This is a genomic window from Chryseobacterium sp. JM1 (assembly GCF_000737715.1).
Taxonomy (GTDB): domain Bacteria; phylum Bacteroidota; class Bacteroidia; order Flavobacteriales; family Weeksellaceae; genus Chryseobacterium.
Genome location: NZ_JPRN01000011.1, coordinates 173,015 through 228,642, shown reverse-complemented (window position 1 = coordinate 228,642; position 55,628 = coordinate 173,015). Strand labels below are relative to the sequence as shown.

At 38.5% G+C, this 55,628-nt stretch carries 53 protein-coding genes (1 of these 53 cut by a window edge); 32 read left to right on the top strand and 21 right to left on the bottom strand.

Annotation, left to right across the window (positions count from 1 at the left end; genetic code table 11):
• Window positions 1-371: 371 nt before the first annotated feature.
• Window positions 372-878 carry a hypothetical protein gene (locus IW22_RS17895; protein ID WP_034729105.1) on the bottom strand — a complete coding sequence of 169 codons (507 nt, stop codon included), beginning with the start codon at window positions 876-878 and terminating at the stop codon, window positions 372-374.
• Window positions 879-1,021: 143 nt separating this feature from the next.
• Between IW22_RS17895 and pruA the strand changes: the two genes are divergently transcribed.
• The 6 genes from pruA (at window position 1,022) to IW22_RS17865 (ending at window position 5,252) form a co-directional block, all read left to right on the top strand.
• Window positions 1,022-2,647: an L-glutamate gamma-semialdehyde dehydrogenase gene (pruA, locus tag IW22_RS17890; RefSeq protein ID WP_034729102.1), complete on the top strand. Its 1,626-nt coding sequence runs from the start codon at window positions 1,022-1,024 to the stop codon at window positions 2,645-2,647.
• Window positions 2,648-2,909: 262 nt separating this feature from the next.
• Complete coding sequence (locus IW22_RS17885) at window positions 2,910-3,143, top strand: thioredoxin (RefSeq protein ID WP_034729099.1); 234 nt, start codon at window positions 2,910-2,912, stop codon at window positions 3,141-3,143.
• A 105-nt stretch (window positions 3,144-3,248) separates the two neighbouring features.
• Window positions 3,249-3,512, top strand: a complete 264-nt coding sequence (locus IW22_RS17880; RefSeq protein ID WP_034729096.1) for a DUF2024 family protein — start codon at window positions 3,249-3,251, stop codon at window positions 3,510-3,512.
• Window positions 3,513-3,636: 124 nt separating this feature from the next.
• The gene (locus IW22_RS17875) at window positions 3,637-4,242 is read left to right on the top strand and encodes a MarR family winged helix-turn-helix transcriptional regulator (protein ID WP_034729093.1); all 606 of its coding nucleotides are present in this window, start codon (window positions 3,637-3,639) and stop codon (window positions 4,240-4,242) included.
• 283 nt (window positions 4,243-4,525) lie between these two features.
• Window positions 4,526-4,744: a hypothetical protein gene (locus tag IW22_RS17870; RefSeq protein ID WP_034729090.1), complete on the top strand. Its 219-nt coding sequence runs from the start codon at window positions 4,526-4,528 to the stop codon at window positions 4,742-4,744.
• A gap of 298 nt (window positions 4,745-5,042) precedes the next feature.
• Complete coding sequence (locus IW22_RS17865) at window positions 5,043-5,252, top strand: hypothetical protein (RefSeq protein WP_034729087.1); 210 nt, start codon at window positions 5,043-5,045, stop codon at window positions 5,250-5,252.
• A gap of 108 nt (window positions 5,253-5,360) precedes the next feature.
• Here IW22_RS17865 and IW22_RS17860 read toward each other — a convergent pair whose 3' ends face one another.
• Both IW22_RS17860 and IW22_RS23760 read right to left on the bottom strand, forming a co-directional pair.
• Entirely contained in the window at window positions 5,361-6,254 is an 894-nt protein-coding gene (locus tag IW22_RS17860) for a hypothetical protein (protein ID WP_034729084.1), read from the bottom strand.
• A 278-nt stretch (window positions 6,255-6,532) separates the two neighbouring features.
• On the bottom strand, window positions 6,533-8,128 hold the full coding sequence (locus IW22_RS23760; RefSeq protein WP_165571902.1) for a helix-turn-helix domain-containing protein: 1,596 nt from the start codon (window positions 8,126-8,128) through the stop codon (window positions 6,533-6,535).
• Between the two features lie 319 nt (window positions 8,129-8,447).
• On the opposite strand from IW22_RS23760, the gene IW22_RS17850 reads away from it, so the two are divergent.
• Window positions 8,448-9,608, top strand: coding sequence for a thioredoxin family protein (locus tag IW22_RS17850; RefSeq protein ID WP_034729082.1), 1,161 nt, complete (start codon window positions 8,448-8,450; stop codon window positions 9,606-9,608).
• 105 nt (window positions 9,609-9,713) lie between these two features.
• Here IW22_RS17850 and IW22_RS17845 read toward each other — a convergent pair whose 3' ends face one another.
• Entirely contained in the window at window positions 9,714-10,736 is a 1,023-nt protein-coding gene (locus IW22_RS17845) for a 3-oxoacyl-ACP synthase III family protein (RefSeq protein WP_034729079.1), read from the bottom strand.
• Window positions 10,737-10,809: 73 nt separating this feature from the next.
• On the opposite strand from IW22_RS17845, the gene IW22_RS17840 reads away from it, so the two are divergent.
• From IW22_RS17840 to IW22_RS17815, 6 genes are all read left to right on the top strand, one after another.
• The gene (locus IW22_RS17840; RefSeq protein ID WP_034729076.1) at window positions 10,810-11,709 is read left to right on the top strand and encodes a CorA family divalent cation transporter; all 900 of its coding nucleotides are present in this window, start codon (window positions 10,810-10,812) and stop codon (window positions 11,707-11,709) included.
• A gap of 314 nt (window positions 11,710-12,023) precedes the next feature.
• Complete coding sequence (locus IW22_RS17835) at window positions 12,024-13,610, top strand: patatin-like phospholipase family protein (protein WP_034729073.1); 1,587 nt, start codon at window positions 12,024-12,026, stop codon at window positions 13,608-13,610.
• Window positions 13,611-13,645: 35 nt separating this feature from the next.
• Window positions 13,646-15,115, top strand: a complete 1,470-nt coding sequence (locus IW22_RS17830) for an FAD-dependent oxidoreductase (RefSeq protein WP_034729069.1) — start codon at window positions 13,646-13,648, stop codon at window positions 15,113-15,115.
• 30 nt (window positions 15,116-15,145) lie between these two features.
• Complete coding sequence (locus IW22_RS17825) at window positions 15,146-15,616, top strand: hypothetical protein (protein WP_034729066.1); 471 nt, start codon at window positions 15,146-15,148, stop codon at window positions 15,614-15,616.
• Between the two features lie 149 nt (window positions 15,617-15,765).
• Window positions 15,766-16,119, top strand: coding sequence for a hypothetical protein (locus IW22_RS17820; protein WP_131401758.1), 354 nt, complete (start codon window positions 15,766-15,768; stop codon window positions 16,117-16,119).
• Window positions 16,116-16,355 carry a hypothetical protein gene (locus tag IW22_RS17815; protein WP_034729059.1) on the top strand — a complete coding sequence of 80 codons (240 nt, stop codon included), beginning with the start codon at window positions 16,116-16,118 and terminating at the stop codon, window positions 16,353-16,355. Before IW22_RS17820 ends, IW22_RS17815 begins: the two co-directional genes overlap by 4 nt.
• Before the next feature lies 1 nt (window position 16,356).
• On the opposite strand, the gene IW22_RS17810 is transcribed toward IW22_RS17815, so the two are convergent.
• Window positions 16,357-16,887 (bottom strand): NAD(P)H-dependent oxidoreductase, encoded by a 531-nt coding sequence (locus IW22_RS17810; RefSeq protein ID WP_034729057.1) that lies wholly within the window; start codon window positions 16,885-16,887, stop codon window positions 16,357-16,359.
• A gap of 95 nt (window positions 16,888-16,982) precedes the next feature.
• On the opposite strand from IW22_RS17810, the gene IW22_RS17805 reads away from it, so the two are divergent.
• The 3 genes from IW22_RS17805 (at window position 16,983) to IW22_RS17795 (ending at window position 18,535) form a co-directional block, all read left to right on the top strand.
• The gene (locus tag IW22_RS17805; RefSeq protein WP_034729054.1) at window positions 16,983-17,384 is read left to right on the top strand and encodes a winged helix-turn-helix transcriptional regulator; all 402 of its coding nucleotides are present in this window, start codon (window positions 16,983-16,985) and stop codon (window positions 17,382-17,384) included.
• A gap of 150 nt (window positions 17,385-17,534) precedes the next feature.
• Complete coding sequence (locus IW22_RS17800) at window positions 17,535-17,981, top strand: hypothetical protein (protein WP_034729052.1); 447 nt, start codon at window positions 17,535-17,537, stop codon at window positions 17,979-17,981.
• 44 nt (window positions 17,982-18,025) lie between these two features.
• Entirely contained in the window at window positions 18,026-18,535 is a 510-nt protein-coding gene (locus IW22_RS17795) for a hypothetical protein (RefSeq protein WP_034729049.1), read from the top strand.
• Between the two features lie 96 nt (window positions 18,536-18,631).
• Here IW22_RS17795 and IW22_RS17790 read toward each other — a convergent pair whose 3' ends face one another.
• Window positions 18,632-19,180, bottom strand: coding sequence for a DNA-3-methyladenine glycosylase I (locus tag IW22_RS17790; RefSeq protein WP_034729047.1), 549 nt, complete (start codon window positions 19,178-19,180; stop codon window positions 18,632-18,634).
• A complete protein-coding gene (locus tag IW22_RS17785; RefSeq protein WP_034729045.1) occupies window positions 19,180-19,497 on the bottom strand; it encodes a MazG-like protein in 318 nt (105 codons plus the stop codon). The genes IW22_RS17790 and IW22_RS17785 overlap by 1 nt, the downstream gene beginning before the upstream one ends.
• 149 nt (window positions 19,498-19,646) lie before the next feature.
• On the opposite strand from IW22_RS17785, the gene IW22_RS17780 reads away from it, so the two are divergent.
• The 4 genes from IW22_RS17780 (at window position 19,647) to IW22_RS17760 (ending at window position 23,804) form a co-directional block, all read left to right on the top strand.
• Window positions 19,647-20,561, top strand: a complete 915-nt coding sequence (locus tag IW22_RS17780; RefSeq protein ID WP_034729041.1) for an alpha/beta hydrolase — start codon at window positions 19,647-19,649, stop codon at window positions 20,559-20,561.
• 17 nt (window positions 20,562-20,578) lie between these two features.
• Window positions 20,579-20,959 (top strand): hypothetical protein, encoded by a 381-nt coding sequence (locus tag IW22_RS17775; RefSeq protein WP_131401757.1) that lies wholly within the window; start codon window positions 20,579-20,581, stop codon window positions 20,957-20,959.
• Between the two features lie 54 nt (window positions 20,960-21,013).
• Window positions 21,014-22,030 carry a TQO small subunit DoxD gene (locus IW22_RS17770; protein WP_034729035.1) on the top strand — a complete coding sequence of 339 codons (1,017 nt, stop codon included), beginning with the start codon at window positions 21,014-21,016 and terminating at the stop codon, window positions 22,028-22,030.
• Between the two features lie 454 nt (window positions 22,031-22,484).
• The gene (locus IW22_RS17760; protein WP_131401756.1) at window positions 22,485-23,804 is read left to right on the top strand and encodes a hypothetical protein; all 1,320 of its coding nucleotides are present in this window, start codon (window positions 22,485-22,487) and stop codon (window positions 23,802-23,804) included.
• 141 nt (window positions 23,805-23,945) lie between these two features.
• On the opposite strand, the gene IW22_RS17755 is transcribed toward IW22_RS17760, so the two are convergent.
• From IW22_RS17755 to IW22_RS17730, 6 genes are all read right to left on the bottom strand, one after another.
• The gene (locus IW22_RS17755; RefSeq protein ID WP_034729026.1) at window positions 23,946-25,523 is read right to left on the bottom strand and encodes a DHA2 family efflux MFS transporter permease subunit; all 1,578 of its coding nucleotides are present in this window, start codon (window positions 25,521-25,523) and stop codon (window positions 23,946-23,948) included.
• A 134-nt stretch (window positions 25,524-25,657) separates the two neighbouring features.
• Window positions 25,658-26,761 carry an HlyD family secretion protein gene (locus IW22_RS17750; protein WP_034729023.1) on the bottom strand — a complete coding sequence of 368 codons (1,104 nt, stop codon included), beginning with the start codon at window positions 26,759-26,761 and terminating at the stop codon, window positions 25,658-25,660.
• A gap of 15 nt (window positions 26,762-26,776) precedes the next feature.
• Window positions 26,777-28,096 (bottom strand): TolC family protein, encoded by a 1,320-nt coding sequence (locus IW22_RS17745; RefSeq protein WP_034729021.1) that lies wholly within the window; start codon window positions 28,094-28,096, stop codon window positions 26,777-26,779.
• The gene (locus IW22_RS17740) at window positions 28,080-28,706 is read right to left on the bottom strand and encodes a TetR/AcrR family transcriptional regulator (protein ID WP_034729018.1); all 627 of its coding nucleotides are present in this window, start codon (window positions 28,704-28,706) and stop codon (window positions 28,080-28,082) included. Before IW22_RS17740 ends, IW22_RS17745 begins: the two co-directional genes overlap by 17 nt.
• A 291-nt stretch (window positions 28,707-28,997) precedes the next feature.
• Window positions 28,998-30,263, bottom strand: a complete 1,266-nt coding sequence (locus IW22_RS17735; protein ID WP_034729016.1) for a tail fiber domain-containing protein — start codon at window positions 30,261-30,263, stop codon at window positions 28,998-29,000.
• A gap of 320 nt (window positions 30,264-30,583) precedes the next feature.
• Window positions 30,584-31,702 (bottom strand): ATP-binding protein, encoded by a 1,119-nt coding sequence (locus IW22_RS17730; RefSeq protein ID WP_034729014.1) that lies wholly within the window; start codon window positions 31,700-31,702, stop codon window positions 30,584-30,586.
• 427 nt (window positions 31,703-32,129) lie between these two features.
• On the opposite strand from IW22_RS17730, the gene mdlD reads away from it, so the two are divergent.
• The 4 genes from mdlD to IW22_RS17710 all read left to right on the top strand — a co-directional run bounded on the left by mdlD (window position 32,130) and on the right by IW22_RS17710 (window position 36,570).
• Complete coding sequence (gene mdlD, locus IW22_RS17725; RefSeq protein WP_034729011.1) at window positions 32,130-33,449, top strand: NAD(P)-dependent benzaldehyde dehydrogenase MdlD; 1,320 nt, start codon at window positions 32,130-32,132, stop codon at window positions 33,447-33,449.
• A gap of 194 nt (window positions 33,450-33,643) precedes the next feature.
• Complete coding sequence (locus IW22_RS17720; protein WP_034729009.1) at window positions 33,644-34,927, top strand: membrane protein; 1,284 nt, start codon at window positions 33,644-33,646, stop codon at window positions 34,925-34,927.
• Between the two features lies 1 nt (window position 34,928).
• Window positions 34,929-35,525, top strand: a complete 597-nt coding sequence (gene lptC / locus IW22_RS17715) for an LPS export ABC transporter periplasmic protein LptC (RefSeq protein WP_034729007.1) — start codon at window positions 34,929-34,931, stop codon at window positions 35,523-35,525.
• Window position 35,526: 1 nt separating this feature from the next.
• Window positions 35,527-36,570: an anhydro-N-acetylmuramic acid kinase gene (locus IW22_RS17710; RefSeq protein ID WP_034729005.1), complete on the top strand. Its 1,044-nt coding sequence runs from the start codon at window positions 35,527-35,529 to the stop codon at window positions 36,568-36,570.
• A gap of 222 nt (window positions 36,571-36,792) precedes the next feature.
• Here IW22_RS17710 and IW22_RS17705 read toward each other — a convergent pair whose 3' ends face one another.
• Window positions 36,793-37,182 carry a hypothetical protein gene (locus IW22_RS17705; RefSeq protein WP_034729003.1) on the bottom strand — a complete coding sequence of 130 codons (390 nt, stop codon included), beginning with the start codon at window positions 37,180-37,182 and terminating at the stop codon, window positions 36,793-36,795.
• Window positions 37,183-37,222: 40 nt separating this feature from the next.
• Here IW22_RS17705 and IW22_RS17700 point away from each other — a divergent pair, with 40 nt between their 5' ends.
• Window positions 37,223-37,834: an NUDIX hydrolase gene (locus tag IW22_RS17700; RefSeq protein ID WP_034729000.1), complete on the top strand. Its 612-nt coding sequence runs from the start codon at window positions 37,223-37,225 to the stop codon at window positions 37,832-37,834.
• Here IW22_RS17700 and IW22_RS17695 read toward each other — a convergent pair.
• Window positions 37,827-39,098, bottom strand: coding sequence for a UDP-N-acetylmuramoyl-tripeptide--D-alanyl-D-alanine ligase (locus tag IW22_RS17695; protein WP_034728998.1), 1,272 nt, complete (start codon window positions 39,096-39,098; stop codon window positions 37,827-37,829). The two genes, IW22_RS17700 and IW22_RS17695, sit on opposite strands and share 8 nt — an antisense overlap.
• 62 nt (window positions 39,099-39,160) lie before the next feature.
• Window positions 39,161-40,762, bottom strand: coding sequence for a gliding motility lipoprotein GldJ (gene gldJ, locus IW22_RS17690; protein WP_034728996.1), 1,602 nt, complete (start codon window positions 40,760-40,762; stop codon window positions 39,161-39,163).
• A 164-nt stretch (window positions 40,763-40,926) separates the two neighbouring features.
• On the opposite strand from gldJ, the gene porU reads away from it, so the two are divergent.
• The 3 genes from porU (at window position 40,927) to IW22_RS17675 (ending at window position 49,077) form a co-directional block, all read left to right on the top strand.
• Window positions 40,927-44,829: a type IX secretion system sortase PorU gene (gene porU, locus IW22_RS17685; RefSeq protein ID WP_034728994.1), complete on the top strand. Its 3,903-nt coding sequence runs from the start codon at window positions 40,927-40,929 to the stop codon at window positions 44,827-44,829.
• Between the two features lie 60 nt (window positions 44,830-44,889).
• Entirely contained in the window at window positions 44,890-46,053 is a 1,164-nt protein-coding gene (gene porV, locus IW22_RS17680) for a type IX secretion system outer membrane channel protein PorV (RefSeq protein WP_034728992.1), read from the top strand.
• 759 nt (window positions 46,054-46,812) lie between these two features.
• Window positions 46,813-49,077, top strand: coding sequence for an FUSC family protein (locus tag IW22_RS17675; RefSeq protein WP_034728990.1), 2,265 nt, complete (start codon window positions 46,813-46,815; stop codon window positions 49,075-49,077).
• Here IW22_RS17675 and IW22_RS17670 read toward each other — a convergent pair.
• Together IW22_RS17670 and IW22_RS17665 are read right to left on the bottom strand one after the other, a co-directional pair.
• Window positions 49,058-49,672: a 4'-phosphopantetheinyl transferase superfamily protein gene (locus IW22_RS17670; protein WP_034728988.1), complete on the bottom strand. Its 615-nt coding sequence runs from the start codon at window positions 49,670-49,672 to the stop codon at window positions 49,058-49,060. The genes IW22_RS17675 and IW22_RS17670 overlap by 20 nt on opposite strands.
• Before the next feature lie 203 nt (window positions 49,673-49,875).
• Window positions 49,876-50,406 carry a HugZ family protein gene (locus tag IW22_RS17665; protein ID WP_034728986.1) on the bottom strand — a complete coding sequence of 177 codons (531 nt, stop codon included), beginning with the start codon at window positions 50,404-50,406 and terminating at the stop codon, window positions 49,876-49,878.
• Window positions 50,407-50,572: 166 nt separating this feature from the next.
• Between IW22_RS17665 and ahcY the strand changes: the two genes are divergently transcribed.
• Window positions 50,573-51,886, top strand: a complete 1,314-nt coding sequence (ahcY, locus tag IW22_RS17660) for an adenosylhomocysteinase (protein WP_034728983.1) — start codon at window positions 50,573-50,575, stop codon at window positions 51,884-51,886.
• A 400-nt stretch (window positions 51,887-52,286) separates the two neighbouring features.
• Window positions 52,287-52,679: an inner membrane protein YiaA gene (yiaA, locus tag IW22_RS17655; protein ID WP_034728978.1), complete on the top strand. Its 393-nt coding sequence runs from the start codon at window positions 52,287-52,289 to the stop codon at window positions 52,677-52,679.
• Between the two features lie 128 nt (window positions 52,680-52,807).
• Here the strand turns inward: yiaA and purE are convergent, their stop codons facing one another.
• Both purE and IW22_RS17645 read right to left on the bottom strand, forming a co-directional pair.
• Window positions 52,808-53,311 carry a 5-(carboxyamino)imidazole ribonucleotide mutase gene (gene purE, locus IW22_RS17650; RefSeq protein ID WP_034728975.1) on the bottom strand — a complete coding sequence of 168 codons (504 nt, stop codon included), beginning with the start codon at window positions 53,309-53,311 and terminating at the stop codon, window positions 52,808-52,810.
• A 61-nt stretch (window positions 53,312-53,372) separates the two neighbouring features.
• Window positions 53,373-54,203, bottom strand: coding sequence for an AraC family transcriptional regulator (locus tag IW22_RS17645; RefSeq protein ID WP_034728973.1), 831 nt, complete (start codon window positions 54,201-54,203; stop codon window positions 53,373-53,375).
• Window positions 54,204-54,289: 86 nt separating this feature from the next.
• On the opposite strand from IW22_RS17645, the gene IW22_RS17640 reads away from it, so the two are divergent.
• Window positions 54,290-55,294, top strand: a complete 1,005-nt coding sequence (locus tag IW22_RS17640) for a zinc-dependent alcohol dehydrogenase family protein (protein ID WP_034728970.1) — start codon at window positions 54,290-54,292, stop codon at window positions 55,292-55,294.
• A gap of 98 nt (window positions 55,295-55,392) precedes the next feature.
• On the opposite strand, the gene IW22_RS24455 is transcribed toward IW22_RS17640, so the two are convergent.
• Window positions 55,393-55,530, bottom strand: coding sequence for a hypothetical protein (locus IW22_RS24455; protein ID WP_165571901.1), 138 nt, complete (start codon window positions 55,528-55,530; stop codon window positions 55,393-55,395).
• Between the two features lie 5 nt (window positions 55,531-55,535).
• On the opposite strand from IW22_RS24455, the gene IW22_RS17635 reads away from it, so the two are divergent.
• Window positions 55,536-55,628, top strand: the beginning of a protein-coding gene (locus IW22_RS17635; RefSeq protein ID WP_034728967.1) for a DMT family transporter. The gene runs 816 nt beyond the window's last position; 93 of the gene's 909 nt are visible here — the first part of the coding sequence; it begins with the start codon at window positions 55,536-55,538; its stop codon lies beyond the right edge, outside the window.

Genomic DNA, 55,628 nt, shown 5'->3' with positions numbered 1-55,628 from the left:
TCTTAGAGAATATTATTTAAGAAAGGTAGCTGAGGGAAAAAATAAAATGCTGGTACTGAATAATGTGAGAAATAAAATTATCCATAGGGCTTTTGCCGTTATCAATAAACAAAAGCCCTATGAAAAAAATTATATAAATAATTTGGTAACGTCATAGAAATCAGCTACCATTTGGAATGCCCATTATTTGTTGGGATATTCAATTAGGAAAGTAGTATCCTGGAGGCTCCCGGAGCCACCATGGCTATGTATGAAATCTGATTGTCTTTACTTCTTTATTATTTATTCTCAAATTCACCATTCATCTTCTTGATCCCAATTGCAAATATGATGTCTTGAATCTAATAAATGATCATGGGAATAGAGGTTGCCTAAAAACCGCGAACTGTAGGCGGTGGAATTTCTTCAATTGCTTTCATTTTCATCACCTTTCCTTGTTGTTCAAACGAAATATCGAGATTGTTCAATAAAAAAAAGGAGAATTTATGGACACATTTCTGATAAGGTGTACTAATTCTGAAGGAACGGTGCCCCATTTGAGTGGTCATTGGCTCTTCTGTTTTTCTGATGATCTCGAAGGTTCCTTTAATTAAGCTTTTACAATGCTTCTGATTAATATTAATCCTGAAATTTGTATCATCAACAAAGTATAAAACATCCGGTTTGGCTGCATCTTTATCAAATGAAAGCTGTGTCTGGTCATAATTTTTAAGATCAAAATACCATTTAGATCCTTTCAATTCATCATTTAAAAGTTCTTCTTTACTGAATGAATATTCAGCCAGTTTTTCCGGAGGAAGCAGTGGTGGAGTTTTCTTTTTATGCTGGGCAAGTACAGCCTGAGAAAAACACAAAAAGATGAATATTGTTTTTTTCATATCTAAAATTTTTAACAACCAATCTAATATACCAATTTATGTTAAATAATAAGATGAAGTATTTACAGGAATTGTTCCTTTCAAAATGAAAACGTAAATTTGTATACCAACATATTGATAATTTTAAAATAATACAACATAATATGTCAAAAGCAATTTCGCAAGTACCATTTGCAGTAAACGAGCCGGTAAATTCTTATGTACCGGGATCTCCAGAAGTTAAAAGCCTTATCGCCACTTACAAAAAAATGTGGGCTGAGAAGATAGAAATTCCAATGTTCATCAATGGAAAAGAAGTAAAAACGGACGAGAAAGTTCAGCTTCAGTCTCCTCAGGATCATGCTCACGATTTCGGGTTTTACTATAAAGGTACCATGCAGCATGTAGATGACGCCATCAACGCGGCATTGGCAGCTAAAAAAGAATGGAATGAGCTGGGCTGGGAACACCGTGCAGCTATTTTCTTAAAGGCGGCTGATCTTTTAGCAGGACCTTACAGAGACGTGATCAACGCGGCAACGATGATCGGACAGTCTAAAAACGTACACCAGGCTGAAATTGATGCTGCGTGTGAGTTTATCGATTTCTTAAGATTCAACGTTGAATTCATGACGGAGATGTATTCTGAGCAGCCGGTTTCCGACAGCGGAATCTGGAACCGTGTAGAGTACAGACCATTGGAAGGTTTCTGTTTTGCAGTAACGCCTTTCAACTTTACAGCGATTTCCGGGAACTTACCTACGTGTATGGCTATGCTTGGAAACGTAGTGGTTTGGAAGCCTTCTGACAAGCAGGTTTATTCTGCAAAAGTGATCATGGATGTATTAATCGAAGCGGGTCTTCCTGCAGGGGTCATCAACATGGTTTTCACAGACGGAAAAGAAACAGCTGAGAAAGTATTGGCACATCCGGATTTTGCAGGTCTTCACTTCACAGGATCTACGAAAGTATTCCAGGGAATGTGGAAAATGATCGGTGACAATATCCATAACTACAGAACATATCCAAGAATCGTTGGAGAAACAGGTGGAAAAGATTTCGTAATCGCTCACCCTTCTTCTAACGTGGAAGCTGTAGCTACTGCTTTGGTAAGAGGTTCTTTTGAATATCAGGGACAGAAATGTTCTGCAGCTTCAAGAGCTTATGTGCCTAAATCTCTTTGGGCTGATGTGAAAAAAGTAATGGAAACTCAGATCAACTCAATTAAAGTGGGTTCTCCTGAAGATCCGTCGAACTTCGTTAACGCAGTTATTGACAAAAATTCTTTCGAAAAATGTAAAGGATACATCGACAGAGCAACTGCTTCCGGTGAAGCTGAAATAGCAATCGGTGGAAAAGTTGACGATTCTAAAGGATGGTTTGTACACCCAACTGTAATCGAAACTACAAATCCTCATTACGAAAGTATGGTAGAAGAGATCTTCGGACCTATCCTATCTGTTTATGTATATGAAGATCAGGACTGGAAAGAAACATTGAAACTGGTAGATTCTACGTCTCCTTATTCACTGACAGGTTCTGTATTCGCACAAGACCGTTATGCGATCAACGAAGCTTTCAAAGCTTTGGAAAACGCTTCAGGAAACTTCTATATCAATGACAAGCCAACAGGTGCCGTTGTAGGACAGCAGCCTTTCGGTGGTGGTAGAGCTTCAGGTACCAATGACAAAGCAGGTTCTAAAATGAACTTACTGAGATGGACGTCTGTAAGAAGTATCAAAGAAACTTTCGTTTCTCCAAAAGACTACAAATACCCATACCTGGGATAAGAGCTGTTGCTGATGAGTAATCAGTAATGAGCAATGAGTAATATGGGCCCTGGAATTTCTTCCGGGGCTTTTTCATGGGTAATGAGCAATAAGTAATCAGTAATACCATCGGAGTGGTAAATTTACCAGACACCTGCAACCCACTATCTGCCACCTCTCAACCCCTCCAGTATTTTTATATCCTCATAGTCCAGCTATTTAAGTTAGTAATCCTAACTACATTTGTCATGGCAATAATGCCTTCATTAAATACCATTGAATTATGAGTAAATCAGTTTTTTATCATGCAGGATGTCCTGTATGCATTAGCGCGGAACATGACATTGTTAACCTTATCGGATCCGAGAACGTAGAGATCATTCATCTTGGAGATCATCCGGAAAGTATTGAGAAAGCAGAAAAGGCAGGTGTAAAATCTGTACCGGCTTTGGTGACTCCTCAGGGGAATGTACTTCACATCAATTTTGGAGCTTCCATAGAAGACGTGAAACAGTAAGAAGGCTGAAAACACTGAAAAAACAGGCAGGAATGGCCCATTCCTAACATTTTACGATGATATGTGCCGTTCCTGCTTTATAATTAACCTTAAAAAGAATATACAATGAAAATTGCCGTTTGGGATACTTATGTTACTAAAAAAGACGGAACCGTGATGCATTTTGATATTCTGGTTCCGGATCACATCAACGATACAAAAACTATTTTTGAACACGGGCAAAACTATCTGGCCCAAAAAGGACAGCAGGGACAGGCTCTTACAGCCAAAGAATGCAACTTATGTCATATGGAAGAAGTCACTCCGGATATAAAAAAAGTAATAGATCAAAAAGGATATTATATCATTGAAATGGAGGGATGTAACTGATTTCAAAAACACAACTATTCAAATATACTTTCAGTGAAGATTATTTTGCTGAAAGTTTTTGTTAAATTTCAACATTCTAAATAATTAACCTATAAAGGCTTAAACACTCACAGAATACCATACAATGTTCCATTCACCCTTTAACCTGAATCAGCAAAACCACGAGATCGACAGCAAGATTGTTGTGGCTTTAGAGCGTCTTTCAGAGGCCTTCCGGGTATTACTCTGGAATGAGAGTAAGCTGAATGCGCTCAGCCCCATACAAATACAAATCCTGATTTTCTTACTCTTTCAGCCAACTGAAAAATGCAGAATAAGCTATCTGGCTAAAGAATTCAACATGAGTAAGCCGACAATCAGTGACAGTGTAAAATCTCTTTTACAGAAAGGCCTGATTGATAAAAAAAGTGATCTACTGGATTCCAGAAGTTATACGCTAAGCTTAACCGACAGCGGCAGGATTACGGCCTTAAAGTCAGCTGATTTCACAAGATCCATTGAGAACCCGGTTAGTTCTCTTAATCTTCAACAAAAAGAAATAATGCTGGATGGATTACTGAAAATCATTCAGGGATTAAATACAACCGGAATCCTCACCGTACAAAGAATGTGTTTTACCTGCAGCCATTACAGAATCAGTGATGAGGGTCATTATTGCAAATTACTTCAGATGTCGCTGGCTTATAAGGAGATCAGGATCAACTGTGCTGAGCACGCTGCCATCATTTAATGTCAGGAAGATGGATGAGGGAAGTTATGGAGGCCCAAAGCATGACTATTCCAAGCCTCATTAATATTTTTCCTAAACAACTTGATCAAATTTTTGGAAAACCATTAAAATTAATGTCCAATAGTACCTCCATCTTCCCTCCTCCCTCTTCCAAACCAAAAATCTCACTTCCTCCCCCATTCTCTAACACCTTTTAACAAACTTTATCTATGTTTTAATAGTTTACCCTCCTACTTAGGAATGGTTATTGAACTTTAAATCACAACACTAAAAATAAAATATTATGAAAAAGTTATTGTTAGCAGCCTTTGGTTTAGGAATAGTCGCTGTGAGCTGCGGAACCAAGGAATCTACCATGTCGACGAAGAATTCGGATTCGGCGGCCGTGAATACACAGACCATACAACCGGCAGCAACGGATACGGCATCTGCCAAAAAGATGAATCCTGACCCGGCTACCACTAAAGTAGATTCAACGGCAACAGTAGTTCCAGCTAAATAGATACCAACAGATGTTTAATCTAAATATGGAAAATCCGCAGATGAAAGCTCTGCGGTTTTTTTTTGTTTTATAATTTCATAGGAACCGGTTCTACGGAATATCCTAAACCTTTAAACTTCTCTATCAGCCCGCAGGTATAGGAAAAATGTCCTAACCGGACAGCGTTATCCTCTCAAAACAGCGGAGATACTCTATTTATGACATCAAAATAAAAGTTTCTCAGAATATATAGTAGACTCTTACAAAGCTCTTAATATTTTTCTATATTTGATGGTATTAAACATCAAAATCAACTATTATGAAAAAATTATGGATAGGAGCTATTCTAGGCGTTATGTTTTTAGGAAGCTGTGCCCAGAACAAGGAAAAGAGAGAAGAGTTCAAAGACGAGCACAATAAAGATTCTCTGAGAAATAAAATGGGAGATTCCGCTGTTGCCAATTCTGAACCGGCTCCGGTTTCTCATGATTCTGCCAAAGCAAAAACCGACAGTCTGAAGACTAAATAAAATAACAAATCCGCAGCTACGCTGCGGATTTGCACTTAAAAAAACTTGACTGAAAAAAACCGGGCAATCAACCCCGATTGTATTATAAAATCTTATATCGTCCCCGGATTATTCACCCAGATAGATAAAGGTATTTACTACCAGATAAGCAGATCTGTTATCCATAGATGCCCCCATACCTCCTGTAGGAACCGTTGCAATCCCCGACAGTGCATGAATATGAGCACCGGAAGTGGCTGTACTGCTCATCAGCCCGACTCCGCCCCAGGAGGAAATATCATTGTTCCCCTGATAATGGCCGGAACCATTATTTCCTACATCTGTACCTCCAAGCAGGAAACCTCCTTCTCCTGATCCGTGTGTATGTGCGCCCGCACTTTCTGCAGTTCCGCTTACCACCCCTGTCAGATTGATATCCGGAAGATTCGAGCGGGTAATCGTCATCGTATTATTCCCACCATGGCTTCCCAATAGCTCGGCACCATTTCTTGTTTTTAGAACCCTGTCTGCTGCGTCCGGAAGACTCGTGGTAAAGCCTAAGCCTGCCGCTGAATTCTGTGCCGGTAATGGAAGAGAGGAAACTGACCTTCCGTTAAGCAGATACCATCCGTTGTGATCTGACGGCTGCACAGAGTTTTTAATATCTCCTGCAGACTGGGGATGCAGTTTCTTAGGATCCCCCTGCAGCATTCTCTGCCACATTTTTCCGTCATAATAATAGAGTCCGGTGGCTGTAATATTCACCGTTTTGCTGCTGGGTACCCTTACTGCTGCCGAAGCATAAATAATGGTTCCTGCATGCCTCTCTGTGTACTGGAGATCAGCTGCCTTGATCTCATCTCCTGAAAGCCTTGGGGGCAATACCCCTTCAGCTGTGGATCCGTCACTTCTTTTCGCGACGATGTCCAGACTCGCAATCGGCACAGCTGTATTGATTCCTATCTGCCCAAAAGCAGCATTAGAGAATACAGATGCCAACACGACCGTTAAAGTTGTCTTCATCCGTTTAATTTACTAGTTAAAAGTTTTCATGGTTTTTTTGTATAAAATAGTTGGCAGATATTTTATACCGTCTAGTAATTTTCAGTTTTAGTATTTAGATGACTGAGCGCAGTTCTGCTTTAATGGGAATAAACAGATTAAAAAATGAGTGACAAATGCAGTAGATTCATTCCCATAAAGCTGGCGCAAAGATATAGATGCGAAGGTCTTAGATAAAACAATAGGTTATCTGTTTTCGCGAAAATGAAAAGACACAATTCCTAAAAACAATCTGATTCTTAAGTGTTTTCCCGAAAATGAACATTTTTATCTGACTGATTTTCAGCATCCAGATATTTTATATAAGACGATGGAGAAAAATCGGTCACAGCCTTGAAGACAGACGCAAATTTACTGTGTGAAGAAAAGCCGCATTCGTCTGCAAGGATGCTGATTTTATACTGTCTGTACTTTTCATCATTGATCAGTTTATCCACAATATAGTTAATCCTCAGGCGATTGACATAGGTTTTCACATCCGCATTTTTATGCTGATTGATCACATAGGAAAGATACTTTGTATTGGTATTAAGTTCAGCAGCCAGGAATGACAGTGACATATTCTTGTTGTTATACAGGTCTCCTTTTTCAAATTCCTCAAGAAGTTCCAGCAGTTTTGCCTCTGTTTCGGAAGTCATCAAAGATTCATTTCTTCTTTTGTCGGATCCTCCTGCCCGATCATCCACTTCTTCCACAGAAATATTGGAAAAGTCGGAATTTTCCGTTTTTAATGGCATAGATTCTCTGCGGGAGCTAATCATTTGAAGCTGAGTTCTTATAATATTCCGGAATTTTGAGCGCTGTTTTCTCTGTTTTGTTTTAAAAAAGATAACGATTCCAACCAGGGTAATAAGCAGTACTATGATGGCTGCATTTTTCACAACACTGATCTGTGCGCTTTTTTTACTGGGCTTTACCGAAGTTTCCGGGCCACCAAGTGAAACTTCACGGCCCCGGGCGGTAAGACTGTCGTAAGCTCTTACATACTTTACAGCGTATAGAGAAGCTTTAAAATTGTCCCCTGTTCCTTCATAATAATCATTGATATTGGAATAAACTGCTTTTTTAAGCTTAAGACTTTTGGAACTGTCTGCTATATTTTCAGCTTTTTTAAGGTAAGTTTCGGCATCTTTCCAGTTTTTCTGTTTCAGACGAATACCTCCGATTCCGTTATAGACCAGTCCGAGAATACAACACTTATTTTTAAGCATAGACTCTGCTTTCCGGTAATAGCTTTCGGAAACGGCATAATCTTTAAGTTTAAAATAAACATCTCCAAGAATCTGGTAGGAAGCTGCTACAGCCCTTTCATTATCCTGCGGGTTATCTTTTCCAAAAGAATCTAATGAATACTGAATATATTTCACCGCATCAGAATAACTACCACGCTCCATTTCGTAATAAGCCATTTCCTGGTTCAGAAGTCCGAGTATTTCCCCTCTTTTTTGAGAATCGGTGATACCTTTGGCAGCTTCTATACCTTCCAGGGTATACTTTTTTGATCTTTCATGAAGGCCAACCAGACGATATTCTTTAGCCAGAAATTCATTCACACGGGCAAACCATTCAACCTCATTAATCTGACTTAAAAGAGAATGGGCATTTTCACCGTAGCATATAGATTTTTTGAATTCTCCGGCGGAGTGATATAATTCGGCAGAAAGAAGAAGGCTTTTCACCTTATCCAAAGGTTTCTGCGCAGTCATGTACAACGAATCCGCTGTTTTCAGAGCTCCGGGAATATCTTTTTGTGTTGTCTGGATAGACGTTCTTTCACAGATTTGGTCGAAGCCGTATTTTTTCTGAGCCCAGATGGGGACAGCAGTTATGAACAAAAACAAAAGTTTTAGCAGACTTTTAGGCATAAAAAAATAAATTATTATTTGGATTTTATAATAATTCATCATTTTCATGGGTGTCTTTTTGTTTTTTACAAAGCTACTAATATTTTATATTTTATTAAAATATTCTTTAATTATTTAATTTTTTTAACTAAAAACAAGAATATTATTTAATTTAATAACACATCACTAACAATTTTCACATTAAATAGAATTATTATATATTAAAAATAAAATTTCCCGTAACTATTTTCATTTTACAGCTACTTATATAATCGCATAATTATTACATTTGTAATCAATAAAAAGTTTTATGAAAAAATTAGCAATATTTTCTTCTTTATTTATAGCTGCAGTAGCATTTGCACAGGGAATTAAATTTGAAGACAGTAATTTCGCTGCTATTCTGGCGAAGGCAAAAAAAGAAAACAAACTGGTATTTGTGGATGCTTATGCATCTTGGTGTGGACCATGTAAACTGATGGTGAAAAATATTTTCCCACTTCAGACCGTTGGAGATTTTTACAACTCCCATTTTGTGAACGCCAAAATTGACATGGAAAAAGGAGAAGGAATAGGTCTTGCCAAAAAATATAATGTAAAAGCATTTCCTACTTACCTTTTCATCAATGGTGACGGAGAGGAAGTCCACAGAACGCTAGGGTATGTAGAGGAAAAAGATTTCATCCAGTTTGCTAAAGATGCGGAAGATCCGAATAAAAGACTGACTGCATTAAAGCAAAAATTTGAAAACGGAGAAAAAGATCCTGAATTTCTAAAAAACCTTGCCGGACTGACCATCTATAATGATTCTGAACTGGCAGGAAGAGTATTGGACCGTTATTTCCAACAGAAAACAACCCTTGATCAGGAAGATGTACAAATGCTTCTTTCAGGAGTGCAGAGTACGGAAAGTCCTTTGTATAAAATATTCCAGAATAAAAAAGCGGAAATCATCAAAATCTTCCCTGAAGAGAAATACGCGAAATTTGACAAAAATATAAAGTTGAATACAGCGGTTAAAAAATCATATAACGCAGAAACAAAAACCTGGAATGACAGCTATTTCTTAACGGAAACTCAAAAATTCATGACCAAAGAGGAGTCTGAAAAGTTTCTGAAAAAAGTGAAAGCCAGCAGAGCTCTGAAGGATAAAGACATTCCTACTTATGAGAAATTAACGATAGAGCTATACAAAGATTATTCTGCAGCAAGTTCTGAAGAATTAAACTCTTTAGCATGGAATTTCTTTGAAAACGTAAGTAGCAAAGCTTCTCTGGAAAAAGCGGTTGCATGGGCTCAGGAATCTGTAAAGAAAAATGAAAACTATGCCAATACGGATACTTTAGCGAATCTTTACAACAAAATCGGAGATAAGAAAAATGCAAAAATGTGGGCTGAAAAGTCTGTTCAGCTGGCAAAAAGCACAGGAGAGGATTCTACAGACACTGAAAAGTTACTGAAAAGCCTTTAAATAATAAAGTATAAAAAAAGAAATCCGCAGAGCAAAGCTCTGCGGATTTTTTATGTTTAAACCATCTATCAAATGTATTGATAGCAGTCTCATTATTTTGTCTGATTAATATTGGAATAAAACACTTCCCCATGTAAATCCACTTCCGAATGCTGAAAGCAATACCAGATCTCCTCTTTTGATTTTTCCTTCTTCAATAGCTTCACTTAAAGCGATAGGAATAGAGGCAGCCGTTGTATTTCCGTATTTCTGAATATTATTGTGGATCTTCTCATCCGGAAGTCCGAATTTCTGCTGTACAAACTGAGCAATTCTAAGATTGGCCTGGTGAGGAATGAACATATCCAGATCTTCAATAGTTTTTCCTGCTTTATCCAATGCTTCCTGCATCGTCTCAGGGAATCTTGTTACGGCATGTTTGAACACAAAATTTCCGTTCATGATCGGATATACTTCCTTATCAGTAACATTTTCAGGCTCTTTTCTCATTCTGTCGCTCCATCCGAATTTAGAACCGGGGAACTGGGTACACAATTCATCGGCATATTTCCCTTCAGAATGCATATTCACCGCTAAAATATCTCCTGCATTGGCATCTTCCGTCGCTGAAAGCACAATCGCTCCTGCTCCATCTCCGAAGATCACGGAAACGCCTCTTCCTTCATCAGAAAAATCAAGTCCGAAAGAATGGATTTCTGCCCCTACTACCAGAATATTTTTATACGTTCCGGATTTGATGAAAGCATTGGCTACACTTACCGCATATACAAACCCTGAACATTGGTTTCTGATATCCAAAGCACCAATGGTATCGCATCCCAGCATATCCTGAAGTAAAACGCCACAACCCGGGAAATAATAATCCGGAGAAAGCGTCGCAAAAACAATATAATCTATATCCTGAGCGGTAAGTCCTGCTTTTTCAAGAGCTTTTTCAGAAGCTTTGAATCCTAAATAGGCAGTCGTTTCCTGAGAGTCGTTTCTGTTTTGTCTGTGTCTTCTTTCTTTGATGCCCGTTCTTTCCGTAATCCATTCATCATTGGTGGTCATCAGTTTTGCTAAATCATCATTCGTAACAACATTGTCCGGAACATAAAATCCAATCCCTTTTATTGTACTTTTAATCATATAGTTTTTTTAATTTTGGCAAAGATAAAATTATTTAACACATAGTTTTTCAAAATATTAGTATTTTTATTATATGCCAATCGACACGATATACAGAGATTCCCAATGTGAATGGGTAGATGTAGAGGCTCCCACTGCGGAAGACCTGAAATTTCTTCACGAAAGATATGAGATCAATAATCTTCTGCTGGAAGATACGATGGATCCGAACCACCTTCCCAAATACGAAGAAGATGGCAGTGTAAAATTCTTCCTCCTTCGCGAAAGCACCGAGCTGGAAAGAAAAAACCTCAACACGATAAGCGATATCAGTACGAAGATCGCCATCTTTCTGCTGGAAAATACCATCATCACCATCCACAGGATGAAAACTAAAAGCATTCTGGAAACGAAGAAACAGATTTCTGCCATCCAGACAGAAGTTCCTCCTTCAAAGATCGCTTTAATGATTGCCCTTCTGATTATGAAGAGCTTTGATGATGAGTCCATCAGCCTTCTGGAAACGATGGATAATATCGAAAACGAAATTTTCCTCAAAAACACCAACCATACCAACCAAATCAGAAGACTGTATAAACTGAAAAGAAAATCCGGGCTGAACTCACGGGTACTAACCATTTCAACCGATGCAGTAGATAAATTCAAACTCTTAAATCTTCAGGATTCAGAGATCGTCGATTTAAAAGATAAGCACAAAGATGTTGTGGCGGATTTTGATCATTTAAATATTCAGATCACCAACCTTATTTCGATGTTCCTTGCGCTTTCTGATCAGAAGGCGAATCAGGTGATGAAAGTTCTGGCCATCTATTCAGTGTATTTTTTACCGATCACGTTTATTGCCGGCCTTTACGGGATGAATTTCGAGAATATGCCTGAGCTGCATCATAAATACGGATACTTTATCACGGTTGGGGTTATGGCTTTGGTTGTGATCTGCACCTTTATTTATGCGAGGCGAAAACAATGGTAAAATAAAGGGTGAAAACACTTGAATTACAATAAGGATTTGTTGCTAACTTTAGCTAATATTTGACAGATAAACTTTTGAGCTTTTTGTTGGTTTTCGCAAAGACGCAAAGTTTTTATAATCGCTAAACTGTTTTAAGACGCAAAGATTTTATCTTCGATAAAATTGAATACTGTTAATTTTTAGTATTACAATTTTAGCTAAAAATCTTTGATTTTCTTGCGCCTTAACAACATAAACATTTTTAAACTCCTTGCGCCTTTGCGAAAACCAACAAAGACAAAGACCAAGTACAAATACCAAACACCCAATCACCCATGAAAACTGAAATCTTAAACCAAATTCTTGAAGAAAATGTACTTTCCAGGGAATCTAAGGATAAACTCGCTGCCCTGCATGAGCATATTTCGTTAAAGGAGTTTTCCGATCTGCTGGATGCGCAGGGAAGCCAGTATGTAGAGTTTGTTCAGGAAGGAGGAGGTGTCTGGGGAAGTGCTTTGGTGGGTTACCTTTATGGTTTAGAGATTTTCGGTGTTCGGTTTTTAAAAGTGGCTGGGACCAGTGCCGGTGCGATCAATACCATGCTTATTGCTGCCTGTAAGACCAAAGAGGAAGCTAAAAGTGAAGTGATCAAGGATATTCTCTTCAGCTGGAATTTTGCAGACTTTATGGATGGAAAGACTTATGTAAAAACTACCATTCATGCGATTCTGAACAATAAAGATTTCTTTAAGATCAATGCGATTATTTTAGCGGTCATTATGGTGATCCTCGTGATCATTCCTTTTGCCTCCAGACCGGAAACCACACTGAATGCGAAACTCCTTTTTCTTATTCCTTTAATTCCGGTGATTATCGCCTTTTTCTGTATTAAAAAATTCTACAATGATTTCCGGAAACAGAACAGCGGATTCAATCCCGGGAATACTTTTTCACAAACTATGCAAAGTGTTCTGGACAGTTTTGGAATTAAAACGGTGGCTGAACTTAATGAGAAATTTATTCAGAAAGAACAGGGCCTTAATCTTAATTACCGTTACGGAAATACACAGGAATATTACACCATCGCTTTAAAAAGTATTGAAGCCATTAAGAATAAAAACCTGGAGCATATCGACCAGACGCGTTACAGGATATTTTATGAAAGTGCCGTGAATAATGATTACTATAAAAACAATCCGTTTTACCAGCTCCGCTCGGAATATGTCGTTATCACAACGGATATCAATGCAAAGATCAAAGTAGAGCTTCCTACGATGGCCAATTTATACTGGTCTGAAGAAGAATTAAAGCACGTAAGTCCAGCCGAATTTGTAAGAGCTTCCATGTCTGTCCCATTCTTTTTTGAACCTTTCCAAAAACGGATCGATAAGGATGACAGCTCAGTGAAATACGCCTGGAAATTCTGGATGAACACAAAACCCGAGGATATCTACCCTGCCGGACTTTTCATTGACGGCGGAAGTATTTCCAACTTCCCGATCGATATTTTTCATGCCAGCGATGTCTTTTATCCGAGAATGCCACTTTTCGGGGTACAGCTTACGAGCGATTCGGATATTCTGTCTGAGAAGGGGAAAACGAGTGAAGAAATCCTCAAAACACCTTTTTCTTACGCAGGAAATATCATCAGCACACTAAAAGGATTTAATGACAAATCGTTTTTAACCAAACACAGTTTTTACCGTCTTTACAGCATTCAGACCGTTAATTGCGGAACGAGCAGCTGGCTGAATTTCTTTATGAAAAGAGAGGAAAAAGAGGATCTTTTCAACAGAGGTTTCCAGGCAGCCCTGGATTTCCTGAATCAGTTCGACTGGGAAAAATACAAATATGAAAGAATGATGCTTTCGATGAAGGAGAAAAAGATCCTGAAGGAAGAGGATACACCGACGGTGGGATAAGGAATTTTGAGTATTTTAGATGTTTAATATTGTCAATGAAGAAAAGATATTTTTTTGCCATCGGAATTGTAATCGTTCTTGTATTTATTTCTATCCCCATTATTCACGTTCTCAGAACGAAGTGGAATGAGTCCGATCTTAAGACTGAAACACCGAAAGGCTATGCGAATGATGTAAGCCAACTGAATTTAACCAAAATAGACACTTTAATAAAGGTTCCTTCTTCAAAAACAGAGATCGAAAACCAGCTGCGCCAGATTCTGAAATATGCTAAGGAAAAGAAATTAAAAATATCCATTGCCGGAGCTCAGCACAGTATGGGCGGACACACAATTTACCCAAACGGCATCTTACTTAATATGCTTCCGTATAAACATATGGAACTGGATGCTGAGAATAATATCCTTACGATTGGCTCAGGTGCTCTTTGGGAAGATGCTATACAATATATCGATATAAAAGGAAAATCAATTGCCGTCATGCAGGCTTTCAGTTCTTTTTCCATAGGCGGTTCGGTAAGTGTGAACGGTCACGGATGGCAGAAAAATATTCCCCCGGTTGGATCAAGTGTTGTTTCATTTACATTAATGAATCACAATGGTGAAATTCTCAACTGCAGCAGGGAGGAGAATCCTGAACTCTTTAAACTGGTGATCGGAGGATATGGTCTGTTCGGGATTATTTTGGATGTCAGATTAAAAGTGGTGGATAATACGAGCCTCAAATACCGGTATGTCCGTTTAAAATCTGATGACTATACGAATGATTATAAAAGGCTTATAGCTGATCGCCCGGAAGTCAGTCTTGTTTTTGGAAGGTTAAGGATTTCCGATAAGCATTTTCTTGAAGAAGCCACGATCAACTATTTTGAAAAGACTGATGAAAAACCGTCATCAATTACTGCTAAAAATGCAAAAAGTGAAGAAATAAAACGTCTTGTTTTCAGAAGCACTGTCAACAGTGAATATGGAAAAAGGCTTCGCTGGGATCTGGAAACCAACCTCAGCAAAATGGCTCAAAATATTGTCTATACGAGAAATGAACTTCTTGACGGCCATGTTTCTCTCATTGAAAATAAAGACCCAAATTCTACGGATCTCCTGCAGGAGTATTTTATCCCTGAAAGAAATTTCAACCAGTTTATCAAAGATATCAAGCCAATTCTCAAAAATTCCGAACTGGATCTTCTTAATATAACAATCCGCGCAGTGAATAAAGATGAAGACAGCTATATGAACTATGCAAGGGAAAATGTTTTCGGGTTTGTCTTATTATTTAACCAAAAGAAAACAACAAAACAGGAAGACGCCATGAAGATCCTTACCAATAAACTCTTAGATGCTACCCTTAAAAATGAAGGAACGTTTTATCTGCCCTACCGTCTCCATATCGACAGAATAAAGATGAGGAAAGTATATCCTCAGGCTGACTCCTTCTTCGCTATGAAAAGAAAGTATGATCCTCAGGAAATTTTTGACAACAAATTTTACCAGCATTATAAATAAAAATTTACTATCATTTTAAAAACCTGAATAATGGCCAGTTGTTTTATTATATTTAAAGACGGAAGATGTTTCTCCAGAAGATGGACTGGCTACGATTGTATCATAAGGATTGCGATCGAGGAGCTGGCTTTTATCGAAAACGGAAAGCCTCTGGCAGAATGGCTGGAACTTCAGATTCCCCCTGAAGATGAGGACGAATATGAAAGAGCAGAAAGTGGCTATGGCTTTTACAGCGCCCGCACCGATGAATGGATCAACCGGCATCTGGATACCAGAAGCCTGACAGAGGAAAACCAAAAGTTGTTCTGGAAAGCCATTGAAAACGGAAGAATCAAGGTGCATGACCCTGAGTTGCCGGATTATACGGATTTAAACCCTGAATATTTTGATTTGTTTTATGAAATGTACAGGCTTTCTGAGGATGGAGCTCCACCGCTGGAATATTCGCATTGGGGCGTTGTAACGGAATGTCATGAGAAAGACGGCCCGGGATGGGAATAAAAACAATTGAATAAATTAATGATCTGAATATGAACTGGGTGATCAGAAGCACAAAAACGGTAGAATTTCACACGAACCTTCATAAAATTTTAAAACCTATCTGGGAAGACCTCATTGAGTACGATTGGATCCTGACAGATCTTGATTTCATGACAGATGATCAATTACCAATCCATTATGATCAAGATTATTTTATTTTAAACAAAGAAGAGTTTAGTATAATTTATCAATCCCGGACTCAAATAATTTGGGGAATTATTTCTGCTGTTCCCAAAAATATACAATTGGATCTTAACCTTATTTCAAATTTATCTGCAGAAGATGAAAATGTATGGAGAGCCAATCAACATTTGATTAATGAATCTTATCTCGAAATTGTAGCATTTGACAGTGGATATACCGTCGTTAAATTCAAAGATGAAAAACTCTCAAATAAATTCAAGGCCTATTTTCAGGATGAAGCTATAGATTTATATGAGTTTAACAAAAAATATAGGTTATGAAATTAAGATCAATTGGTAAGTACTTTTTCCTTTGCGGAGTAGTGATGTTTCCCCTTTCTGTCATCATGTTCTTAATTGGGGCAGGAATGTTTACTGCCAGAGGAAACTTTTCACCAATAGTCAGAAGCTTAGCGGAGTTTTGTTTTATTTTTTGGCTGCCTTTTTTTGCATTGGGAATTATTTTTTCACTTACTGGAATGATTATTTATTTCATCAAAAATAAATCAAAAGATTAAATTATAAACCTTCCAAAAACTTCAGATACATCGGCACACTACTCTCAATCCATTCTTCTGAAGGATCATTTTCAATTCCATAATATACAAAAGGCTCTTTATAATCTCCTTTGATGTAGTCGAAAGTCAGTTCGTAAGGACGGAAAAGCTCATTCATGGTATATTTGTACTTTCCGGATTCGCTATAGCCTTCTTCATCAATTCCAGCCGTAACAGCCAGTGACATCTTCTTCCCTCCAACTTTGTAACCGCTCTTACTTCCATAGGCCCAGCCGTAAAGAAGCACCTCATCAAACCATTTTTTCAAAAGCGGCGGACTGCTGAACCAGTAAAACGGAAACTGGAAGACAATTTTGTCATAAGACTCCATCAGCTGCTGTTCTTTTGCTACATCGATCTTTTCATCCGGATAGGCTTCGTATAGTGAGTGAATGGTATATTTTTCAGGAGATTTCTTTAATTCTTCTATCCATCTTTTATTGATCACCGACTTTTCAATATCAGGGTGAATGACTATTACTAATGTTTTCATTTTTCTGTTTAAATTTTCTTCAGCAAAAATAATATACGTAACTTACATTTAAAATAGTAGTGCCCAATTGTATGGTACTATAAAAAATGTAAGTAATGACTAAAATAAAGGAAACATCGACCAATTTTGCCAATAAAAAAGCCCTTTCCGACGAGTGTCCGGAGATCTATGCTTCCAATACCATCGGCGGACAATGGGCGCTTGCCATCTGCTGCTATCTCATCAATGGAAAACTGAGATTCGGGGAGCTTAGAAAAAAGCTGAACAATATCACAGAACGAATGCTCACGCTGCAACTCCGCAGACTGGAAGAAGACCGTATTATCACCAGAACCGTGTATGCTGAAGTTCCGCCCCGCGTGGAATATGAACTGACAGAGATCGGTTATAAGTTAAAACCCATCATTCTGGAATTTGAAAAATGGGGCAAGGAGCATAAAGAGATTATGCGGGATAAGGAGGTTATTTCTGAACCGCAGAAGGTGGAAAATAGCTGAATTTAAGTTTCAGCTAAAGCCAATTGATTTTGTTTTATCTCATTGAATGGGCTGAAGCCCGCTCCTATTGATGAAATAAAGATCCGTTGCTAAACAATATTGATTAAATTATAAGAGTTATTTTCTACAATTAATAAATATTTCTTCTTGATGATTACATTAGATTTTTTAAAAGAAATTTTATCTTCTCAAGCCTTGAGAAATAATCCCAGTGCCAATTATTTTTATGAATTTGACATCGTTGCATTTGATCATTCCATAGACGCTCCAGACTTCATGAGAAACCACTTTGCTTTAAAAGATAATAAGGAACTGACTGTACAACCAATAACAGAATCTGAATTCACAAAAACAATACATAAGTGGTTCTTTGGGCGTGAAAGATCAAAGAATATCAATCCGGACAGCGCGGAAAACCTTGAAACAGTAGAAAGCTTTTACCTTTCTTTAAAATCATTCACCAAAGAAAAGCAGATTTTCCATTTTCAAAATGTTAATATGGGAAGGCACGAGTATCAGCTGGGAATAGATTATGACTATTTATACATTGAAGGCAAAGAAAATAATTTTCTCATTTATTTTAATGCACAGGGTTGATCATGTGTAATTTTAATGTATCTTAAATCCATAAACACCACAATATGAAAAACCTGATTTTATTATTCAACCTATCCCTTGTTCTATTCTTCGGAACCCGCGCCAGTGCACAGAAAATTTCTGACGGCCAGACTATAGATGTCGATGGTATGAGCGTTACTTTTAATATTTTAAACAAAGAAAGTGTGCAGGCAGGCGGAAAATCTTATGACCGTTATAAAGTTTCAGCATCCGTAAAAAATGCTTCAGATAAAGGGTACAGCATCAGACTGTCTTCCTACCCTCAGATTGTGAGCAATATCGGGCTTGTAGAACTCGACTGCATCAATGCAACAGGCGCGAAACTGACTTCCAAAAAAATCGAGCTGAAGATGAAAGCCCAGATGATCAATGTATCTTATTCCGCTTACGATAAATCAGGAAAATTCGTCACCAATATGATTCCTGTCACGGGAAGTTATTATTTTGATCCGGGAGATACCATCAGCGATAATGCTATTTTCATTGTTCCACAAGGTGAAAAGCCTGATGTTTCGGTGAGAAATTTAAGATAATGTGTTGATTTGATGATGGGATGATTTGGTGATGGGATGATTTAAAAAAAACACCTTCTCTCAAACTCTCAGACTCTAAAACCCTCCAACACGAATCTACTCCATCCAAAGTGGCTTTTGTTCCAACACGTGCTGATAAACAGGGCATGTTTCGGCGTGGGCTCCTTTCAGATATCCTGTGCTCATTAAAAATTCATTTACAATTTCTCCGCCGGTGAATTTAAAAGTCTTTTTGAACAGTTTCATCCATTCCTGAAGGGTTTTCGGGTGATGGTGCTCCAGCCATTTTTCAAAAGACCCGAATTCCTTCTGCAGTTCTATGATGGTTTTAGCATTTTCAATGGCTGCATTTATTTTCAGGCGGTTTCTGATGATTCCGCTGTCGTTCATCAGTCTTTCCCTGTCCTCTTCCGTGTAGGCAGCGATTATCTGAATATCGAAATTATGATAGGCTTTTCTAAAACTCTCTTCTTTCTTTAAAACAGTTTCCCAACTCAGTCCTGCCTGGTTGATTTCCAGGATCAACCTGCCGAAAAGTTCGTTGTCATCATGGATCGGAAATCCGTAATAATGATCGTGGTAGTTTTTGTGCAGTTCTTTTCTGCTTTCGGGCTGCATTCCGTCTATGGCTAAACAATAACTCATTAAAATAATTTTTCTGTTTTGGTTAAAAATTCGTCTAAAGCTTCTTTAATATCAATTCCTGTGCGGTCTGCCAAAACGATCAGCCACCAGATATTTTCACCCAATTTATGTTTTAATTCTGCTTCGGAATCTTTTTTAAGCCATCTTTTCTGGTGAGACATAATATCTCTGCCTACAAGCCCTGCATCAGTAAGATAAGCCAGGGTATCCTCTTCCAAAGTCCATTCGGTTCCGTGGTGCTGGCGCTCCAGTTCATGATAGCTTTCTCTGATTCCGAGGGAACGTTTAATGATTTCGTCTAGATTATTCTGATCCATTATTTTGTTTTTATTTGATTCTGATTTATTCAGACGATAAAGATAAGACAGGATTGTGACAACTGTTAGTCAGTAGCCTTTTAATTTTTAAATTTTATGATGCTCAATTTTACAAAAACATTATACATTTGAGGACTCTAAAACAACCTATGAAATCTTTCCTGTCTTTTCTTTTTGCTCTTGTTTGTTTTTCATTTAATGCTCAGCAAGTTTATTCCAAAGCTTATGGCAGCCCAAAAGACACACCTGTTATTTTCATCCACGGCGGACCCAGTGGAAATGCGACTCTATTTGAAGGAACTACCGCTCAAAAGCTTGCAGACAAAGGATTTTATGTGATTGTTTATGACAGACGCGGCGAAGGAAGGTCTAAAGATGATCATGCGACCATGACTTTTAAAGAAAGCTTTGAAGACCTCAACCAGATCTATACAATTTACCATCTTAAAAAGGCCAATATCCTTGCCCACAGTTTTGGGGGAATTATCGGAACCTTATTCACCAGACAGTTTCCTGAAAAAGTAAGTTCACTGACATTGGCAGGAGCTTTATTTTCTCAGCAGGAAACCTATGACCATATTTTAAAACAGGCTAAAGAGAAATTCAAAAATGATCCTTCACAGCTTCAGGAGATTGCGGAGATTGAAAATTTAAGCAAAAACTCGGCAGCTTACAGAAAAAGATGCTATGAAATGGCCAGCAAAATGAATTTCTTCAGCATGCCCTCTCCCACTCCGGAAAGTAAGCAATTGAGACAGGCATATGAAGCCGGTGAATTTTATGCCACTAACTTCAGAAATCAGGAATCGCCACTTAAGTTCTATAAAAATGAATCGCAGAACAACATTGACAATACTTCTGTTCTGAACGAAATTAAAAAACGTAGAATTCCAATTTTCGCCGTGTATGGAAAAGACGATGGCATATTTTCTACGAAACAGCTTAATGATATGAAAACGATCGCCGGAAAAAATCATTTTAAAATCATTGATAACTGTTCCCACTATCTCTTCGTTGACCAGCAGGATGAATTTTTACAATTCATGGGGGAAAATCTAAAATAAAATGTAGTTTTGTAAATATGCGAACCACAGGCACTTCTATGAAAAACTATAAAGCACTCATCATGATGCTGATACTGGCCTTTTCATTATCGCCGTGTTCTGTGAAAAGAGATCTTCTCAATATTTTTGATGTTCAGTATATCAGTGGTTTAAATAAAGTAAAAATTACAGATTCCGTTCAATCCTATTCTTGTGACAGTGTAACGGAACGTTTTTCAGCCAGAGCTTCTGCTTCAAAAAGTGTCTTAAAATCTAAGGGAACTCATTACTTTACAGATACCGTTCCATCTCCTGAGGAAGGGAAAATACGTTTTCAAAACAAATATTCCGGAACAACTACCGGGAACAGTCCGCCGAAATACATCCTGTTTAAAAGACTGAAATTGCATGTGATTTAGATTTTTATCCGAATCCAATTTTCTATAAACGTCTTTTAATACAATACAATTTCAATGAAACATATTTCAGACAGCCGGTCTTATGACCTGGCCGGACTCTATACTTTATCACTCCGTCTTGTGATCGGATGGACTTACTTTTCAGCATTCTGGCGCAGACTCGTCCTCGAAAACAAACTTATTCCCGATGAAGCCGGATATATCGGTGAAAAATTTAATCATTTTTTGCCTAATGCCTTAGGAATAAAACCCATTATTGAATATCTGGTTACCCATCCTGATGCTTTGGAAACTTCAATGATTACTTTTACGATTATTGAAGCTGTGGTAGGACTCTTCATTATTTTAGGGTTATTTACCAGATTAATGAGCATCGGAATTTTCGGGCTTGCTATGGGAATTCTTCTCGGTTCCGGCTGGATTGGAACAACGTGTCTGGATGAATGGCAGATCGGTGTCTTGGGAATTGCCGGAGGATTTGTTTTATTCCTTACGGGAAGCGCTCCTTTTTCACTGGATCATTATTTCATCAAAAAGAATACATCTTTCACTCACAAAAAATGGTTTCTGTGGCTGGGATCCGGCGTTCTTCCTTTGTTGAAACCTAAAACGATTGTGCTGGCGGGATCTGTTTTTATTTTCGGGCTTACGCTCTATACCAACCAGTATTTCCATGGGGGCGTTTGGGGAACACTTCATAATAAATCGGTAAAACCGAAGATTGAAATTTCCAATGTTTCGCTTAACGCTTCGGACATAACGTTTGAAATCTACAGAACTCAGGGCGTAGATGTGTACGGTTCTTTTCTGATCGGAATTCAGTTTCTGGATAAAAACGGAACAGTTTTAAAGGCATTAGACCTTAAAGATCTTTCAAAGTTTCCTAAAGAGAACATTAAAAACCATTATGTGGCTAAAGTAAAGCCCGGAAAGCACGCTCTGATTATTCCTTTGGGTTCAAAAGCTGATCTGACTTTCAGTCTGAATGAAATTTCTGTGAAACAGGAAGAGATTCATACGGTAAAGCTGATTGATATCAGTGGGATTGAATGGACTGCTGGGGTAAAATAAAAGCTTAAAATTGAATCATTAAGGGGCTTTAGGTTATTACGAATATGAAGTTTAAATGCTTCGTGGACTTCGTTCGTAAAAACTTAACAGCCCCACCTATTAAATATAATCCCTGTAGTTGATACGGGGATTAATTCTTAGTGAAATACCTAAGCATTTTAATTAGCCAAATTTGTCTTTTTCAAGACGGGAAAGCATCAAAAAGAATACTAAATACATTCAGAGCAATATGGCTTCCGGAAAGCTGATGATTTATCCTTCAGCTTTTCATTTTTTCTCCTTTATTTTTTGCTGGAATCCGGGCTGTACAAAACACCCTACTGACCGAACACACAGTCAACGTGCTAAAAATCAAAAATTTGCAATTATGAAATAAAAAAATGACAGATATCTGCTATTTGTTAATTGAATGAAGGCCAATATGTTTGCAAAACATATTAAAACATATTGAAAGATGAAAAAACTACACTTAAACATGGCACTGCTATTTGTTGGCAGTACGCTTTTCTCCCAAGTAGGAATCAATACATCGTCTCCGGAAGCAACATTAGATGTGAGGGGTAAAAATCATTTGGGAGCAGTGACTTCTAAAGACGGAGTACTTGTTCCAAGGGTAAATGATCTATCTGCCAGTGGTTCTGTAAATGGACAATTGGTTTATCTGATAGCAGATAACGGAACTTTTACAAAAGGATTCCACTATTGGAATGGCAATGTCTGGACCGGCTTTGGAAATGCTATAGCAGGAGATACCACTAATGATGCGTGGATAAATGATGTTGCCAATACAAGAGTTAAATTAAATTCTCAGTCTGACGGTTCTACAGCGAGACCTGCAGGAACAGAAATGGTGATACTTGATACGGGTAGTGTGGGTATAGGAACTTCAAACCCAAACAGAAAACTTCATGTTGCAGGAGCTCTACTTACTACTCCCAATACCACCAATGATGGAGCAACGGGTTCCAACAGTGAACCTGTAACTATAGAATTATACGGTAAACAAGGGACAGGTGGCGATACGCCTGTAGGAGGAGTAAAAATGTTATGGTATAATCAAAATCCGGTATCTATGAATATTCTTAGGGGAAGTGCTTCAAATGATGGAGCCGGAATAGGATTTAATATCTCAAAAGATGGCACAACCGAATCTGAAGCAATGAGAATAGCAAGGAATGGTAATGTCGGTATAGGAATTGATTCACCGACTAATAAAACTGACATCAACGGAGATTTAAGGGTGCGTACCATGATAACCGGACAGGATACAGAGTATATATTATCTGCTGACTCCAACGGGGTGCTGCATAGAACTACCTTAACTTCGCAGTCTGTTGGAGATACTAACACTTCAGGCTCAACAATTCGTAAAAACCAATATTTTGCCACCAGAGCTGATGGTACTAAAACCATAAGTGCAGGCATTGTAGAAGTGAGGATGATTCCTTTTGATGGTAGCAGTACACTGTATAATTATCCGCAGTTAAGATTAAACACCGCACCGGCATCAAATATCTCTGTAGTTGTATTAAATGATGAAACATACAATTCGGGCGGAACTCAAGGATCGGCAGTCACCCTAAACTTCACACCATCAAATTATACTACCTGGCGAACTGTGGGAAATGGAACTTTGAATGTTGATGAGAAAAATATCCTGACTTTTTCTATTCCCGGCACTACTGATTTGTACAGAGTGACATGTTATGTTACCGGTAATTCTGCTACTTCCGGTCAAGAAAGGTTTTATAATTTAATAGTTGAAAAATTTTAAAATTTAATAAAACATAGTACAATAATAGGATTGAGTAAAACTAAGCCGTAGAAGGCTGAAAAGAGTTGAATCATATTCTTTCAATAAAAAAATCAATAAAAAAACCTCCGGAAGTTCCGGAGGTTTTGTATTTCAACTGATTTAGTGCATCGCTTCACTTAAATCTATTTTTTCTTTGCTCTTTCGTTCTTTTACCAATAAGATGAACGGAATACAAATTAAGAAGGCAATTCCTAAATAAAGGAAAACATCCATGTATGACAGTACTGTTGCCTGTTTGGTGACCGTCATATCCATCATTTTATAAGCGGCGTTCATGGCTCCATCGGGAGTCATCCCTTTCGCCATAAAGCTTGCTTTTAATCCATTCAATCTCTGCTGGACATCAAAATCATTAGAGTCTAAATGAGAAATCAGATTGACCCTGTACTTCTGGCTTGCATTGGCGATAAATGTTGTGATCGCGGCGATCCCGAAAGATCCTCCCAACTGTCTCATCATCCCTGTAAATGCTGCTCCCTGACCAATTTCCTGACCTTTCAATGTACTTAATGATAATGAAGTGATCGGAATAAACAATAATCCTAATCCGGCTCCTCTTACCATCAACATCCAGAAGAATGCATCTTTACCGGTGTCCGGAGTCAGAATTTTATATCCCCAGAAACTGTAAACGAAGAAGGTAAATAATCCCAAAGATACCAAGATCTGCTGTTTTACTCCTTTTGAAAGTAACCTACCAATAATAGGCATCATGAAAGCGGTTGTTAATGCCGCTGGAATCATTAATGCTCCGGATTCTAAGGCCGTCCACCCTAATATACTCTGGGTATACAACGGAACGATAAACGTAGAACCATATAAACCAAATCCTAATACAAAGGACATGACGGTTCCAATCCTTAAATTACTGTTTTTCAAAACCCGCAGCTCTACAATCGGATACTTGAAAGTAAGTTCCCTCCAGAGGAATAATATAAATCCTAAAACTGCTGATACGGTAAACAGAACGATCCATCCACTCGCAAACCAGTCTTCTTCATGTCCTCTTTCCAAGATATACTGTAATGAACCTACTGTAACAGCCAATAAAGCGATTCCTAACCAGTCTACATCTGAAGCTTTACGTCTCTCAGCGTATTTCGGGCTCTTTATAAACTGTAAGGTCATTAAAGTGGCCGCAATTCCGATAGGAATGTTGATATAGAAAATATAAGGCCAGCTAAAATTATCTACGATATATCCTCCTAATGGCGGCCCCAATGTAGGACCGATAATGACTCCCAACCCATAAATAGCCTGAGCCATACTTCTTTTTTCAACGGGATACGATTCCGTAATGATGGTCTGTGAGGTTACCAGTAAGGCTCCACCTCCAATCCCCTGACAGAGTCTGAAAAATACCAGTTCCCAGATATTATCTGCATTACCGCATAAAAAAGAGAATACGGTAAAAATAATAATAGAGGCTGCAAAGTAATTTCGTCGTCCGAACTGTTGGGAAAGCCAGCTTGTCATGGGTACGATAATCACGTTACCAATGGCATAAGCTGTAATCACCCAACCCACTTCGGAAAGGGTAGATCCCAGGTTACCTTTCATCTCGTTCAGGGCAACGTTCACAATCGTGGAATCCACAATTTCCAGCAAAGCACAAAGAATAGCTGTGATCGTAATGATCACTCTTCGGGCTCCGTATTCTACTAATGAATCTTGCATAGTTTTTTACGATGTAAAAAGGTGAATTGTCAATGGGTAATCAACTTCGTTTGTCAATTTTCAATTTCATGTTATCCTCAGCAACTGACTTGCATCAGCAAAATTGACAATTCACTTATTTCACAGTTTTAATATTATTTAAGCGAAACCTCTGCTTTCACGTTCATTCCCGTTCTAAGCTTCTTAGCAATATTCGGGTCCAGTTTTACAAAGTCTATCTTCACAGGAAGTCTTTGTACTACTTTTACGAAGTTACCACTCGCGTTATCCGGAGGAAGAATAGAGAACGTAGAACCTGTAGCCGGAGAGAATGAACTTACCACTCCGTCAAATTCTGTATCCGGGAAAGCATCGATCTCGATTTTCACTTTCTGACCTTCTACCATTTTATCAACCTGAGTTTCTTTAAAGTTGGCTACTACCCATTTCTGGTCGTTTTTCACTAAGCTGAATAACTGAGATCCCGCCTGTAAATACTGTCCTGCCTGGATCGGAACTTTTCCTACAAATCCGTCTTCCGGAGCCAGGATAATGGTGTAAGAAAGATTCAGTCTTGCATTTTCCACATCTACTTCTCTCTGCTTAGCCACTGAACCTGCCACGCTGATCTGCTGAGAACTTGCAGCGGTCTGAGAAGATGCTACATTCGTTTGCTGAGCGATCTGGTTTCTCTGATCAACCAAAACCTGAAGCTGTCTGTCTGCAGATTGTTTTGCTGCCAAAGCCTGCTCATATTGCTGTTCTGTAATCGAGTGATCTTTTACCAGAACAGAATATCTTTTCAGATCCTGATTGGTTTTCCAAACATTTACCTTTGCTGCTTCTATCTGAGCATTGGCCGTTGTTACCGCTGCTTCTGAAGTATTGATACTTTTAGACGTTGCTGTAGTAGTAGCCTGTGCGTTTGAAATATTGCTTTTCGCAGTCGTTAATGCTGCTTCAGCCTGTACCAAAGCCATTTTCTGGTCTCTGTTGTCCAGGATCACCAAAGTATCCCCTTTCTTTACAAACTGATTATCTTTTACTTTTACCTGCGTTACATATCCTGAAACTTTAGAGATTACAGGGCTCATGTTGGAAGCAATCTGAGCATCGTCAGTTTCTTCATGAATCTGTCCGTAAGAATAAGTTCTGTATCCGTAAATCCCTCCTACCACAACGACAACCGCTAAAATAATTGGGAAAACTAAACTTTTTTTCTTTTTAGGTTCAATTGCTGGTGTATTATTATTTTCCATTTTTGGTCTTAATCTTTATTTAAATGTTAAAGTTCCTGTAGTTTGTAATAGTTTTCTGTAAGCCAGTGCTGCATCTGCTTTTGCATTGATAACCCCTACATTTGATGCTATCTGAGCGGCATCCGCATCCAAAAGTTCGGTCATGGTTGCCAAACCGTTGTCATATTTATTTTTTGTGATTCTGTAGTTTTCATTAGCCTGTTCAGCAGCTTTTTCATATACGGAGATTCTCTTTTTGGAGTAATCTGTATTCTGATATTCTCTGTTCACGTCAAGCTTAATATTGTCATTCAATAACTCATCCGTTGCAGCTAGCTGCTTTTCTCTCGCCTGAGACTGTCTCAGTGAAGAATTTTCTTTCCAGATATTGGATAAATTGTAAGAAATTCCTATCCCAACATTAACGGCATTGTATACGGTAAGAACTTTTGGAACATCTGCCGCTACATATCCTCCGGTAAATGCTATTGAAGGAAGATTTTCAGCTTTTGCTGATTTTGAACCAAGCTCGGCCGCTTTTCTCTGCTGAGCTAAAGCCTGTAAGTCTTTACGGTTTTCTCTGGCTTCATTGACGTAATAATCAACGGCTTTTACTTCGGAACCTTCATCGATATAATTCTGGTCCACTTCAATTTCTGTAGTTTCAGGAATCCCTAGCAACAAATCCATATTGATATTGGCAATATTGTAGTTATTTTTGGCTTCCAACAATTGCAGCTCGATATTTGAAGTCTGAAGATTGGCTTTTAAACGGTCGTTTCTTGCGATGACTCCGTTGTTTTCCAGTTTAAGAAAAGTCTCATCCCTTTTTTGAGAAGCCGTAAGGTTTTCTTCTAAAACTTTGATGGACTGATTGGCTTTAAATAAATTATTGTAAGCCTGAGCCACGTTGTAAGCAATCGCTATTTTATCATTCTCAGTGCTCAGTTTTGAAGCTTCCACCAGATATTTCGCAGACTGGATCCCGTATTTAATTCTTCCGCCACTGTAGATCGGAACACTTAAATTAACCGTTCCGTAAGCCACCTGATGTACATCCGGACTTGCTCCTGCTGCACCCGAACCACCGCCAATCTTTAGATCAATAGTGGGCTTGATAGGAAGGTACATATAACTTCCCGACACTTTCAGTTCCGGAAGCTGTCTGTTTTTGGCTTCCAAAAGATCTGCTGTAGCCTCTTCAATCTTGGCGGCATCAATCTTAAGGTTTTTACTGTTCTGGATTCCCAGCTGCACGGCTTCGTCGAGAGTGAGCTGTTTTTTCTCCTGAGCATTAATGGCTGCAATTCCCATAAACAGGGATAATGCGAACACCGAGTTATTTATTCTCTTCATAACCTAAAAGGTCTTTTAGTAAATATTTTATATGTTTATTAAGTTCTGTGTAATATTTTTCATCAAAAACTTCATCGTCATCTGGGTCATTAAGGAATTCTTTGTACATTTCCTTAGCATTGGATGCATAAAATAAAGTTCCACTTACCGTAGCGTGAAGTAAATAGATGGGAGGATTTTTGGTGAAAATTCCTTTTTTAAGCCCGCTTTCCAAAACCTGCGAATACATGGAAATAAAGCCCATCTTGGTCTGCTTAAGAAATTCCACGATCTGTGGGTTTTGTGTATAAAGCTGCTCCCGCTGCATAATTCTGTAAAAACATTTGTGATGTCTTACTCTTCCGGAAAACTGGTCTACGACTTTCTCTATCTTCTGCCAATCGTTGATATCCGTTCTTTCCAGAATATCTTTGGCGAAGAACTGTCCTTCATTCATTCTGTATTCAACCAATTTCTCATACAGTTTTTCCTTGGATCCGAAATAGTAGGAAATCATAGAGATATTTACATTCGCTGCCTTGGAGATTTCCCTCGTGGAAGTTCCTTCAAAACCTTTTTCAGCGAAAAGCTTCTCAGCGGCAAATAGTATATTTTCTTCTTTTGAAACCATAGTCATTCTATTTTTCAGGGTGCAAATGTACACAAGATTTTCATAAAATCAAACGATTGATTGATTTTTTAATGTTCTTTTAATATTAGCTAATATAAATCGCTGAAAATTAATACAGTTAAAGCCTAACAAATTTGGATACTATGTGAAAATTATTTATATTCCTTTCAAAATGAGTCTATTCTGATAACTTAATTTACCCGAAAACAGACAGAGAACACAGATTATTCAGATGACTCCATAAAAAAATCCGGCTGACATGCCGGATCTTCTGTCTTGAAAACAGGATCTTTAGTGGGTAACAATCATTTTTTTTGAATCAATTAATTTTCCGTCAGCCTGAAGATTGTAGATATACGTCCCGGGCGTGAGTGTGCGGGCTGAGATGCTGGTCTGCTTTTCACCTCTTTTTACAGGAATAGATTGCAGCTGTCTCCCACCCATATCATACACCAGGATGGATACATTTTCTCCGGCAGCATTAAACCGGATGACCGTTTCCTGGTTAAAAGGATTTGGAACATTCTGCTCCAGGGAAAATGAAGAAAAGCTTGGTTTATCGGATACCGTTTTCTTTGTTTCAGAAACTCCGTTGATCTTCACTTCCAGTGCGGCCATTCTTTCTTTAAGGTCTTTGATTTCGCTTTTCTGCTCTTTAAGTTCATTCAGCAATAGAGGAATGAATTCTATATAATTAAGGGCATAGTTTCCTTTTTCATCAATCGTAACCAGATTCGGGAATTCTTTTTCCACTTCCTGGGCTATAAAACCGAAGTGCAGTTTATCATTATCTGCTCTTTTGTCTGTATTTCCTTCCTTAGACTTAAAAGTATAAGAGTAAGGCTTGATATTAAGCAACTTGGAAGAAAGATCTTTTAAAGGCATAATATTATCCTTTAATTTTTTATCTGAACTTAAAACAAATGCCTGCGCTCTGACTGACCCATAAAAAACATCCAAGTCATAAGTAGATGATGCATCAACCCCCACACCCAATCTGGCCATATAAATTCCATTGGCACCGCCTGAAACTGTACCAAACCCGGAGGTACTGCCGTTACCACCATTCAGAAAGCTTAAATAGGCTATGCCTCGTATAGAGTTAATACTGGTCCCATTTCCAAATGTAGGACTTGAATACATGGTAAGATTTGAAGATTTCAGGTTACCCAGATTGTCATTGTACATCATCCTGCTTTCATTAGCTGTATTGGACAAAGACCGAAGTCCGAAAACACCATTACTTCCCAACCAGTTGATTATTATTGGATCCATAGCTGGGATCACGTTTCCTGTTTGAGTATAAACTTCTGAAATATTTGTAGCATTATTACCAAACAGTGACACTACATTTTTAATCTTCAAAGCCGGAAGAGGTCCCGAACTGATAATATCCACTTTAGCAGCGGGAGCTGTAGTACCAACACCTACATTGGCAGCAGTGGTAGACGGTATCGTAGTGCCCGTCCATACATTGGCAAGAGAAACTTGTGCGGAAGCAGAAAAAGCAGCCGATGACAGGAATAACAAACATAAAAGGATATTTGTTTTTTTCATAATATATTTTGTTTTAATGGTTTTAGTTTGAATCTTAGAAATTCTTTAATAGTTCTATGAAGCTATTAAAACAAAATATATCCCTGTACTATGAATAAATAAGTGTAGGTGTTTTCCTAGTAAGTGTCTTTATTTTAGAAGCAAGTGTAATATTAATAAGAAATTGTCGATAGTGAATTTTTGAGAGGTAAGATTTTAGATATCAGATGTCAGACACGAGACATCAGACGATAATTCGTTAGCTTATTTACTGGCAACCAGCAACGAATAAACCAGCAACCAGTAACTGGCAACTGAATTCAGATTAAATAGAGAATTTTCTACGAATTTTTATGAATGTAACGCGATAATTTTATCCCGAGATCTGTCCAGACAATTTTAGGATTTCCGTTTCGCGTCAGGTGAAGATCCGCAGTATTGATTTCTTCTAAAATACTTTCAATATTAGCACCGCTTATAAACTTTGAAAAGCCGGCCCAGTTGAAGCCGTCTGCATCTATCTTTTTATAGACCAGATTTTCAGACTGGTAATTCTGAAGAAGGGCAAGCCTGAAGATTTCAGAGCAGTAATTCAGGAAGTTTTTCTGTTTTTCCCTGTTCCATCCTGCGATTTCTCTGGCCCAGAAGATGATACTTTTAAGGAACTGAGGTTTCTTTTTTACCATAAATGCATCACGTACCCACTGGATGAAAAGCTTTTCAAATTCGTCACTTTTGTGTCCGGAATTTAAAATTTTCAGAGCATCATTGAGATCGCCCTGCGCTTCGTGAACAATCTCTCTTATTTTTTCAGCAGAAACCGAAGCATTCTTTTTAAGATAATTTTCCAGATCCTCATCATTAAGTCTCGGAACTTCCACGATCTGTGTTCTGGAAAGAATAGTCGGAAGAATGTCGTTGGCTGTTTCAGCGGTCAGAAGAATAAGGGTTTTTGCAGGTGGTTCTTCTAAAAACTTCAGAAATTTATTGGCTGCAGCAACGTTCATTTTATCGGCTCTCCAAACGATAAGAATTTTGGTTCCGCCTTCAAAACTTTTCAGGGCAAACTTCTGGTTCTGGTCATCTATTTCATCAGCGGAAATAAAAAGCTGCTTATTTTCAGATTCCAGAAAAGCAGTCCAGTCGTCATAGCTCGCATAGGGAGAAGCCATGATCATTTCCCTGAAGTCCTCGAATTTATTTTTGCTTAACGAATTTTTGTTATCGGTAAAAACGGGGAAACTGAAATGCAGATCCAGATGGTTCAAATGCTCCACTTTTGAGGCTGCGTGCTCATTTTCTCTTCTAAAAATCTCCTTAGCATAGGCTAAAACCATCGGAAAAGTTCCATACCCCTCCTTTCCTAAAAAAAGCTGTGCATGGCTCACTCTGTTTTCGGTGATACTTTCCTGAAGAAGTTTTTTCAGATTTTCCTGTCCGGCGATGTTCTCCCAATTCATGTTCCAAAGATAAAAAATCTTATCTCAACTAAGAAGATTAAGTCTATTTAATATAACAGAAGAGTTACAGGTTGGAGAGTCGGAGAGTTTTTGGGTTGGAGAGTTTCGGGAGGTAGGCGTATTTTGGCTGCTGGTTGCTAGTTGCTAGTTGCTAGTTGCTAGTTGCTAGTTGCTAGTTGCTAGTTGCTACTTATTAGTTATTAAGCTAAAGAATTATTGTCTGAAATCTGACGTCTAAAAATCTTGATTCTTGACTCTTGGTTCTTGGTTCTAAAATCCCCAATAGGAAACATCAATAATCCAATTAGACTAAATCAGATTTTAAATAGCGCACAATATAATTTTTGGCAATACATTTGTTGCATCAATTTTAATTAACTTATTGATACTATTTCAACACCCCTTTTAATCATTAAATAATAAAAGAATGACTCAAGAATCGGAACAAAAAATAAGAGAAGTATTCCAGCAACAGAAGGCTTTTTTTAAAACCAATCAGACTAAAAATATTGAATTCAGAAAAGCACAGCTGCGAAAATTCCGTGACGTGTTTTCCAGTCATACCGATGCTCTTTGTGAGGCTTTGGACATTGATTTAGGGAAAAGCAGAAAGGAAGCCGAATATGTGGAAATTCAAATTGTCATGAGCGAACTCGATTATCTGCTTGAAAATATAGACGAATGGGCAAAACCCACCCCGGTAGAATCCAAACCGCATCCATCCGGAGCTGAAGTAGTAAGCAAAATAATATATGAGCCTTATGGCGTGAACTATATCATAGGACCTTTTAATTACCCGGTTCAGCTGACCTTCAGTCCTCTTATCGGCGCATTAATTGCAGGGAATACGGCAATCATTAAACCTTCAGAAAATACGCCTCACGTGGCCAAAGTTCTGGAAGATATTGTAAAGGCATCTTTTGAAGAATCTTATGTTGCGGTAGTTCAGGGAGCTATTGAGGAGAACACGTTATTACTAAGCCTCCCTTTTGATTATATTTTCTTTACAGGAAGCCCAAATGTTGGAAAAATTGTCATGAAGGCTGCCGCTGAACAACTTATTCCTTTAACGCTGGAACTTGGAGGAAAATCACCAACGATTGTTCATCATGATGCAGATCTGGATAAGGCTGTGGCAAGAATTTCTTATGGAAAATGGATCAATTGCGGGCAAACATGCGTTGCTCCGGATTATATTTACATTCATGAATCTGTGAAGGATCTTTTTGTCGAAAAATTTAAAGCTTATTTACATACTACGTACACCGACGGATCATTGGGGAAAATAGGAAAAATTGTGAACCAGAATCAGATCAAACATCTTGCAAGTTATCTGGAAGCCGCTCCTGAAAAGGTTATCTACGGTGGAAGCTATGATCTTGAAACCCGTCATTTTGAAGCGACTCTTATGGATCAGGTGACGTGGAATGATCAGGTGATGCAACAGGAAATTTTCGGTCCTATCCTACCGATACTGACCTATAGCGATATTAATGAAGCTCTGGAAGAAATAAACAGCAGACCTAAACCGTTGGCTTTATATGTTTTTTCAGAAAATCAGGAATTTGCAGATGATGTTATGAACCGCACAACAAGCGGTGATGCAGAAATCAACAGTACGATTATTCATGTAGGATCTCATTACTTACCGTTTGGAGGGGTGGGAACTTCCGGAATGGGAAAATACCACGGAAAGTTTAGTTTTGAAAATTTCAGCCACAGCAGATCTGTGCTTCAGGTAAAATAATTTACTTATTTAAGACTTAAAAAGGACCATTCACCGCATATGAATGGTCTTTTCTGCATAATAGAATTGCTATTTTTATTTGTAAAAAATTGCATTTTTCTTTTAAAGACAGGCCCTTAACAAACTTTAACCACATATAATTTTTACAATTCATTAATATTTAAGATATTTGCGCATTGTTTTAAAAATAAAGAATGAAAAAAATCTTTGCGGTATCATTCATATCAGTTGGATACTTCCTAAATGCACAGAGTCTAAGTAACTCTCCGTATGCAACTTATGGAATTGGAGATGTAAAATATGATAATACTATTGAAACTGCCTCTATGGGTGGTATTTCTACTGCTTATATCAGTGATTTCACAAGCAGCTTCAATTTCGCAAACCCTGCGAATAACTCTAATTTCGAGCTTACAAGTATCAGACTGGAAGCTACCAACGAAAACAATTATTTCAAAACTAATTACAACGATACGAAGTCTACCAAACATTCTACGTATCTTTCTAATATTGCACTGGCATTTCCCCTGTCTCCAAAGGTAAAAATGGGAATTTCCTATCAGCCTTACAGCTCTAAAAGCTACGATATTGTCAATAACGCAACCGGAGCAGACGGACTCATGTACTCCAACCGTTTTAAAGGAAGCGGAACTCTGAATACTGCACAGGCAGCTGTTTCCTATAAAATTGATCAGAATTTTGCAGTGGGTTTGAGAGCCAATCTTTATTTTGGAAACCTGTATGACCTGAACGAACTTAGAATTCAAAATACGGAATACATCAACGGGTACGAGACTAAAAACAGCATCAAAAACTTCAACTTCACCCTAGGAGGTAGCTATCAGACTCTGAACACGCGTACAGACAAGAAGCTAACCATTGGTGCAACTGCTACATTTGGAAATACCAGTAATATGACGACTGATTACACCAACAGCACGTACAGATACAGTGATGCTGCAGAAAGTGTAAAATCTTTAGAAACCATTATAGAGCAGAAAAGTACAAATTCTAAAAACCTTCTTCCGTTACAGGCTTCATTAGGGGTAGGTTACGGAAGTGAAAACCACTGGTTTGTATCAGGACAGGTTGACTATAAAAAAGGAGAAGATATTTCTTACTTCGGAAAATCTTTTGATTTCCAGGATACGTACAGAATCTCTGCCGGAGGATGGTATTTACCAAACTACAATAACTTTAGAAATTATTTTTCAAGAGTAATCTACAGATATGGAGCCTTCTATGAAAGAGGAAACCTTAAGTTAGATGGAAACAGCATCAATAAGTTTGGAATCTCTGCAGGGGTATTACTTCCATTCAAAACAAGCAGCATTACCAGAATGAGCGGTCTTGAACTGGGTGTAGAATTAGGAAAGAGAGGAACTCTTAATAATAACCTGATCAACCAGAATTATATCAACCTGAGAGTCGGTTTCAACTTTGCTGACAGATGGTTCAGAAAGACTCTTTACAACTAAAATGGATTTTTCAAAAAAAATATCATATAAAAATATAGCATGCCTTTTTAGTTGTGCTATATTTTTTATACTGACATCCTGCGAAGAGGACCTTACGAGGGCCAATGGAAGCAAAAGCAAGAACTTCCCTTCACAGATCATCAATAATGCCAATATTATCCAAAGGGATTCAGGGTTTATCTCCTTAAAAGCCAAAGCTAAGATCATCGAAAAATACGAGCTGATCGACAGTCCTTATATAGTGGCAAGAAAAGGGATCAACATTGAATTTTTCGATAAAAAGAAACCTAAAGTACCGGGTAAAATCACCGCCAAATATGCCCGTATTTTTGAATATAAAAAATTCTACGAAGCAAAAGGTGATGTAAGAATTACGACCAATGAAGGACAGCGTTTTGCGATGCAGAGTATTTACTGGGATCAGAGAAAAAACAGAATCTATACCAAAGACACAGTTTACGTTACCATGGAAGATGGCTCTACTCTTGTAGGCGCTAATGGGATGACAGCTAAAGATGATTTCTCGGAATACAAGTTCTTCAATAATTCCGGAGATTTCAGTACAAAGAGACTCGAAGAAAAGAAAACACCACAATAACATGAGGTTTCAGGCTATTGGACTCATGTCCGGCACCAGTCTGGACGGTCTGGATATATGTTTTGCCGCTTTTGAAAAACAGAACGGCTGGAATTTTCAGATCCTTAAGGCAGAAACCCTTCCCTATCCTGAAAACTGGGAAGAAAAGCTCAGGAACTCGATCCATTTATCTTCGGAAGAACTATTGGAGCTTCATTCGGAATATGGCTTTTATCTGGGCGAAAAGGTCAGAGAATTCATTGACAATAACCACCTTGAACAGATCGATCTGATTGCATCTCACGGGCACACGGTTTTTCATCAGCCTCAGAAAAAATTTACACTCCAGATCGGAGACGGAAGAGCCATCAAAATAGAAACATCCCTTCCTGTTATTTACGATTTCAGAAGTCAGGATGTCCTGATGGGAGGAAACGGCGCACCTTTAGTCCCTATCGGAGATGAATTTCTTTTTTCTGAATACGATGCATGCCTCAACTTAGGCGGATTTTCCAATATTTCCTTAAAAGAGGATGGTAAAAGAATAGCATTTGATATTGCCCCGGTTAATATTGTCCTGAACAGACTTGCACAAAAATTCAATAAAAATTTTGATGAAAATGGTGATCTGGCGAGAAAAGGCGCGATTGATGAGGATCTTTTAACAAAGCTTAATTCTCTTGAGTTCTACAGCCAGTCCCATCCCAAATCATTAGGTATCGAATGGTGTAATGAACATATTTTTCCTTTATTGGAAAACATGGAAACAGCAGATGCCATGGCCACTTTTACAGAACATGTCGCTCATCAGATTTCAAGGATCATTAATCAAAAGAATTTACAGAATATTCTCTTCACCGGCGGAGGCACTTACAATAGTTTCCTAATTGAAAAAATCAAAGAAAAAACTGAGTCTGCGATCATCATTCCGGAAAAAGAGATCATTGATTTTAAAGAAGCACTGATATTTGCCTTTATGGGAGTTTTAAGACTTAATAATGAAATCAATGTACTGGCTTCTGCTACCGGAAGCACAGCAGATCACAGTTCGGGCTTAATCTGTTGATTTCGGGAGACAAGGTCAATGGTGGATTTTTGAGAACCAAGAGTCAAGATCCAAGAATCAAGATTTTAGACATCAGATTTCAGACATGAGACATCAGACGATAACTCATTAGCTTAAACCAGACAATAAATACGTTTCACACCATTACACTCTCAAATTCTGCGACTCTCAAACCCGTATTCGTGCAGCAATAAAAAAGTCCTGAAAAATCAGGACTTCTATTTATTTGTAAACTTCGATCTTATCGGTGAGTGTATTGATAAAGTTTTGAAGCGGCTTTTCTACCATCATTTTGATAAAAGGATTGAACTTCCCTTCAAAAAGCATCTGAACTTCGGTCTGAGTATCATTAACAGCGTTTAAAGCGGCTGTCAGTGTAAAATCCAGACTTGAGCTTGCTGACTTCAAAACAGCTTTCTGCTCGTTCACTTCATCTATTTTCAAAGCAATTTCAGGCATTCCCTGAAGACCGAATTTGAATCCGTTGTCTCTTGTTTCGAATTTCTGAAGACCGTCCGGCATAAAATCTTTATAGTTTTCAGGCGATTTCAATATTTCAGACAATTCTTTAGATGATTTATTGACAATAATCTTTCGTCCTTCTAAATTCATTTTTTATTTTTGTATTTAAATTCTTAATTCTTACAAATATATGTATAAAGTTTTTGTGAACGAAAAAAAATTATTGGTGTCTAAGCATCCCGAGCATCTTGAAAAAGAACTTAGGTACGAAAGTTTCACAACTTTAGAGATGGCATTGGATATTTTGGAAAACACTTCTGTAAAAGAACTGAATGTTTTCGGTGAGAATATTGAAGAGATCTGGAAAGAGTTTCAAAAGCTTTTCAGAATCATAGAAGCTGCGGGAGGCCTTGTGAGCAATCCTCAGGGAGAGCTGCTTTTCATTAAACGTTTAGGCAAATGGGATCTTCCGAAAGGTAAGATGGAAAAAGGGGAATCCCGCGAGGAATCTGCCGTAAGAGAGATTGAAGAGGAAACCGGTCTCAAAGACGTAGAGCTGTTACAATTCATCAATACGACTTATCACATCTATATCGAAAGAAACGGAGAAAAGATCCTTAAATGCACGCATTGGTTTGAAATGAACTTCAATGGTGAAGATACCTCGAAGCCACAAATCGAAGAAGGCATTACTGAAGTAGCCTGGAAAAACACCACTCAGATAGAGGATGAAGTTTTCCCAAGCACTTTTCAGAATATCAAACTTATTGTAAAAGATTTCTGGAATCTGAAGCTTAAATAAAGTCTATCGATTTTTCAAGAGCAATTCCTCTTGACCCTTTTAACAGGATATTTTCAGACTGAATGGTATTCTGCTGAAGGTATTCTATCAGTTCTGCAGTATTGTCAAAAGACAATGCTGAAGGATTGACGGTTTTAAAATATTTTCCTACGGTAATAATCTGGTCAAAGGCCAATTCCTGAGCAAGTTTTAAAATGTTCTGATGCTCTTTCTCACTCTCTGTCCCCAATTCAAGCATATCTCCGATAATGATGGTCTTACTGCCTTCGAATGTAATAAAGTTATGCAGAGAAGCCGTCATAGAGCTTGGATTGGCATTATAAGTATCGAGTACCAGCGTTCTTCCCTCTTTTTTCACTACCTGCGAACGCATGTTCGTTGGTATGTAGTTTTCTACGGCATGCTTTATTTTTTCAAAGCTGATTCCGAAATGAAGGCCAAGGCTGGCCGCCGCACACAGATTGGTAAAATTATATTCTCCGGTCAGTTTTGACACTGCTTTTACTCCCTGAAATTCCAGTCCTACAAAATGTTCTTCTGAAAACAATCCGAACTGATAATCCGAAGTTTCTTTTCCGAAAGTGATTTTTGGGGTATAATTTTGAGTTTTTTCTGCCTGAATGGGATCATTCTCATTCACGACAATAGTTCGTCCGTTCGTTTTCAGATAATCATAAAGCTCAGATTTCCCTTTAATCACACCTTCAAATCCTCCAAAACCTTCCAGATGGGCCTTTCCAAAGTTAGTAATATATCCAAAGTCCAGTTGGGAAATGGTACACAGAAGCTCTATTTCTTTCTGATGATTGGCTCCCATTTCGATAACGGCCATTTCATGTTCCGGTTTAATGGAAAGAATCGTCAGCGGAACTCCGATGTGATTATTTAAATTTCCATAGGTATACTGCACATTGAATTTCTCTGATAGTACAGCATGAATGATTTCTTTAGTGGTTGTCTTCCCGTTGCTACCCGTAAGCCCAATGATCGGAATATCCAGCTGATTTCTGTGATAAATGGCAAGCTGCTGGAGAAATTCCAGGGTAGACGGAACATAGAAAATGTTTCGGTCTTTATTTTCAAATTCCGGCTGCTCCACGATAGAGGCCAAAGCACCATCGTCAGCTGCTTTTTCTGCTAAGGTTGCCGCATTGAAATTATCACCTGAAAAGGCAAAGAAAATATCATTCTTCCCGACTTTTCTGCTGTCGATCGTTACTTTATCTGACTTTAAAAATAAAGGATAAAACTGTTCTATATTCATAGTTCAAAAATAAAAAAACCTTCCGGAAATCCGGAAGGTTTTTTATAAGTATTTTGATAATATTATCTTCTAGTTCTGCTCTTATCGCTAGCTCTAGCATCCTGTGCAACACGGAAGCCGATCCATCCGTAAGCTTTGCCCTGGTTTTTGTATCTTCTTTGTCCCGGATCCAACCAATAGGCTGTATCCTGCCAAGAACCACCTTTTACAACTCTTACGTCGTTAGACATTGCTGAAGTTCTGTCTTTAGTATCTTTCATCATTTTCACTCTTCCTCCTGCATCTACTACAAATCTCTTTTGAGGAGAGTTGTACATATCATAAGAAGCAGCTGAATCTGAAGCTCTGTAGTATTCTAAAGAAGACTGTCTGTCTCCATCTCTGTAATTTCTGTAGTCAGCGATAGTTTCTCTTTCAAACTGTCCAGGAAGTCCTCTGTAGACTAATCTTCCGTCGGCTAACGTATCATACTTGATCGTTCCTTCGTCGATCATTTTGTAAGTTCCGTCACCGTTTCTTACAACAGCCTGAGGCATGTTTCCTCTGTAGTAGTTGAAATCACTGAAATCTTCATCGATGATAGGTCTGTAAACGTCAGCCGTCCATTCAGAAACGTTTCCGTACATACCGTAGATTCCAAGGTCGTTAGATGGGTATTGTCTTACATCTGCAGTTTGAGCAGATCCGTCATTTTTCCATCCTGCGATACCTGAATAGTCACCTGTACCCATTTTGAAGTTTTCAAGGAACATTCCTTTATCTCTTCCTTTAGTACCTCTTAACTTTTCAATTTCAGGTTTTTTACCTTTGTATTGGTTATATTCTCTGTTCTTAGCCATACCAAGAGCTGCATATTCCCATTCTACTTCGGTAGGAAGTCTGAACTTCTGAACCATTGAAGAGTTTGGTGCTCTGTTTGCAGAAAGAAGTCTCTGGTTGGTTGTTTTCATACCAGATTTTTGCTGCATTCTTTTCTCGTTGATATATCCCTGCATTTCCGGATCATTCGCTTTGAATTTATCCATGTTGAATGCTGTTCCTCCTTGGTTATTGGATTCGTTGATATACAAATCTTTCGCAATAACTCCGGCCTGCATCAAAGCTTTTTCATTTGCTCTGTCTGTAAGCCATTCACAATATCTGTTAGCCTGAGTCCAGGAAACTCCTACTACCGGGTAGTAATCGAATTCTGGCGAACGCAGATAAGTTTCATTATAATCGTTTCTAGCGAGTTTATTATCCCATAAAAGAGTATCTGGCAAAGCGCCGTTATAGATCTCCTTGAAGCTAGGATCACTAGGTGGAAATACGTACTTCAACCATGTAAGGTATTCGCGGTATTCGTAGTTAGTAATTTCTGTTTCTCCGATGAAGAATGAACTCACCTGCATTCTGCGCGGTGTGTTATTCCAATCATGCATAACATCATCTTTCACTAATCCCATTGTAAAAGTTCCACCTTCTACATATACCATTCCTGGCCACCCCTTCTGTTTTTGTTGCTTTCCTGCAAAAAACCAACCTTGTTTTTCGTTTGGTTTCCAACCCGTCTTGCTGACAAATTTTTTAGTACCGCCTCCTTTGCTGGTCCCGGATCCGCCACAGCTGGTTAATGCAAGTGTAGAACTTAATGCTATTAATGAAAACAACTTTAGTTTTTTCATAGTCGATATAAATATTTTCAAAGTACAAAGAAAAAATAAATTATTCAATAAATCAAGTAAACATTTGATTTTTTTGAAAAACGTTAACAAATTAATTTTATTGTATCACAATTTAATTCTAAAATTTTCATTTTATTTGTAATTCGGAAATTTCAATAATAAACATGAAACAAAAAATCACCTTTTTATTACTATTCTCTTTTGTATCAACACTTTGGGCCCAGAGAAAAGCCATAGAATGGGAAGGCTCTAAAATCCTGGATTTTGGTGACACAAAATTAAATCTTCCAAATTTCAAAAACGAAGGTTTTTCGTTCAGCCAAAATAACGTTTTTATCATCACCAAACAAAAAATAGGAGAAAAGCAACTGAAAGTTTCTGATCTCGCCTGGGAAAGTGTTTCGAATAAAGATCTCTATGATCTGGACAAAGGAAGACTGCCTGAATTTGAAGTGGCAGATGTTGCGTATTATACGCTGGAGGGAGAAAGATATGCCAGCATCAGCGTGTCTTTATTTAAAAATGTAAAAGGACGTGTCCTGAGACTTTCTTCATTTAACATTTCTGAAACTTCGGCTCCCAACAATTTCAGATCAGGAAACGCCAACAAAGTGGGAACGACGAACAACCCTCTTTCGAGCGGCGGTTTTTATAAAATAAAAGTAGACAGATCCGGTATATTTAAAATTACAGCACAGTTTTTAAGAGATAACGGGATCAATCCAGCTTCTGTAAATCCGAAAAATTTCAGAATTTACGGAAATGGTGGGGTTATGCTTCCTGAATACAATCAGGATACCAAGTACGGTGCACTTCAGGAAAATGCAATCCAGGTTGTGGGTGAAGAAGACAATGTTTGGAATGACGGTGACTATGCTCTGTTTTACGCTCAGGGTCCCAACGGATACAATCTTTATGACCGTTCCAACGGAAGCGGCTATAAAAGAACCGATACCCGAAACGACATGAGTAATAATCTCAAAAATATTTATGAAGATTTTTCTTATTACTTTATCAATTTCGACAAAGGTCCCGGCAAAAGAGTACAGCCTGTGGATGCCAATCTTCCGGCAGGAAATTTAATTACGAGGTATGATAATTACCAGGTGATCAACAATGATCAGAAAAATCTTTTAAAGGTAGGAAGAATCTGGGTGGAAGATGCACCGTTTACAACGGACAAGGCAGTTACTTTCACTACCAACTCTCCGATTCAGGGTGGTGATGTCATCAGATACAGAACTCAGGTAGTAGGATACAGAGCCCAGCAGAACACGATGGAGTTTAAGATCAATAATGTGAATCCAACACCTCCGTTGCCCGTTCCTTCCAATACGGCATCATACGCCTATGATTTCTACCAGATGAAATATGATGGTACAATATCTAATCTGAACGGAAACCAGATCACCATTAACTACAAACCCAATATTTCAACAAACCCGAACGGAGCATTTTACTTTGATTATGCTGAAGTGCAATACAAAGATAATTTAGCATTCAACGGTTCTCAGATGAGCTTCAGAGATTTCTCTATTGCCAGCGGATCCAATACGAATTATGGATTTGGGGTTTCCAATGCAACCAACCTTGAGCAGGTATGGGATGTGACTGATATTACAAATGCTAATAGAAGAATCAATAAAGCAGGTGCCGGAAGTTTTAATTTCGGTTATATCGCTGCTGATCCTAACTTCAATAATGAGTTTGTGGCTTTCAGAGCTGATGCGGCTTATAATCCTCAGTTTGTAGAAAGAATTGCCAACCAGAATCTTTCTGCCCTGCAGAATGTAGACTACCTGATCCTTACCGTTCCTGAAATGATGGGACAGGCACAAAAACTGGCCAGCTACCATCAGACGAAAAACAATTATACCGTAGAAATCGTAGACCCAACTAAAATCTACAATGAGTTCGGAAGCGGAAGCAGGGACCTTACAGCCATCAGAGATTTTGTAACTAAACTCAATACCGGCGGAAGACTTAAATATGTATTTATTTTAGGGGATGCTTCATTTGATTATAAAAACAGAATCTCCGGTAATTCCAATATTGTAACCAGCTACCAAAGCGAGCAGTCTGCAGATTTTGTAGGATCTTACGTGACGGATGACTATATTGTAATGACACAGCCACAGACCACGGCTTTCATTGAAAATAACCTTCCGGATGTTCCCGTAGGAAGAATTCCGGCAGCTAATGTAACGGAAGCAGGTAATATGATGAACAAAACGCTCGCTTATTATAATGCTCTTCCGGGGCAGTCCTCTCCTTTCGGAGAATGGCGTATGAAAGTAGACTTTGTAGTGGATGACGATCAGGATGGCGGAAGTCCGTTCCACAATGTAATGAATGCGACCCTTGAAAGTGTTTTCGAACAGCCGGGACAGCTTGACCTGAAAGAATATAACGTAAGAAAACTATATCTGGATGCATTCCCGGCTCAAAGTACGGCAGCGGGACAGAGGTATCCGCAAGTGACTCAGGCGATCTCCAATGATATCGGAAACAGTCTTTATCTTTTCTATTTCGGACATGGAGGAATCAACGGATGGGCACAGGAGAGAGTACTGACCAGTACAGAGATCCAAAACTCCAACAACTTCTCCAATGTGTACAGCAGATTTCCATTCGTATCCACTATTACGTGTGAATTTACATTATGGGATGAGCCGGGTACTTCTTCTGCAGGAGAACAGTTTATTAAATTAAAACAGGGAGGTGCTGCTGCTATGATTACATCCAGCCGTGCCATTGGGGTAGATTACGGACGCCTCTTTACAGATACCTTTACAAAGAATATTTTCAAGCTGACCAACGATGATTTTGAAACGTTAGGATATGCCCATTTACTTGCTAAAAAACAAAAAGGCCCAAGTATTGACCACCTGAAAGTAAATTTCCTTGGTGATCCTGCGATGAAGCTGAGCAGACCTCAGAGAAATCTTGTAATTGATAATATCGAGTCTCCGGTTCCGGGACTGATCAGAGGACTGGACTTTATTAAAGTAAAAGGACACGTCAACAATCCAAACGGAACACTTAATTCGACTTTCAACGGAAGAGTTTCCATCCACATTTTTGATAAGAGATTAAATAAAAAGACCCTTAATAATGACGGAGTATTAACTCCTGTTTTAGATTATACAGAAGAAGGAAGTGCTATCGTTAAAGCTTCCGGAACAGCAGTAAACGGAGTATTCACTGTGGAATTCTATGTTCCTAAAGATATCAACTATGCTGTAGGACAGGGAAGAATATTAGGATATGCAGATAACAAAGGAGCAGATGTATTTAATAATCAGGCTGTACAGGTAGGAGATATCAACCCGAACGGAATCAATGATAACGAACCGCCTAAAGTAAAACTGTATATGAACAACACCAACTTTGCAGATGGTGGTATCACGAATCAGAATCCAATGTTATTAGCATGTGTTACGGATGATACCGGGATCAACTCTACGGGATCCGGTGTAGGTCACGACATCACGGTTTATCTGGATGGGCAGATCATCAATACGGTTGTTCTGAATGACTTCTTTGCTTCCGGTGAAGGAAACGGATGTCTGAGCCCCAGTCTTGCCGACTATCAAAAAGGAAATGTAACGTATCCTTTCAGAAACCTTGCTATAGGACAACACCAATTAACATTTAAAGTTTGGGACATAAACAATAATTCTACAAGTGCTACGTTAAACTTTGAAGTTAAGGATGAAGCAGATCAGCATCTTGTCATCAACAGACCCCTGAACTGGCCGAATCCGTTTACCAATAAAACGTATGTACAGTTTGAGCATAACTGTGATGATATTTTAGATGTGAATGTTCAAATCTATACGATAACAGGAAAATTAGTAAAAACATTATCTCAGCCGGTAGTCGCAGAACCGTTCCTACAGGGCTTTAGAACGCCACGTCAGGCAATAGAATGGGACGGAAGAGATGATTTTGGGGCAACTGTTGCAAAAGGTACGTATATTTTTAAGATATTTGCAAAAAGTCAAAATCAAGAAAAATGCAAAGGAAGTGCTACAGCTGTAGAAAAAATGGTACTTTTGAAATAAATTAAATAATACATAGATAATAATATTTATAAAAAACTGATAATATATAAAAGACAACATATGAATTTAACTACTAAACTGCTTTTGGGATTTGGTTTAAGTGCTGGTTTTTTAGGCTATTCGCAAGATTTAAGTAAGATAAATCCAGTATTGACCGGAGCTCCTTTTCTAAGAATTGCACCAGATGCAAGATCTGGAGGTATGGGAGATCAAGGGGTGGTAACTTCACCGGATGCATTTTCACAATTCTGGAATGCTGCAAAATATCCTTTTAGCAGAACAAGTTCTTCCGTAGGTCTTAACTATACACCGTATATGGGGAAACTTACCAATGATGTATTTTTACTATATGGTGCATTCCATAAATTCTTAGGACAGGAAGAAAGATCTACGATCTCTGCCAGTATCTATTATTTCAATATGGGTGAAGTAGATCTTACTCAGTTAGTAGGTTCAGAGGTAACTTCTATGGGTACATCCAAACCTAATGAATTCTCCATCGACGTAGCTTACGGTCTGAAACTTTCTGATTCTTACTCCATGGCCGTTACCGGGAGATTCATCCGTTCAGACTTAGCCGGAGGTTTCAACACAGACACTACGCTTAAAGCTGCGAACTCATTTGCAGTAGACGTTTCCGGATACTATACTTCGCCAAGATTTTCAAGTTTCGGAGGATATGACGGAAAAGTGAACGCAGGTTTTGCCGTTCAGAACTTAGGTCCTAAATTAGACTATACAGGAAATGAAGAATCCAGATCTTACTTGCCTACTATGGCAAGATTAGGACTTGGATACGATATGTATTTAGATGATATGAACAAGATCGGTATCAGCTTTGAAGGTTCTAAGATTTTGGTTCCGGGATCTGAGTATGTGGGTATAGATCCTAACACAAGACAGCCAAGATATGAAATCCCTAACGTAGGGCCTATCGCCGGGATTGGAAAATCGTTCAAAAACAAAAACTCTGTCATGATGAGTGGCGCTTTGGAATATTCTTATGACAATGCATTTGCAGTAAGAACAGGTTACTTCCACGAAAGCGAAGAGCAGGGAGCAAGACAATTCGCTACAGCAGGTATCGGATTGAAATACCGTTCTTTCGGACTTGATATTTCTTATCTGATCAATATGTCAAAAATCAATACTGCTTTGGATAACACCATTCGTTTCGGTCTTACCTGGAACATCGGTGACGAAACATCTAACGTAGATAATTAAGATATTATACCTCAAATCAAAAGCCTCATTTTTATGGGGCTTTTTTTGTAAAATATAATTGGTCAATGGTGAATTAGCTGCGCTGTCAATTGGCTTCGCCGTGAATTTTACAACCCGTCTCACAAAGATTTACCATTCACAATAATCGTCAATGAGCTGCACTGTCAATTTGTTTTGCCGTGAATATTGTAACCCCGTCTTACACAAATTCACTATTCACCTGCGAAGCAAATTCACCATTCACGATTTCACACCAAATATTCCAATCAAAAGAAACCCAATCCTCTATTCCCAAATTCACCCTTCACTTGCGAAGCAAAATTCACTATTCACTATCTCACGCCAAATAGTTCAATCAAAAGAAACCCATTCCTCTATTCCCAAATTCACCATTCACTTGCGAAGCAAAATTCACTATTCACTATCTCACGCCAAATAGTTCAATCAAAAGAAACCCATTCCTCTATTCCCAAATTCACCATTCACTTGCGAAGCAAAATTCACTATTCACTATCTCACGCCAAATATTCCAATCAAAAGAAGCCCAGTCCTCTATTCCCAAATTCACCATTCACTTGCGAAGCAAAATTCACCATTCACTATCTCACGCCAAATAGTTCAATTCTTCATCCCCAATTCGTCATAAGCACAACCATTCAAATTGCCAATTGACAAATGATTACAGAAATATAATATATAAGTTTGCAAAAGTCTCATTTTTATAAGGCTTTTCTTGTTTTCAATAATTATTTTTGTAATATGAACTATTCAGCAGAACTCAAAAAATTCGTTACCAGCCAATATGTATATTCTGCCATCAGAATTACGCTGGCAACTGTTCTGCCCTGTTTAGTCCTCGCCCACTTCGGGATTCTCAAAGAATACTTCCTCTTCCCTCTTGGAACCAGCTTTGTAGCACTTTGTGATCAGCCGGGACCTTTTATCAGAAGAAGAAACGCGCTGACATTCGCGATTTTCTGTTTTGTCTTCGTGGCACTTATTGCCAGTATGGTCATGAACTTTAAAGTGCTGGTCATTCTGGAGATCATTGTATTCGGGATGTTTTTCTCGCTTATCGGGGTCTACGGACAGAGACTTGCTGCTGTGGGATCACTATCTCTGGTTGTGCTCGCGATCTTTATCGATGGCCATCTTACAGGGGGCAATATTTTCAAAAGTCTCCTGATTTTCGCATGTGGCTGTATCTGGTTTTTATTGATTTTCCTTGTGGTTACCACCATCCAACCATATAAACTGGCGGGGCAGATGATCGGGGAAAATTATCTCCAGCTTGCAGAATTTTTAAAGATCAAAGCCAATTATTATCAGAAGAATCCGGACTTCGACAGACTGACCATCCAGGTTATTGCCAAACAGGTAGGAATCAAAAACCTTCAGGAAGAAACCAGGGAAACCGTTTTCAAGACCAGAACCATCGTCAACGAATCTACGACGACCAGCCGACTGTTGATGCTGATGTTCCTGAATTCTATGGACCTTCATGAAAAACTGATGACCTCCGAAAGCGATTATCAGAAGCTGCAGCAGAGTTTTGAAGACAGTATGATTCTCGTGAACATCCATGACTATCTAAACCTTCTTGCTGAAGAAATCACCAATATCGGAATCGCACTTCAGAGTGGAACCAGAGCAAAACCTATGTTTGATCTGGAGCTTGAACTGAAAAACCTAAACTACCATTATTTCGAACTCCGCAATAAGCAGATGAGTCCCGGCAATCTGGAAAATTTCATGATCCTCCGTCAGATTCTGATGCGCATCAACGAGATTACCAAAGAGATCAACGAGATCTATAAAGTATTTTCCCAGGATGTAAAACTGGCGAAAAGTCTTTCCACGGGTCTGGATTTAAAAAAATTCATGCCTAATGAGGAGAAACTTAATTTTAAAGTTTTAAGGAATAATATTTCGCTTTCGTCCTCTCATTTCAGACATGCCATAAGAATTACCACAGCACTGCTGGTGGGATATATTTTCTCTATGTTTGATCTTTTGGGACTGGGACACACCTATTGGATTTTGATCACGATTGTCGCGATATTGAAACCCGCCTACTCCATTACAAAAAAAAGAAACCTTCTCCGTTTGTATGGAACCATTGCAGGCGCAGTCATAGCGTATACGATCCTTCATTTTATTCATATCAATGGTATTTTATTTACCATCCTTCTGCTGAGTATGATCATGTGTTTCAGTTTTCTGAAAGGTCGTTATTTTTGGGCAGTTCTGTTTATGACCATCTATATATTTCTGAGTTTTAATTTTTTAAATCCCGGAAATGTCAACGTGATCTTCAAAGACAGAATCATTGATACGTTCATCGCCGGAGTGATCGCTTTTGCTGTATCTTATATTGTCCTGCCGGTATGGGAACATACTCAGAATCTTGATCTGATGAAAAAGTCTGCGGCAGACAACCTCATCTATTTCGAAAGTGTTATTTCAAAATTTCTGGAAGGAAAATTTGACATTGAAGATTATAAAGTCAAGAGAAAAAATGCCATCATTTCGCTGGCCAACCTTTCCGATAATTTCCAGAGAATGATTTCTGAACCGAAAAACCAACAGAAGAAACTGGAAGTCGTGCATCAGTTTGTGGCCACGTCACACCTGATTACAGCATATACCGCCTCGCTTTCCCAATACTCTAAAAACGATGAAAAGTATCCTGAAATAGATGCTGAAAGCTGGAGCAGAAAGATAGAAGCAGAAATGCAGCAGACCTCCGTTTTGCTACACGGAAACGAGATCAATGAAGCTTTAAGAATGGAAAGCCGTCTGGAACCGGAAGATTCCTCTATTGAAGATATGCTTTCAAAAAGAAAAACGGAAATCGAGGAAAACGACCTCATCGATCGCAGAGATCCTGATAAAATTTCACATTTAACAGAGCTTAAGAATATCCATGATATCCTGGAACTCATCTACGACGTTGCTAAAGAGCAGAGAAAAGTGATCGAAAAATACAGAAGCGAAGAAGATCCTATTCCTCCACAATCGTAAAACAGTAGTCGTCAAAAAATTCCACTCTCGCTTTGAACTCGTCTGAAAACTGTTCATCATAGACCCTGCAGCTTATTTTATGAAGATGTTTAAGCTCAAAAGGTTTCACTTCATAATTCTTTTTCAGGGACCAGTATTTTGAATGATGGATTTTGTACATACTTTCTTTTACACTCCATATAATCGTATAGAAGGCTGCTTCATTATCTTTAGGGATGAATCCTCTTTCGTTTTCGTAGGTGAATTTATCGATAACCCTTAAGATTTTGGGGTTGAATTTCTCAATATCAATCCCTATTTTATTTTTGGAAACCGCAATGGCGGCAAAAGGAAACGAATGCGTGATAGAAATTTCAGCATCTTTGGGCGAAAGGAAAGGCTCTCTTTCTTTGTATAAAATTTTGGAATGAGGTTTTAAACTTTTCAGAAGTTTGCGCACCATCAGTACCTCCTGCAGTTTTTTCGGATGATAGTCTTTTACCTTTTCGGCATTTTCCGGTTCCAGAAGCTCGTGGATATCAAGTTCTTCACTTTCGTCATATTTCCATACAAGAATGGTGGCAGTATCATCAGAAAAATCGCGGTAAAGAGGCATTATTTTTTTATTCGATAAAAGTAGTAAAAAGATGTGGAAGATGAAAGAAGAAGGGAGAGGGAAGCGCGAAGATGGAAGTTAGTGTTCGTTTGCCCATTAACTTTTAAAGTTTTGATGACAAAGTATCTATTAAAAAAATATTCTTCTTTAATTAACCGTTATAAACTTCGATCACCCCGCTTCCTTCTCCCATTCTTAATATATTACTTCGACTGATGATTCACATCATTTCTGTGCTCAAGAATCTCAAGATTTTCATCTACAAAATAAGCACTTCCGAATCCATTTACATAAGAACCTTTTACCGGCTGCAAAGCGATTAAGATGAAATCCTGCATTTCAGCAATAACATCCACCACTTTTCCGTGTGTTTCTTTCAATTTGGTTACAACGGTGTTCCAGATTTCAGAATCTCTTTCAATCTGTGAAGTTGCCGCTTCAATTGTTAAACGCTCACGTGCATAGATCTGTTTGGTCGCAGATTCATCTTCAATGAACATAACTGAGGTTTTTCTTCCGTCAGCAAGGTTCTTTGTATGTTTAGCCATGAAAGAAACCAAGATGTATAAGGTATTGTCTACCTGTACAAAAGGTGCGTAGCTTGAATTAGGAGTTCCTTCCGCATCTACTGTAGCCAAAATCACACTTTTGGTACGTTCTATCAGTTCTTTTACTTTTGGCGCTACCGGTTTTGCTTTTCTGTTAGCTTCTTCCTGGGTATTGGTATGATTCATAGTATAAAATTTTATCCCACAAAAATAGTTATTTAGATTAAGACTAAATAATTTTTACCCATGTATAATCTCATAAAAGCCAACTTGATCTGCCGTTTTTTTATCTAAATTATTAATTGTAATTTTGCGTTTCGTTATCAACTGAATTTAAATTTATTCATTACATATGAGTACTACAACACAATACGTTCCTTACAAAGTGAAGGACATATCCCTAGCAGAATGGGGAAGAAAAGAAATTACCCTTGCAGAAGCAGAAATGCCAGGTTTGATGTCTATCCGTGAAGAATACGGACCGTCTCAGCCATTAAAAGGGGCAAGAATTGCCGGATGTCTTCACATGACGATCCAAACGGCTGTGCTTATCGAGACTTTGGTAGCTTTAGGAGCTGAAGTTACATGGTCTTCTTGTAATATTTTCTCTACACAGGATCACGCTGCTGCTGCTATTGCTGCTGCAGGAATTCCGGTTTATGCCTGGAAAGGTCTGAACGAGGAAGAATTTGACTGGTGTATTGAGCAGACTTTATTCTTTGGTGAAGACAGAAAACCATTGAATATGATCCTTGATGATGGTGGAGATTTAACGAATATGGTTTTCGATAAATACCCTGAATTCACAAAAGATATCAAAGGACTTTCTGAAGAAACCACTACAGGGGTACACAGACTGTACGAAAGAATGAAGAACGGAACTTTAGTAATGCCTGCTATCAACGTAAACGATTCAGTAACTAAATCCAAGTTCGACAACAAATACGGATGTAAAGAATCTGCAGTAGATGCTGTAAGAAGAGCTACAGACCTTATGCTTGCAGGAAAAAGAGTCGTAGTTTGCGGATACGGAGACGTAGGTAAAGGTACTGCTGCATCTTTCAGAGGAGCTGGTTCTATCGTTACCGTTACTGAAATTGACCCGATCTGTGCGCTTCAGGCTGCAATGGACGGTTATGAAGTAAAAAGACTGGATACTGTTGTAGACAACGCTGATATCGTGATCACAACTACCGGTAACTTCAACATTGTAAGAGGAGAGCATTTCCTTAAAATGAAAGATAAAGCGGTTGTTTGTAACATCGGTCACTTCGATAATGAAATCGATATGGCTTGGTTAAACAAAAACTACGGTCAGACGAAATCTGAAGTGAAGCCACAGGTAGATATCTACACCATCGAAGGTAAAGAAGTAATTATCCTTGCTGAAGGTAGACTGGTAAACTTAGGTTGTGCAACAGGACACCCAAGTTTTGTAATGTCTAACTCTTTCTCTAACCAGACTCTGGCTCAGATCGAACTTTGGACAAACTCTGCTGCTTACGGAAACGAAGTATATATGCTTCCTAAGCATTTAGATGAAAAAGTAGCTGCTTTACACCTTAAAAAATTAAGCGTTGAACTGGAAACTCTTTCTCCGGAACAGGCTGAATACATCGGTGTAGACGCAAAAGGGCCATTCAAGCCTGAATACTACAGATACTAAGATTTTTAAATCATATATCATAAAAGACTTTTCAGGTTTCTGGAAAGTCTTTTTCTTTTTGTGGCCAGTTCAGCATATTCCTTGCCCATTTTTTCAGAAGCTGTTTCCCGCTATCCGCTCATACTCCTCGCCCCAAAGCCTAACCCTTGCTGCTGTGGGGTAACCGCTGCTATCGGGGCTAGGGAAAAAATGATGAATTTTGATTATAGATTATGGATCATCATCCTAATAGAAATTCAATAGGAGCGGACTTTAGTCCGCTTCTACTATAAAACAAAATCACCCGGCTTTAGCCAAAACTTAAAGTGAATAAGATATCTGTTCCGGGTTTTCCCCTTTTGGCAGATCTATATTTATAAAAAATGAATATATTAGCCCTCTCAAATAAAACAGAAAATACATGAAAAAACAAAGAGTATCGAATGCATTCGTAGCCGCGTCTTGGGTAGCATTGGGAGCAGGAATGATCGGTTTCATCGTAGGCCTTGCCAGAGCTGAAATGCTGTTGAATGAAAAAGGATATTATTTCACCATCCTTTTGTATGGTCTTTTTGCCGTAGTTTCTCTGCAGAAAGCGGTTCGTGACAGGCTCGAGAATATTCCGGTGACGGATATTTATTACGGGATCTGTTGGTTCGCAACCCTTTCCTCCATTGTATTGCTGGCTATAGGACTTTGGAATGCCACTATACTTCCGAGTGAAAAAGGATTCTATGCATTTGCATTTCTCCTCGCTCTTTTCGGAGCTATTTCCGTTCAGAAAAATACACGGGACAATATGGCCCAGGAATAAAACTAACATAAGAACGCTTCAATAACCGAAGCGTTTTTTGATCTCATTTTTAAAAATATCAGGAAGTATCATATAAAGCTGCGGCCCCATCTTCGATGAGGCCGCAGCTCTATATGATCAATATCTTATTACAAATCAAAATGATTCGGATGCTTTGATTTGATATCATCCACTGTTCCCAGCACTTTATCTTTCAAGGAATCCTGATACTTCTGAAGGTTTTCTGCCACAGCATCATCGGAACTTCCTAGAATCTTTACCGCCAAAATTCCCGCATTCAGCGCTCCGTTTAAAGCAACCGTTGCCACAGGAATTCCCCCCGGCATCTGAAGGATAGACAGTACGGAATCCCAGCCGTCAATAGAATTGCTAGACAAAATCGGAACTCCGATTACCGGTAAAGTCGTGCAGCTCGCTACCATTCCCGGAAGGTGTGCAGCTCCTCCCGCTCCTGCGATGATCACTTTCAAACCTCTTTCTTTCGCCGTTTTAGCATAGTCAAACATCCTTTCCGGCGTTCTGTGCGCTGAAACTACCGTCAGTTCGTATGGAATATCGAGGCTTTTCAAAAAATTTGCAGCCTGTTCCATGATCGGCAGATCGCTCTGGCTGCCCATAATAATTCCTACCATCTTCAATTTTTATTAGATCTTCAAAGATAAAGAATAAAAGTCTTTTTTTAAAATCGCAGGTCTATTCATTCCTGAACGCGGAAGGTGACAGTCCTTTCTGTTTTTTGAAAAAGCGGTTCAGATGGCTTTTATCCGTAAATCCGAATTCAAAAGCAATTTCACTGATGCGCATATCACTGTATTTTAAACGGTTTTCAATAAGCCCTATCTTATATTGGGCGGCATATTCATTTAAAGTTTTTCCGGTATTATTTTTAAAATAGCGCCCGACATAGGTTTTAGAAATCCCAAACATACTGCTGATATGCTCCCCTGTCAGTTTTTTAGGATCATAAATATGTCCGTGCACATACTGAATGATATCTGCCGCCTTATGATCGGTCATTTCATTCACTTCTACAATATCTTCCTTCATCAGGTTCTGCGCAACACTTGTAAGAACACTCTGCACTAACAGTTGAATCATTTCACCAGTGTACAGATTCTTACTTTTCATTTCAATCATCAGGTTTTCCATCAGATTTTTAATCATCTTTTCACTGTCTAAACCTTTGATTACCGGTCCCTGAAAAGTATGATTGGAAAACGTCTGTTCAAGCCGCTTCAGGAAAGTCGATGTCATATCTTTGGTCTGCAGGAATACTTTATTGAATCTTATAAAAAACAGCTGAGTCTTTGTTCTGAAAGTAAAATGGTGTGAATCTTCGGGAACAAGCAGAAAAAGATTTCCGGGCTTGTAAGGAAATTCGTTTCCGTTAATATCCTGTATTCCCGTTCCTGAAACAATATACACCAGTTCAAAAAAGCTGACACTGTGTCCTCCTCTCGGACAGACATCCATTGGTTCTTTCAAATCCAGTTCAAACGGTTGGTGAATAAAATCTTTTTTCATGACAATATTATACCCTTATATCATGTAAAAATACAACATTTCAAACCTCTAAAGTACAGAACTTTGTATGATCAAAAAAGAAAATAATGAAATCAGACGACAACACAACAATGAAAGCCCTTATCACAGAAGACTTCGGAAAACCTTTTGTCATGAAGGATATTGATCTGCCTAAACCAAAAGACTACCAGGTTTTAATTAAAATAAAAGCTGCCGGACTGAATCCTTTAGACCTTAAAATAAAAAACGGTCACGCTGCTCACGCACAAGTTAACCTGCCTGCAGTACTCGGAATTGATATGTCTGGAATTGTCGTAGAAACAGGGAAAAACGTCCATGATTTTAAAGTGGGTGACGAAGTTTTCGGAATGGTAGGTGGCATCGGTGGTCATCAGGGAACTTTAGCAGAATACATTACGGCTAATGCTGAGCATATCAGTTTAAAACCCAAAAATATTTCATTTCAGGAAGCTGCCGCAATCCCTTTGATATTCATTACAGCCTGGGAAGCACTCGTAGATCAGATCAATATTCAACCCGATCAAATAGTCTTGATTCATGGAGGAGCCGGAGGTGTAGGCCATATAGCAATACAAATCGCTGTGGCAAAAGGAGCAAAAGTGTACACAACGGTAAAACCAGACCGTTCGGGACAGATCAGAAAATATGGTGCTGAACCTATTGACTACACCACTTTATCCGTTGATCAGTATCTACAGCAATATACTAACGGATCAGGCTTCGATGCAGTCGTTGACACGGTTGGAGGCAGCGTGCTGGATGATTCCTTTCTTGCCGTAAAACAATATATGGGACATGTGGCAAGTATTCTCGGATGGAGTACACACAGCCTTGCTCCCCTGTCTTTCAGAAATGCAAAATATTCCGGAGTTTTCACGCTTTATCCTCTTTTATCAGGAGAACGAAAAAAACATCACGGAGATATTTTAAAAAAAGCCGCCCTTCTTCTGGAAACCGGAAAAGTAAAAGTTCAGCTGCATCCCCAATCCTATTCATTGGAGCAGGCAGATGAGGCCTACTCATTGTTGGAAAGCGGAAAAGCATCAGGGAAAATAGTGATTTGCTGTTGAAAGTAAGGAAGAAGGAGGCTGGAAGATGGAAGTTATTGAGTTTAAGAGGACAACTATACCTCACTCTATTTTCAATTACTTTATAAGAACTGTAGTCATCAAAAGACCACCAGTACCTTCCAGCCTCCCTCTTCCCTCTCCCATCCCATTTCTCCATCTGTATCAGCTAAAATCACATAAACTGTACCCATCCGGTTCATTTCAGAACAGGTATATTTGTCTGTTATACGATACATTCACCTTGAAAGATTACAAACTTCTTTTTGCCGTTCTCACCGTTGCCATGGTCTGGGGAACTACATTTTTAGCGATACGTGTTGCCGTGGAAACTATT

Bases quoted from the DNA above. Each gene is read 5' to 3' on its own strand.
- IW22_RS17895 (WP_034729105.1), bottom strand. From the start codon at position 878: ATGAAAAAAACAATATTCATCTTTTTGTGTTTTTCTCAGGCTGTACTT.
- pruA (WP_034729102.1), top strand. From the start codon at position 1,022: ATGTCAAAAGCAATTTCGCAAGTACCATTTGCAGTAAACGAGCCGGTA.
- IW22_RS17885 (WP_034729099.1), top strand. From the start codon at position 2,910: ATGAGTAAATCAGTTTTTTATCATGCAGGATGTCCTGTATGCATTAGC.
- IW22_RS17880 (WP_034729096.1), top strand. From the start codon at position 3,249: ATGAAAATTGCCGTTTGGGATACTTATGTTACTAAAAAAGACGGAACC.
- IW22_RS17875 (WP_034729093.1), top strand. From the start codon at position 3,637: ATGTTCCATTCACCCTTTAACCTGAATCAGCAAAACCACGAGATCGAC.
- IW22_RS17870 (WP_034729090.1), top strand. From the start codon at position 4,526: ATGAAAAAGTTATTGTTAGCAGCCTTTGGTTTAGGAATAGTCGCTGTG.
- IW22_RS17865 (WP_034729087.1), top strand. From the start codon at position 5,043: ATGAAAAAATTATGGATAGGAGCTATTCTAGGCGTTATGTTTTTAGGA.
- IW22_RS17860 (WP_034729084.1), bottom strand. From the start codon at position 6,254: ATGAAGACAACTTTAACGGTCGTGTTGGCATCTGTATTCTCTAATGCT.
- IW22_RS17850 (WP_034729082.1), top strand. From the start codon at position 8,448: ATGAAAAAATTAGCAATATTTTCTTCTTTATTTATAGCTGCAGTAGCA.
- IW22_RS17845 (WP_034729079.1), bottom strand. From the start codon at position 10,736: ATGATTAAAAGTACAATAAAAGGGATTGGATTTTATGTTCCGGACAAT.
- IW22_RS17840 (WP_034729076.1), top strand. From the start codon at position 10,810: ATGCCAATCGACACGATATACAGAGATTCCCAATGTGAATGGGTAGAT.
- IW22_RS17835 (WP_034729073.1), top strand. From the start codon at position 12,024: ATGAAAACTGAAATCTTAAACCAAATTCTTGAAGAAAATGTACTTTCC.
- IW22_RS17830 (WP_034729069.1), top strand. From the start codon at position 13,646: ATGAAGAAAAGATATTTTTTTGCCATCGGAATTGTAATCGTTCTTGTA.
- IW22_RS17825 (WP_034729066.1), top strand. From the start codon at position 15,146: ATGGCCAGTTGTTTTATTATATTTAAAGACGGAAGATGTTTCTCCAGA.
- IW22_RS17820 (WP_131401758.1), top strand. From the start codon at position 15,766: ATGACAGATGATCAATTACCAATCCATTATGATCAAGATTATTTTATT.
- IW22_RS17815 (WP_034729059.1), top strand. From the start codon at position 16,116: ATGAAATTAAGATCAATTGGTAAGTACTTTTTCCTTTGCGGAGTAGTG.
- IW22_RS17810 (WP_034729057.1), bottom strand. From the start codon at position 16,887: ATGAAAACATTAGTAATAGTCATTCACCCTGATATTGAAAAGTCGGTG.
- IW22_RS17805 (WP_034729054.1), top strand. From the start codon at position 16,983: ATGACTAAAATAAAGGAAACATCGACCAATTTTGCCAATAAAAAAGCC.
- IW22_RS17800 (WP_034729052.1), top strand. From the start codon at position 17,535: ATGATTACATTAGATTTTTTAAAAGAAATTTTATCTTCTCAAGCCTTG.
- IW22_RS17795 (WP_034729049.1), top strand. From the start codon at position 18,026: ATGAAAAACCTGATTTTATTATTCAACCTATCCCTTGTTCTATTCTTC.
- IW22_RS17790 (WP_034729047.1), bottom strand. From the start codon at position 19,180: ATGAGTTATTGTTTAGCCATAGACGGAATGCAGCCCGAAAGCAGAAAA.
- IW22_RS17785 (WP_034729045.1), bottom strand. From the start codon at position 19,497: ATGGATCAGAATAATCTAGACGAAATCATTAAACGTTCCCTCGGAATC.
- IW22_RS17780 (WP_034729041.1), top strand. From the start codon at position 19,647: ATGAAATCTTTCCTGTCTTTTCTTTTTGCTCTTGTTTGTTTTTCATTT.
- IW22_RS17775 (WP_131401757.1), top strand. From the start codon at position 20,579: ATGCGAACCACAGGCACTTCTATGAAAAACTATAAAGCACTCATCATG.
- IW22_RS17770 (WP_034729035.1), top strand. From the start codon at position 21,014: ATGAAACATATTTCAGACAGCCGGTCTTATGACCTGGCCGGACTCTAT.
- IW22_RS17760 (WP_131401756.1), top strand. From the start codon at position 22,485: ATGAAAAAACTACACTTAAACATGGCACTGCTATTTGTTGGCAGTACG.
- IW22_RS17755 (WP_034729026.1), bottom strand. From the start codon at position 25,523: ATGCAAGATTCATTAGTAGAATACGGAGCCCGAAGAGTGATCATTACG.
- IW22_RS17750 (WP_034729023.1), bottom strand. From the start codon at position 26,761: ATGGAAAATAATAATACACCAGCAATTGAACCTAAAAAGAAAAAAAGT.
- IW22_RS17745 (WP_034729021.1), bottom strand. From the start codon at position 28,096: ATGAAGAGAATAAATAACTCGGTGTTCGCATTATCCCTGTTTATGGGA.
- IW22_RS17740 (WP_034729018.1), bottom strand. From the start codon at position 28,706: ATGGTTTCAAAAGAAGAAAATATACTATTTGCCGCTGAGAAGCTTTTC.
- IW22_RS17735 (WP_034729016.1), bottom strand. From the start codon at position 30,263: ATGAAAAAAACAAATATCCTTTTATGTTTGTTATTCCTGTCATCGGCT.
- IW22_RS17730 (WP_034729014.1), bottom strand. From the start codon at position 31,702: ATGAATTGGGAGAACATCGCCGGACAGGAAAATCTGAAAAAACTTCTT.
- mdlD (WP_034729011.1), top strand. From the start codon at position 32,130: ATGACTCAAGAATCGGAACAAAAAATAAGAGAAGTATTCCAGCAACAG.
- IW22_RS17720 (WP_034729009.1), top strand. From the start codon at position 33,644: ATGAAAAAAATCTTTGCGGTATCATTCATATCAGTTGGATACTTCCTA.
- lptC (WP_034729007.1), top strand. From the start codon at position 34,929: ATGGATTTTTCAAAAAAAATATCATATAAAAATATAGCATGCCTTTTT.
- IW22_RS17710 (WP_034729005.1), top strand. From the start codon at position 35,527: ATGAGGTTTCAGGCTATTGGACTCATGTCCGGCACCAGTCTGGACGGT.
- IW22_RS17705 (WP_034729003.1), bottom strand. From the start codon at position 37,182: ATGAATTTAGAAGGACGAAAGATTATTGTCAATAAATCATCTAAAGAA.
- IW22_RS17700 (WP_034729000.1), top strand. From the start codon at position 37,223: ATGTATAAAGTTTTTGTGAACGAAAAAAAATTATTGGTGTCTAAGCAT.
- IW22_RS17695 (WP_034728998.1), bottom strand. From the start codon at position 39,098: ATGAATATAGAACAGTTTTATCCTTTATTTTTAAAGTCAGATAAAGTA.
- gldJ (WP_034728996.1), bottom strand. From the start codon at position 40,762: ATGAAAAAACTAAAGTTGTTTTCATTAATAGCATTAAGTTCTACACTT.
- porU (WP_034728994.1), top strand. From the start codon at position 40,927: ATGAAACAAAAAATCACCTTTTTATTACTATTCTCTTTTGTATCAACA.
- porV (WP_034728992.1), top strand. From the start codon at position 44,890: ATGAATTTAACTACTAAACTGCTTTTGGGATTTGGTTTAAGTGCTGGT.
- IW22_RS17675 (WP_034728990.1), top strand. From the start codon at position 46,813: ATGAACTATTCAGCAGAACTCAAAAAATTCGTTACCAGCCAATATGTA.
- IW22_RS17670 (WP_034728988.1), bottom strand. From the start codon at position 49,672: ATGCCTCTTTACCGCGATTTTTCTGATGATACTGCCACCATTCTTGTA.
- IW22_RS17665 (WP_034728986.1), bottom strand. From the start codon at position 50,406: ATGAATCATACCAATACCCAGGAAGAAGCTAACAGAAAAGCAAAACCG.
- ahcY (WP_034728983.1), top strand. From the start codon at position 50,573: ATGAGTACTACAACACAATACGTTCCTTACAAAGTGAAGGACATATCC.
- yiaA (WP_034728978.1), top strand. From the start codon at position 52,287: ATGAAAAAACAAAGAGTATCGAATGCATTCGTAGCCGCGTCTTGGGTA.
- purE (WP_034728975.1), bottom strand. From the start codon at position 53,311: ATGGTAGGAATTATTATGGGCAGCCAGAGCGATCTGCCGATCATGGAA.
- IW22_RS17645 (WP_034728973.1), bottom strand. From the start codon at position 54,203: ATGAAAAAAGATTTTATTCACCAACCGTTTGAACTGGATTTGAAAGAA.
- IW22_RS17640 (WP_034728970.1), top strand. From the start codon at position 54,290: ATGAAATCAGACGACAACACAACAATGAAAGCCCTTATCACAGAAGAC.
- IW22_RS24455 (WP_165571901.1), bottom strand. From the start codon at position 55,530: ATGTATCGTATAACAGACAAATATACCTGTTCTGAAATGAACCGGATG.